Consider the following 57,671-nt stretch of genomic DNA (forward strand, 5'->3'; position numbering starts at 1 on the left):
CGCGCCCGCAGGGAGGGCCCCTACGGTTCGAGGGCGGTGTTGCGCCGCTTGCCAATGGAATGACCATTGCCTTCACGACGCGCCTTGCCCTCGAACCGTAGTAACCCTCAGAAATGACAGATCATTGTGGGACAGGACACTAGGGCCTGTTCACACTACGCGTGGCGAAAAACCCAGCGTCCGCTAACGGGCGGTGTAGCCACCATCGATCACCAGATTCGTCCCGGTGATCCAGCGCGACTCGTCGGCAAGCAGAAACACAACAGCATCGGCCACATCCTCGGGCCTCCCAAGCCCGAGTGGATGCAAATCGGCGATCCGCTGCCGCGATGCCTCCGACTGACTGTAGACGGCGGCGTCCGAGAGCGGGGTCTTCACCACGCCCGGTGAAACACTGTTGACGCGGATGGAACGTCCGGCCAGTTCCAGGGCAATTGCGCGCGTTCCACCAAGCAACGCGCCCTTGGTCAGGGCATAGGCGGTCTTGCCCTTCTCCCCGACCATTCCCATGACCGAGGCGACGAACACCACGCTCCCGCCGTCGGCGGCCCAGCGCCGTCGGTCGACGACCAGACGCGTCAGATTCATGCCGGCGGTGACATTGGTCTCGAACAGGCGGTTGGTCTGTTCCGGGCGCAGGGATGAAAGTGGCAGGGTCATCGAAACGCCGGCGGCGTTCACGAGTCCATGAAAATCACCGATACTTTCGTGGCAGGCCGCAACCACATCCGGCACCTGATCGTAGTCGATCAGATCGACGGTGGCGGTGTAATGCATCTGAGCGTTGTCGCACCGCGACCGGGTTTCGGCCAGGCGCTCGGCGTTTCGCCCGAGCATGGCGAGGGTGGCGCCCTGTCGCGCACACGCAATCGCGCAGGCCCGGCCGATACCGGAGGATGCGCCGGTGATCAGGATCTTCTTTCCGCTCAGATCAAGCATCGATCGGATCCGGCATCTCCACCAGGCCGGACACATGGGGCCGGTCCAGCCTGAGCACCGCGCTGGCCCAGGAAAGCCCGACGCCGAAGCCCGACAGCAGCACATCGCCGCCCATGAGCGGAAGTTTGTCCGCTAGCCGGGTCACCATCGTCAGCGGAATGCTGGCACTGCTGGTGTTGCCGAATTCGTCCAGTGAGTAGGGAACCTGGTCCGGCGCCAGCCCCAGCTTCTTACGCAGGTGTTCGAGCCCGAATCGGTTCGCCTGATGCATAACCGCAAACGCCAGCTCATCGGCACCGCGCCCGGCGCGTTCGAGAATTGCCCGGATATCGCGATATACATCCGAGATCATGAAACTGAAAATTCCGACCCCGTCCATGACACCGTGCTCGTCTGAACGAAAGCCGCCATCCGGCTGCGCCTTTTCGCGAAGCGTTTCCGGCGTACTCGGATGCCGTGCGCCGCCGGCCTTGATGCTGATGAGATGACCGCGCTCTCCATCCGAGTTCAGTGAGAAATGACTCTTGCCGGCAGTGGGCCGATGTTCGATCAGCGTTGCGGTTCCCGCATCTCCGAACAACAGGCCGGTTTTACGATCGCGAAACGAATAGGCACGGGTGCGGGTTTCCCCGTTGAGCAGGAGCACACGACGCATGGCGCCCGAGCCGATCATCGAGAATGCGACGAACAGGCCGTATACATATCCCGAACAGCCCAGATTGATGTCGAAGGCCGCGGCACCTGTGCCCAGGGCGAGACGGTGTTGCAGCAACGCTGCCGTTGCCGGCATCCGGTAATCCGGTGTTTGCGAGACAAAGACGACGGCATCGACGCTTTGCGGATCGACATCCATATCCTGCAACAGCCGTTTCGCCGCCGCCTCGCTCATATCCGAACCGCAGATCGAGTCGGGCGCCCAGCGACGCCGTTGAACCCCGGACTTGGCAACGATGTCGCGTACTTCCTGGTCCGAGAAGTCCCAGTCGAACTCGAGGTTGTCCAGCACCCGTTGCGGCACCGCGGCCGCGACCCCGACTATCGCCGGCCCTTCGAAGGAAGCAAATGACAAATCAGATTCCCGACTGCTTTCGCAGACAGGCATCGAGCTCGTCGATGGTCTCCAGCTGCTCGAACTGCGTCGGACTCAACTCGACCCCATAGTCGGCATCCGCCATGGCAATGGTCGAAATCGCTGCCAATGAATCCCAATGCGGATGATCACGGAACGCAACAGAGCCGTTCAATTCCTTAGGAGAGCATTCAAGTATCTCGGCCATCTTGTCCAGAACGGACATCGCTGCCTCCCCTTCAATGGTTTTCGAAAATCGATTCAAGAACGCCGGCTTGACCGTCCGGGCGGCGGCTTGCTCCGGCGATGAAAGGTTTGCAGTTCCGGGGCATTCTTTGCATCGCTAGACCCCGTCGCGCGCCTCACCGCAGGGCGCACTGAGCCGCACAACCTTGCGCAGATAGTTCTGCGTCTCGCGATACGGTGGAACGCCATCGTAGCGCCCGACGGCGCCCTCGCCCGCGTTATAGCCGGCGATCGCCAGCGTCGGGTCCCAGTCGAAATGATCGTGCAGCCAGCGCAGATAGCGGATGCCGCCGTAGAGATTCTGCAAGGGATCGAACGGATCTCCGACATCGAACCGGTGTGCGGTCGCCGGCATCAGCTGCATCAGGCCCATCGCGCCCTTTGGCGAAATCGCGTCGACCCGGTAGGACGACTCGACCGCAATGACCGCCTTGACGAGACCGGGCTCCAGATCGAACGCCGGCGCGATGATCTCGACCCAGCGCTCGATCTCGCGGCGCTCCGGCACGCGGCCGGCTTCGGGCAACGGGCACGCCGGATCGCCGATCGCGAGCGTCGGCGGAAACCAGCGTGCCAGCCGCGCGGCATGCGGTTCACCGCCGTCAGCCGCCCGCGCGAACCAGCCGGCCGCAACCGCATCGTCGCGGGTCACGCCGCGCCCGTTGGCCGCAATCCAGCCGAGTTCGAACTCGGCGCGCGCCGATCCGGACAGCGCCGCGAGACACAGCAGACGCCGCGAACGCGGACCGTCCTGACGAATGCCTTCACCATGCGCATGCCGCAGCGCCTGGTCGACGATCTCGACAAGATCAGCCTCGGAAAACCCGCCCGGCGACGGCGCGGCACTTGCCGCGCCTGCAAAGAGCGCAAGCGCTAGCGCAATGTTCAGCGCGCAGCGCGCCGCCGCCAATGCCATGCCAGCAGTCCGGCCCCCAGCAACCACGACGCACCAGGAAGCGGTAATGCGCTGAGCGTGATCTGGCTGATCTCCACCCGCGCTGACGCAGAACTCGTGTCATCGCCGAAAAACAGGAAGTTCGGCACGTTGTACGGAAAGCCGAATCCCGAGTAGTCGACTAGGGAACCGCTGAGCGCGGGCGCACCATCCACACGCAGCGCAAACGCCGAACCCACGAGATCCAGTGCGTAGGTGTGGAACGCGGAACTCGTGTGCAGCGCGTATCCCGAACCATGCGTGAAGGCTGCCGACGGGTAGTACCAGACCTCGTTGTCCCAGAACGCGAGCTCCAGCGCGCGGGTCGGGTCACTGCCGACGAGGATGATCGAAAAACCGGCCCGATCCGAGGTCGAATGGCTTTCGCTCACCACCCGCATGCGGATCGTGAGCCGTATTCCCTGATCCATATCCAGCGGCAGGTCCGCGCGCGAACTGCCTGCGGAGATCGATGACGATGCCGTCGTATCCAGCGTGTAGACACCGCCGGCGACCGACTGCACGGCCCCCGGCGGAAGCGACAGGAATGCAAAGCCCTGGGCGCTCGGCAAAGTATTCAGGCCGGCGTCGTAGATGACCGCCGCCGGCGCCGGCGCCGCAAATGCCGTCACGCAGAACAGCGCCAGCAGTGCCCGCCAGCGCGAACGCGGTGCGGCGCGCGCGGCTTGCGCCGTATCGTGAATGGCATCGCTGTGGTGATTCGCGCACATCAATCGGGGCCCTCGGGGCAATCGATTCCGGGTGTGAATAGTACCGGCACGGTCCGCGCAGGAATATCCCGAAGCGGACGAAACAACCGAATTCACGCGCGCCGCCGAAATTCGGCCTGCTCAGCCGGACCGCCACCGGAGAGATCGTTCGTTGCCCCGGTGGACTGCGCAGCGGCCCAGGCCTCGCCGAACAACTCCGCGCCGACCCCTTCGCGATGTGCATGCTCGCTGAGGTACCGCCGCCAGATGCGTGCCCCGGGCATGCCGTGCAGAAGTCCCACGATGTGGCGGCTCAACGCGCCAAGACGCGCGCCATGCGCGAGCTCTGCACGTGCGTAGTCCGCATACGCCTCCATCACCTCGCGCGGCGAGCGCACGGGCGAGTGATCGCCGAAGAACAGGCGGTCGACCTGCGCCAGCAGATAAGGCCTGGCATAGGGCGCACGCCCGAGCATCACGCCATCAAGTGCGGGGCCGTCTGGGTCGTCGTCGAGGAATGCGAGCGCCTGCTCCAGCGTCTCGATTCCGCCATTGACGACAACCGTCAGGTGCGGAAACAGCGCCTTGAGCTGACGCGCGCGCTCGTAGCGTAATGGCGGCACCGTGCGATTCTCGCGGGGACTGAGCCCCTGCAACCAGGCCTTGCGCGCATGCACGACGAATGTTTCGCATCCCGCGCCCGCGACCACATCCACAAAGTTGCGCAGATCGCCCCATTCGTCCTGCTCGTCAATGCCGATGCGGCATTTCACCGTGACCGGAATCCGCACCGCCGCCTGCATGGCTGCGAAGATCTCCGCGACCAACGCTGGCTCGGCCATGAGGCAGGCACCAAAGCGACCCGATCGCACCCGGTCGCTCGGACAGCCGACATTGATATTGATTTCGTCGTAGCCGTATTCGGCGCCGATCGCCGCGGCCTCGGCCATCTGTAAGGGGTCGGCGCCACCGAGTTGCAGCGCGACCGGATGCTCCCCGGACGCAAACGCCAGCAGATGGTCGCGATCACCGTGGATCACGGCGTTCGCAGTGAGCATCTCGGTGTACAGCCGAGCGTGACGCGAGATCAGCCGCAGCAGGTGCCGGTCGTGGCGGTCCGTGCAGTCCATCATCGGCGCGACGCAGAACCGGTGCGTGCCGGGCCTGTTCATGCGCGGACGAGATTCTCGGGCGTACCGGCCAGAAACGCGCGCAGGTTTGCGGCCGTACCATCGATCGCGCGCTGACGCGCCTCGCGGCTCGCCCACGCGGTATGCGGCGTGAGGATGAGATTCGGGATATCCGGCGCAAGCAGCGGATGGTCGGCCGGCGGCGGTTCGCGCTCCAGCACGTCGATCGCCGCGCCGGCGATCGTGCCGGCACGCAGGGCCACTGCCAGCGCCGCGGCGTCGACGATCGCACCGCGGGCGGTGTTGATCAACACGGCATCGCGTCGCATCCGCGCGAATGCCGCCGCGCCGATCAACCCCTGCGTCTGCGCGGTCAGCGGACAGTGCAGACTTACATAGTGACTCTCGCGCAGGAGTTCATCGAGCGAAACCCGCCCGGGCGGCAGGTCCGCGCTGCCGGGCCGGGCCGCAACGAGCACCTGCATGCCAAACGCCTCGGCGATTCGCGCAACCCCGCGCCCGAGCTCGCCGAAGCCGACGATCCCCAGCGTGCGCCCGGCGAGTTCGCCGATCGGGTGATCGAGCATGCAGAAATGGGTGGCCGCGCTCCAGGCGCCGGCGCGCACGTCACGATCGTAGTCCTGCCAGCGCGTCGCGAACGCGAGCATCACGGCCAGCACGTGCTGCACCACGGCCGGCGTCGCATACGCGCGCAGGTTCACGACCGCGATGCCGCGCTCCGCCGCCGCGGCAAGATCGATGTTGTTGGTTCCGGTCGCGGTCACCGCGATCAGCCGCAGCAGCGGCGCGGCTTTGATCGCGGCCCGGTCGAGGACGACCTTGTTCGTCACCACGATCCGCGCGCCGGCGATGCGCGCGGCCGTTTCGCTCGCAAAGGTTGACGCGTGCAGGGTCCAGCGCGGGTAGGCGGCCCGCAGCCGGGAAAGTTCGAGATCACCGGCATCGACGCTGCCGAGATCAAGGAAAACCGCACTCATTTCGCCGCGCCCATTTCGGACTAATCCGGTCGGGATATCAGCCGATCATGATATACTGCCGGCCGATTTTGCGTCCGGAGCGTTCTGCTCATGACCAGCCCGCTGAGCCACGACGAGCGCGTGGAGATATCGCGCCGCACGATGTGGCTGCTCGAAGAGTGGGCCGTCGCACCCGGCGACCAGATCCGAATCCTCGGCCTTCCCGACGGCACCCGCAGCCGCGAACTTCGCAAGTATCGCGATGCCACGCCGCTGCCCGATGACCCGAACGTCACGGCCCGCGTCATCCACCTGCTGGAAATCGACGAGGCGCTGCGCACGACCTATCCCCGCAACCGCCGCATGGGTTCGCGCTGGATGCAGACGCCATCGCGCCACTTTCGCGGACGCCGGCCGGCCGAACGCCTGACCGACGGCCTCGAAGGCATCGTCTCCGTGCGGGCCTACCTCGACTGCACCTACGCCTGGGACCTCAGCGGCTCGGCGAACACTTCCTGCAAGCCCGGCGGCTGAGCCGGTTCCACCCGGCTGGACCGCAGCTCAGTCAACGATCTCCGCATCGATCACCTCGTCGCCCGCCCCGGCACGCGCACGCGCCACGCGCCCGAATTGCAGCGATTCGCCGTCGCGCTCCACGCGAATGGTGTCGCCCGGACCAAAATCGCCCGCGAGGATTCGCTGTGCGAGCGGGTTTTCCAGCCGCTGCTGAATGGCACGTTTGAGCGGCCGCGCGCCGTAGACCGGATCGAACCCGGCCTCGCCCAGGCGGTCGAGCACATCATCTGAAACATCGATCTGCATCTCGTGGTCGGCGAGCCGCGCCCGCAGGCGGTTCACCTGGATCGCCGCGATACGACGGATCTCGTCACGCGCGAGCGGGTGAAACACCACGACCTCGTCGACGCGGTTGATGAACTCCGGCCGGAAATGCTGACCGACGATGTCCATGACCGCGCCCTTCATGCGCTCGTAGTTGGCCTCGCCCGCCATTTCCTGAATCAGGTTCGAGCCGAGGTTCGAGGTCATCACGACCACGGTGTTCCGGAAGTTGACCGTGCGGCCCTGGCCGTCGGTCAGGCGGCCGTCGTCGAGCACCTGGAGCAGCACGTTGAACACGTCCGGATGGGCCTTCTCGACCTCATCGAGCAAGATCACCGAATACGGTCGGCGACGGACAGCCTCGGTCAGATACCCTCCCTCCTCGTAACCGACATAGCCCGGCGGCGCGCCGATGAGGCGCGCGACGGAATGCTTTTCCATGAACTCCGACATGTCGATCCGGACCATGGCCTCCTCGGTGTCGAACAGGAACTCGGCCAGTGCCTTGCACAGCTCGGTCTTGCCGACACCGGTCGGCCCCAGAAACAGGAACGAGCCGTTCGGACGATTCGGATCGGCCAGTCCCGAGCGCGAGCGGCGCACGGCATTCGAAACGGCCGAAATCGCCTCGGCCTGACCGATGACACGGTGACCGAGTTCGGCCTCCATCGCGAGCAGCTTGCCGCGCTCGCTTTCGAGCATCTTCGACACCGGGATCCCGGTCCAGCGCGAGACGACCTCGGCGATCTCCTCGTCGGTGACCTTGTTGCGCATCAGCGTCATCTCGCGCGACTCGGCCTCCTGCGCGGCCAGCAACTGGTGCTCAAGCTCGGGAATCCGCCCGTACTGCAGCTCCGACATGCGTGCGAGGTCGCCGGCGCGACGGGCCGCGTCCATGTCCAGGCGTGCGCGTTCGAGCGCCTCCTTGATGTGGGTGGCGCCGGCCAGCGCAGCCTTCTCGGCCTTCCAGACTTCGTCGAGATCCGAGTACTCGCGCTCCAGCCGCTCCAGCTGCTGTTCCAGATCGGCCAGACGCTTTTTCGACGCCTCGTCGGATTCCTTCTTCAGCGCCTCGCGTTCGATCTTTAGCTGGATCACGCGACGGTCGAGCTTGTCCATCTCCTCGGGCATGGAGTCGATCTCCATGCGAATGCGCGCGCCGGCCTCGTCCATCAGGTCGATGGCCTTGTCCGGCAGCTGGCGGTCGGTGATGTAACGGTGCGACAGCGTCGCGGCCGCGACGATCGCGGGATCGGTGATCTCGATCCCGTGATGCACCTCATAGCGCTCCTTGAGCCCGCGCAGGATGGCGATGGTGTCCTCGACACTCGGTTCGTCGACCAGCACCTTCTGGAAGCGTCGCTCCAGCGCCGCGTCCTTTTCGATGTACTGACGGTATTCATCGAGCGTGGTGGCGCCGATGCAGTGCAGCTCGCCGCGCGCCAGCGCGGGCTTGAGCATGTTGCCGGCGTCCATCGAACCCTCGGCCTTGCCCGCACCGACCATGGTGTGCAATTCGTCGATGAATAGGATGATCTGACCTTCCTGCTTGGACAGTTCGTTGAGCACGCCCTTCAGACGCTCCTCGAATTCGCCGCGGAACTTCGCACCGGCGATCAGCGCACCCATATCGAGTGACAGCAGCCGCTTGTTCTTGAGACCTTCCGGCACCTCGCCGTTGACGATGCGCTGGGCGAGCCCCTCGACGATCGCGGTCTTGCCCACGCCGGGTTCGCCGATCAGGACCGGATTGTTTTTCGTTCGCCGTTGCAGCACCTGTACGGTGCGGCGAATCTCGTCGTCACGGCCGATCACCGGATCGAGCTTGCCCTGCTCGGCACGCTCGGTGAGGTCGACGGTGAATTTCTTCAGTGCCTGACGCTGATCCTCGGCGTTTGGATCGTCGACCTTCTGGCCACCGCGCACGGCATCGATGGCCGCGGTCACGGCCTCGGCCGTCGCACCGGTCGCACGCAGCGCATCGCCGAGCGGACCGCGATCACCGGCGGCGGCCAGCACGAACAGTTCGCTGGAGATGTAGCCGTCCCTGCGTTGCTGGGCGAGCTTGTCGGTCTGGTTCAGCAGCCGGTTCAGGTCCGTGGACACATGCACGTCACCGGCATGACCGGACACGGTCGGCAGGCGATCCACCATCTCGCCCAGCCGCCCGCGCAGCGCCGGAACATTGGCGCCGGCCTGGGTCAACAGCGCATGCGCCGACCCACCCTGCTGGTCCAGCAGCGCGAGCAACAGGTGCACGGGCTCGATGTACTGGTGGTCACGACCGACCGCCAGCGACTGGGCGTCGGCGAGCGCCGACTGGAACTTGCTCGTCAGTTTGTCCATTCGCATGGAACGGCTCCGGCAGAAAATTTCACTGGTCCCGATATGGTTAACGACCGGACGAAATTCAAGAAGGCGCAGTTTTGATCTGTGTTAGGCTCGGCGCGCTTCCGCCACCCGCCACCGGCAGCGACTCATGCAGGGAAACAGCGCCGCAGACGCCATTCGCGACTGGATCGATCGATTCCAGCTCGCCGTCTTACGCCCCCCGCCGCGCGTACTCGGCTGGTACCTGATTGCCCTGCTCGCGTTTGCCTTCGCCATGCAACTGGCAACGCCCATCCACAAGGGCGACACCGACATGTGGTACCACCTGTCGGGCGGGCGCCACTTCTGGACCGAGGGGCACGTGCCGACCAGCGCGTACTTCTCGTTCATTGCGCAGGATCGACAGTGGGTCAACTATTTCTGGGGCTTTCAGGCGCTGATCTTTCCAATCATGGAGAGCTTCGGCTACGGCGGGCTCAGCGCGCTGCGTGGGCTGCTCTATCTCGCCGGCGTCGCCACGATCGTCGCGTTTCTCGCCAGTGGCCCGCGACGGCTGAACCTCGCGCTGGCACTGCTTGCAATCGGCTACATCGTGCTGCTGGACGGCCGCGCTCATCAGCTTCGGCCACACCTGGTTTCCTACTTCGCGATCGCGTTGTTCCTGCTGATTCTGGAACGCCGCCCGCGCTGGGCGCCCGCGTTACCGGTGGTCGGGGTGATCTGGGCCAACCTGCACGGCGTCGAATACATCGTCGGCGCATTGATCGGCGGCGCCTATCTGCTGGAATGGCTCGTGGACCGTCGGCGTGGCGTCCCTTCAGCCCCCGGCCGAGGTTGGATCTACCCGGCCTCCATTCTTGCCTGCCTACCGGCCTTATTGCTTACGCCAAATGGACCGGCACTGCTTTCGGCGCCGTTCGCGCCGCCGCCCGACATCGGCGACTACATTCGCGAAATGCGCCCGCTGCCGGGATCGGTGCTGCATTCCTTTACCTTTGACGGGAAATCGATCCCGCAGAACACGATCATTGCCGCGATGTTCGTCGGCAGTGTCGTTGCCCTGCTGGCGCTCGCAATCGGCCGTCGGCTGCGGCTTGCGCACGTCATCCTGTACGCGGGCGGGCTTTACCTGCTGTCGAGCGGCATCCGTTTCGTCTCCGAATGGAGCCTGTTGTCCCTGCCGCTGCTGGCACAGGCCGCAACGAATGTGCCGCCGCTGCGCCGCCCGCTCCTGAGGCCATCACCGGCGGCGATGTTCCTCGTCGCAATCGCGTTCGTAGCATTTCCATCGCTGCACCCACGTGATCGGCAACACTTTCCGTTCGACCCAACCGACCTGCCGGTCGGCGCGTTCAGTTTCATGGCGGCCGAGAATCTCAGCGGCAACCTGCTGATACCCCCGGGCGACGGCGGCTACGCGCAATGGGCCGGGTACCCCCGTGTGCTGATCCACAGCGACATGGAACTGCCGCCGTTCACGGATGTGGAAATGTTCGAGATCCAGCGCACCTACAACTCCGGACTCGTGCTTGACCGCGTTCTGAAACGCCACCCGGTCGACTATGTGCTCTGGCCGCTGGAACCCAAGGAACGCCAGGCCACGGTAAAAGGCCGCGAGGATCTGAGCCCGATCTTTTTCGACGACAGTTTCGTGCTGTATGCGAACCGCGAACGCAAGCCGGATATCGTCCGCAGCTTTGAGATCCAATACGTCGATCCATTCAGCCTGCTGCGCGGCGAAGGCACTGCTGCGCAACGCCTGGAGGAACTCGAACGTCTGCGCACACGGTGGCCCGATGGCGTTCGCATCAACCATGCGATTGCGCGACTGCTCTATGACGAGAGGCGTTACGCGGAGGCCCTGCCCGCGGCCGAGCGTTACATCAAAGGACATTCGCGGGACGTCAATGCATGGCTATTGGCCGGCGAGATTCTCAGCGAACTGGGACGCTGCCCCGATGCATTCGCGTATCTCGACCATGCACGGTCGCTGGCCGACGACACCTTCCGCCCGGTCGTCGAGCGCAAGATCGCCAGCTGCCATTACCGCCTGCGCGAGTTCGACGCGGCCTACGCGGTGTTCCGTGACAGCTTCAACCTGTATCAGCAGTCGTGGGAGTCGGAGACGCTGTATCAATACGCGTTCGTGGCGGCGGCGGTCGGCGACCTGGAAAGATCACGACGTCTGCTCGCGGCACTCGTGCTGACCACGCCGGACGACAAGGCCGAACTGATCGGGCGCGCAAACGCGCTACGGGCGGATATCGAGCGTGGCGAGATCGCCGCACCGGGCCTGCTCGACTGGCTGAAGCACCTGGTCGGCAAGGATCCCTGATCCTGCGAACGGTCAGCGTTCTTCGATCAGGAATCGCTGGAGTTCGACGGCGATGACCGTCTCGTCGACCTGAGCATCCACGACGAACGGCAGCGAAAAGGCCAGCTGCGCACGGCCTGGCACGAACACCGCCGAGACCACCCGGCCCGGCGCGCCAACGCCGGCCACGCGGGCCGCGACCACCGGCGCCCCGGTCAACGCGGCCAGTCGCAAAGCGCCGCGCTTGAGGCTCGGCGCTGGCCCGTCCGGCAGGTGGATGGCCCCATGCGGAAACAGCGCGACCACCTCGCCGGACGCCAGCGCCCGCAGGGCGTCCCGCAGGGCCTGCTCGGGACGCGTCCCGCGATCGACTGGAATGCAGCCCGCCGCACGGAACAGCCAGCGCAGTCCGAACCGCTCGTACTGCTCGCGCGCAATCAGGAACCGCAACGGCCGTCGGCTCGCCGCGACGAGCAGCAGCGGATCGAGCCCCGAGACATGGTTCGCAACCACGATCGCCGGCCCGGTGGGCGGGATCGGCGCGGCGACCGGCGCAAGGCGATGCACGCGGCGGCACCACCAGCGGTTCAGTCCATCGATCCAGTTCACGCCCGGCCGACCCCAGTCCGCAAAGCGATGGCGATCGGCGCCGTGGTGCAGCCAGGCCGCGACACCGCCCAGGCCAATCCCGGCGACCACGTTCAGCAGGATCGCGGCTACACCACTCACGACCGGCGCCAGATGATGCTGGCCATGCGGCCGGTCGCACCATCGCGACGAAACGAGAAGAAGCGTTCGGACTCGCGATAGGTGCACCAGCCCCCACCGTGCACCGCGCCAACCCCGGCGGCCAGTAACCGACGTCGTGCCAGCGCATACAGGTCACAGTGCCAGCGGTCATCGCGACCAGGCCGAAAGGCCAAGGCCGCTCCGGGGTCGGTCGCGCAAAACCCGGCACGCACCTCGGGCCCGACCTCGAATGCGTCCTGCCCGATCGCCGGTCCCAGCCAGGCCAGCACCGCACCGGCGGGCGCGCGGAATTTCCGGATCGTTGCCTCCAGCACGCCGGCCGCGAGCCCGCGCCAGCCCGCGTGCGCCGCCGCGACCTCGGTGCCGTCGGCGGTGCACAACAGCACCGGCAGACAGTCCGCGGTGAGCACTGCGCAGGGTTCGCCGGGATCCGCGGAATAAACGGCATCCGCGCAACCACCGAGCCGCGCGTCCGTTACCGCACAGCCGTGCACCTGCTCGAGCCAGTTGGGTTGCGCCGGCAGCCGCCGACCGAGCCGCGCGCGATTCGCCGCGACCGCCGCCGGATCGTCGCCGACATGTGCCGCAAGGTTCAGCGAGGCATACGTGCCCGTGCTGCCCCCGCCGCTGCGGGTCGTCGTGAATGCAACGACCGGGACATCGGCGCCCCAGTCGGCCAGAACAAGATCCGCATTCATAGGTCCGCCCGGTCGGTGCGCAGCAGGCCCAGCAGACCGGCGATGTCGGCGGGCAACGGCGCCTCGAAATCCACTTCGCGCCCGTCACCCGGGTGGCGCAGTGACAGGCGCCATGCGTGCAGCGCCTGACGCCGAAAACCGACAAGCGCATCGCGCAGTGCCGCGCTGGCGCCGGCCGGGACCTGCACGCGCCCGCCGTAGACCCGGTCGCCGACGATCGGCAGCCCGACATGCGCGAGGTGCACGCGGATCTGGTGGGTGCGCCCGGTCTCAAGCCGGACCTCCAGCAGCGTATGCGCGCGGAAACGCTCGGCAAGCCGATAGTGCGTCACGGCCTCGCGCCCGGTTCCTTCGGGCACGACGGCCTGACGCAGCCGGTCGCGTGGATGGCGTCCGAGCGGCGCGTCGATCGTCGCGCCGGCGACGACCGGGCCGCGGACCAGCGCCAGATACTCACGCCGGATCAGCCGGTCCTTCAGCGCCGCGGTCAGGCGTGCGTGCGCCGTGGCGTTGCGCGCGATGACCAGCAGCCCGGAGGTGTCCTTGTCCAGGCGATGCACGATTCCGGCCCGCGGCAGGGCGGCGAGTGCGGGGTCGAAATGCAGCAGGGCGTTGACCAGTGTGCCGGCACGGTTGCCCGCACCGGGGTGAACGACGAGCCCGACAGGCTTGTTCACCACCAGCAGATCGGCGTCCTCGTACAGCGGATCGAGGGCGATCGTCTCCGGCGCATCGGCAATGACCGGCGTCGGCTCCGGAAGATCGAGTTCGACGGTCTGGCCGGCCTTCAGGCGAAAGCGCGGGGCCTGTGGCGCGCCGTCCACCCGCACCCGCCCGGCGTCGATCCATTGCTGAATTCGCGCGCGCGAGGGGCCGTCGAGCAGGGTCGTCACGGCCTGATCGAGTCGCAGGCCGGCCTGCTCGGGGCCGATCCGCCAGGCGAGCGGACCGTCATGGTCGCCGGCCTTCATGGGACGCGTCGACCCTGGGCTATAATCCGCGCTCGCTTTTCAGAGAGACCATCCGTGACTGCCCGCATCAGCGCGACGGCGCGTACCTGCATCATTGCCTGCCTGTGGATCGCCATGTCGGTTACGACGGGTTGCGGTATTCTCGGCGAAAAAGACGATCCAACCAAGGACTGGTCAGCGAACAAGCTCTACACTTCGGCGAAGGCCGAGATGAACGCCGGCGCCTTCGAGGCCGCGATCGGCTACCTCGAAAAGCTCGAGGCCCGCTACCCGTTCGGCCAGTACGCGCAGCAGGCGCGTATCGATCTGGCCTACGCGTACTACCGCTACAGCGAACCGGAATCCGCCATCGCCGCGGCCGACCGCTTCATCAAGCTCTATCCGAACAGCCCGTACGTCGACTACCTCTATTATCTGAAGGGTCTGACGAACTTCAACCGCGGCATCACGTTCTTCGAGCGCTTTCTGCCGACCGATGTCGCGCAGCGCGACGCCAGCGCGCAGCTGCGATCATTCAACGACTTTGCGGAACTCGTGCGGCGTTTTCCCGACAGCCGCTACGCCGAGGATTCTCGTCGGCGCATGCTCTACCTGCGCGCGAACCTCGCCCGGCAGGAAGTCAACATCGCGAGCTACTACGTGAAGCGCAAGGCCTGGGTCGCGGCGGCGAACCGCGCCAAGAACGTCATCACGCACTATGAGGGCACGCCCGCGGTCCGCGATGCGCTGGTGATCATGATCCAGTCGTATACCGAACTCGGGATGGACGACCTGGCCGCAAACGCACAGGCCGTATACGACTACAACGAGGCGCGCGGCACCTTTGCCGGGCTGGACGACGCGCCGACCGAGAAGACCCCCCTCGGACGGCGCATCTGGAACCTGTTCGGGCTGGACGAATAGTCCGCGACGCAGGACGGCCGCAACCGGCCGTCACTGCGGATCAGACCGCCGACTCGTTCTCTTCGCCGGTGCGGATGCGCACCACACGTTCCACCGGCGTGACGAAGATCTTGCCGTCACCGATCTTGCCGGTGCGCGCGGCATTGGTGATCGCCTCCACGCAGGCCTCGACCTGATCGTCGTTGAGCACGATCTCGATCTTGACCTTGGGCAGGAAATCCACGACGTATTCCGCGCCGCGATACAGTTCGGTGTGGCCTTTCTGGCGCCCGAACCCCTTGACCTCGATCGCCGTCATGCCGGTGATGCCGGCCTGAGAAAGCGCCTCGCGCACGTCGTCGAGCTTGAACGGCTTGATGATGGCCTCGACCTTTTTCACCTTTTGCTACCTCCGCCTCTAACAGAATTGTGATGCTTTTGGGCCTTACCGCGCGGCGCGCCCGCCTGGTCGGACCAGCGCCTGTTCACTGGCTGCCGCGGGAACGGAATCCAGACGTCAAAGGATAGCGCCGATCGCGCCCGAACGCGCGCCTGGAGATGCGCACGCCCGGCGGTGCCTGCCGACGCTTGTATTCGTTGCGATCGACCAGCCGTGCAATGCGCCGCACCGTGGCCGTATCGAAGCCGGCCTCGATGATCTCGGCGACGGATTCGTCGCGTTCGATATAGCGTTCGAGCACGGCATCGAGCAGGTCATACGGCGGCAGCGAATCCTGGTCGGTCTGGTCCGCACGCAGTTCGGCCGACGGCGCACGCTCGATGATGCGGCGCGGGATCACGGTACCGCGCGCGTTGCGCCATTCGGCCAGCGCGTAGACCAGGGTCTTGGGGATGTCCTTGATCGGCGCGTAGCCCCCGGCCATGTCGCCGTACAGGGTCGCGTAGCCGACCGCCATCTCGCTCTTGTTGCCGGTGGTCAGCAGGATGTGACCGAACTTGTTCGACAGGGCCATCAGGATCACGCCGCGGCAGCGCGCCTGGATGTTTTCCTCGGTCGTGTCCGGCGACCGGTCGCCGAAGGTCTCGGCGAGCAGGTCCACGAAGCTGCGGAACACCGGCTCGATCGGGATCACGCGATGTTCGATGCCGAGCGCGGCGGCGCAGGCCGCGGCATCGGTCACGCTGATGTCCGCCGTATAGCGCGTGGGCATCATGACCGCGAGCACCTGCTCAGCGCCGAGTGCATCGGCCGCGATCGCGGCAACCAGGGCCGAGTCGATGCCGCCGGACAGACCCAGCACGGCGCCGTGAAATCCATTCTTGCGGACGTAATCGCGCGTGCCGAGGACGAGTGCGCCGTAAATGGACTCCAGCCGCTCCGGCAGCGGGGCGATGTCGCCGGACTGCGGGTTTCCCCGATCGTTCACGTCCACGATCAGTTGCGCGCTCGCGCAGAACGCCGCTCGCGCAACCAGTTCGCCGTCACGATCGATGGCGAACGAACTGCCGTCGAAGACCAGTTCGTCCTGCCCGCCAACCAGATTTCCATAGACCACCGGCAGGCCGGTCTCGCGCCGGCGCCGGTCGACGACCGCGAGCCGCTCGGCGAACTTTCCGGTATGAAACGGCGAGGCGTTCAGGTTGATCAGCAGCTCAGCCCCGGCCGCGGCCGCGAGGCGCGCGGGCGCTTCGGTCCAGATGTCTTCGCAGATCGTGATGCCGATCCGCACACCGGCGCATTCCACGACGCACGGGGTCTGGCCGGCGGCGAAGTAACGCTTTTCGTCGAACACCGCGTAGTTTGGCAGGACGTGCTTGTCGTAGATCGCGACGATCCGGCCGTCACGGATCAGCGCCGCGGAGTTGAACATTTCGTTCGCGGACCGCCGTGGATAGCCGAGCAGGATGCCGATCGCCGCGGCCTCGGCGCAGATGCGCGCCAATGCCGCGTCGACCTGCGCGACGATTTCAGGCTTCAGCAGCAGGTCCTCGGGCGGGTAGCCCGTCAGCGTGAGTTCGGGGAAAACGACGAGGTCCGCGGCATGCTCGGCGAGCGCTCGCGCGGCCTCGCGCAGCACGATTGCGGCATTGCCGGCGACATCGCCGACCATGAGGTCGCACTGCGCGACGACGACGCGCATGACCGGACCGGTCGGCCGCTCAGCGTGCCAGCGCGGCGACCAGCGCGGTGCCGATATCCGCCGGCGAGCGGACCACGGTCGCGCCGGCCGCTTCCAGCGCCGCGATCTTGCCCGCGGCCGTGCCCTGTCCGCCGGCGACGATTGCCCCGGCGTGCCCCATGCGTTTGCCCGGCGGCGCGGCGACCCCGGCGATATAGGCGACCACCGGCTTGCGGACCTCGGCGGCGATGAATTCGGCCGCGCGCTCCTCGGCGTTGCCGCCGATCTCGCCGATCATGACGATGGCCTCGGTCTGCGGGTCCGCATTGAACAGCCTCAGGCAGTCCAGGAAGTTCATGCCCTGCACCGGGTCGCCGCCGATGCCGATGCAGGTGCTCTGGCCGAGACCGGCGCGCGTGGACTGGAACACCGCCTCGTAGGTCAGCGTGCCGGAACGCGACACGATGCCGACGACGCCCGGCGCGTGGATCGCACCGGGCATGATGCCGATCTTGCAGGCCCCGGGCGTGATGATGCCCGGACAGTTCGGCCCGATCAGGCAGGCCTCGCTGCGGGCGAGCGCGGCCTTTACGCGCAACATGTCGAGCACCGGAATGCCCTCGGTGATGCACACCACCAGCCGGATGCCGGCGTCCGCCGCCTCCAGAATGGCATCGGCGGCATAGGCCGCCGGAACGTAGATCATCGAGGCATCCGCGCCGGTGGCGGCCACCGCATCGTGCACGGTGTCGAACACTGGCAGGCCAAGGTGCGTCTCGCCGCCCTTGCCCGGGGTCACACCGCCGACCAGCCGTGTTCCGTAGGCGAGCGCCTGCTCGCTGTGGAACGTGCCCTGACGTCCCGTGAAGCCCTGGCAGATCACCCGGGTATCGGCATCGACCAGCACGCTCATGCGGCCACCCCGCGCGCGGCGCCGACGACCTTGTTCGCGGCGTCGGCCAGATCGGCCCCCGCGATCAGGTCCAGCCCGCTGTCGGCGAGCAGGGCACGACCGGCCTCGGCGTTCGTACCTTCAAGCCGAACCACCACGGGCACGCCGACCCCGACTTCCCGCACGGCGGTGATGATGCCCTCGGCGATCAGATCACAGCGCACGATGCCGCCGAAGATGTTCACCAGGATCGCGCGCACGCGTGACTCGCCGAGGATGAGCTTGAAGGCCTCGGCGACACGTTCGGCCGTGGTGCCGCCACCGACATCCAGGAAATTCGCCGGCTCGCCGCCGTGCAGCTTGATCAGGTCCATGGTCGCCATCGCGAGTCCCGCACCGTTGACCATGCAGGCGATGTCGCCATCCAGGGTGACGTAATTCAGGCCGTGGGCTTCGGCGGCCGTTTCGGTCGCGTCTTCCTGCGTGCGGTCGCGGAGTTCGGCCAATTTCGACTGGCGAAACAGCGCGTTGTCGTCGATGTCGACCTTCGCATCCAGGGCAACCAACTGCCCGTCCGCGGTGACCACCAGCGGGTTGATCTCGACGAGCCGCGCGTCACACTCATTGAACATGCGAAACAGTCCAGCGAGCAGTTTGCCGAGCGCCGCCGCGGCCGGTTTTTCCAGCCCCAGCGCGAACGCAAGCCGGCGCGCCTGATACGGCAGCATGCCGGCGGCCACAGGAATGCCAACCGAGAGAATGCGCTCCGGATGCTCGGCCGCGACGGCCTCGATGTCCATGCCGCCATCGCGACTGGCGACAAACACGATGCGTTCACTCGCGCGGTCCACCAGGGCACTCAGGTAAAGCTCGCGTGCAATTGCCGTGGGGCGTTCGATCAGAAGGCGGTGAATCGGCAGACCCGCACCGTGGGTCTGATGGGTGGCCAGTGTGCCGCCGAGCAACTCATCGCAGGCCTTGCGCAACTCATCGATGGAATCGACCAGACGAATACCGCCGGCCTTGCCGCGGCCGCCCGCGTGAACCTGTGCCTTCACGACCCAGCGCGAACCGCCGAGCGTGCCGGCCGCCGCGACGGCCGCGTCTGTCGAGTCGACGACCACGCCGTCCGGAACGCTGACCCCGTAGTCCGAAAACAAACGCTTGGCCTGGTATTCGTGCAGCTTCATGGCGACCTGTCTGCCGGCAGCGGAGCCCAATGCTACTATTTTTCTTGGCACGTCAGCCCCTGAAGGCGCTGACACCTGCCCGCACCGCCCCACCAGGACCCCGGATTGGCTCGCACGTGGCTGCCGCAAGCGAATACTGGAACCGACCCTCGCGGCTGAGCGCAGCCACGGAGAGGCCGACCGCCCGGCCGCTGGTGGTTTTTCTCCTTTACCGGGCCTTTCTAGCGACCCTGTTCGTCGCCTCCGCGGTCATCCGCAGCGAGCAGATGCCGTTCGGGCAGGTTCACCCGGAACTGTTTCTGATCGTCAGCATCATCTATCTCGGGGCCGTGCTCGCCAGCGCGATCGTCTATCGCTACTCGCACATCGCCGCGCCGAACCTGGTCGCCGCAATCGTGGCGACCGACGTCGCCGCACTCACGGCCCTGATGTATGCGAGCGGCGGGGTTTCGTCGGGAATCGGCATTCTGTGCGTCGCGAGCGTGGCCGCCGGCGGACTGCTGCTGGACGGACGGCTGGCCATGGCCTTCGCCGCGCTGGCGAGCATCGGCGTGCTCGGCGAGCAGGGCCTGCGGGTCCTGACCGGCGGACAGGCGAACGACTTCCTGCAGGCCGGCCTGCTCGGCGCCACCTTCCTGATCACGACCGCGGTCGTCAGCCTGATGGCGCGTCGTGTGCGGGTCTCGGAACGGCTCGCCGCGCGACGCGAGGTCGACCTCGAGAACCTCGCGCAGCTCAATGCCTACGTCATCGCGCGCATGGACAACGGCATGCTGGTCATCGACGCCCTCGGGCATGTGCGCCAGTCCAATGCCGCCGCGTGGTATCTGCTTGGCATGCCGGCGCTGGACGGGACCGCGCCCCTGGAATCGGCAAGTCCGGAGCTGGCCCAGCGGCTGGCGATCTGGAGCGCCCACCCGCGCCACCGCAGCGTCGAGTTCAACGCCAATGGCACGGACCTGCAGGCACGGTTCACGCGACTCGGCCAGGGCCGCACGGCTGGAACGCTGATCTTTCTCGAAGACAGCTCGGCGCTCAAACAGCGTGCCCAGCAGCTGAAACTCGCGTCGCTGGGCCGGCTCGCCGCGAGCATCGCGCACGAGATTCGCAACCCGCTCGGCGCACTGAGCCACGCCGCGCAACTGCTCGGCGAGGACGACGCCTTGGACGCCGGCAGCCGGCGCATGGTGGAGATCATCCGCACCCAGTGTGCGCGGATGAACAACATCGTCGAAAACGTGCTCGAGGTCTCCCGCGAGCAACGCTCGCAACCGGAGGAATTCGCGCTCGGTCCGTGGGTGGCGGAGTTCGTCCGCGACTTCCAGGAAACCCGCAGCCTTGCCCCGGAAACCATGCGCGTACGTATCGAACCGGCGAACTGCCGGGTATATTTCGACCCCGGACACCTGCGACAGGTCATGACGAACCTCTTCACCAATGCGCTGAAATACGGCGGCCCGGGCGCCGACGGCACCCATATCGATGTGCGCGGCGGCATGGAGGGCGAGGCCGGATCACCGCACCTGGACGTCATCGACTACGGCCCGGGGATCGCCCCGGACGCGCTCGCGAAGATTTTCGAACCCTTCTTCACGACGACCACTTCGGGCACCGGGCTCGGGCTGTATCTGTCGCGCGAACTGACCGAATCCAATCGCGGCCGGCTCGAATATGTGCCGCTGCCGACGGCCGGCTCGTGTTTTCGCATCGTGTTTCCACCCAACATCCCGGGACGAGGTACGCCGTGAGCCGCGGACGCGCGCTGATCATCGATGACGAACCGGACATCCGTGAACTGCTCGAGATCACGCTCGCGCGCATGGATATCGAAACCCGGCCGGCCGGGGATCTGGGCGCGGCGCGCGACGCACTGCGTCGCGAACGCTTCGATCTATGCCTGACCGACATGCGCCTGCCCGACGGCGATGGCATCGACCTGGTGCGGGAGATCGCCGAACGCCACCCGGCGCTGCCGGTGGCCGTGATCACGGCGCACGGCAACATCGAACTCGCGGTCGAGGCGCTGAAGGCCGGCGCCTTCGATTTCGTGTCCAAGCCCGTCGACCTCACCGTGCTGCGGCGGCTGGTCGACACGGCCCTGCGCCTGCGCGAGGCGAAGAAGCCCGCCCGCCGCGACGGCGGCGACCTGCTCGGCACCTCGCCGGAGATGGATGCCATCCGCCGGCTCATCGCGAAACTCGCGCGCAGCCAGGCGCCGGTCTACATCAGCGGCGAGTCGGGCACGGGCAAGGAACTCGTCGCGCGCCGCATTCATGCGGAGGGGCCGCGCCGCGATCGCGCGTTCGTGGCGGTGAACTGCGGCGCAATTCCGCACGAGTTGATGGAAAGCGAGTTTTTCGGCCACCGCAAGGGCAGCTTCACCGGCGCGGTCGCCGACAAGGACGGCCTGTTCCAGAGCGCCGACGGCGGCACCCTGTTCCTCGACGAGGTCGCGGACCTGCCCGCGCACATGCAGGTGAAGCTCCTGCGCGCGATTCAGGAGAAGGCCGTACGGCCCGTGGGCGCAAACCGCGAGGACCGGGTCGATGTGCGGATCATCTCCGCCTCGCATCGAAACCTGGGCACGCTGGTCGCGAAGGGCCAGTTTCGGCAGGACCTGTTCTACCGGATCAACGTCATCGAGGTCATCGTGCCGCCGCTGCGTGACCGGCCGGCAGACATCGCGCTCCTGGCGCAGCACTTTCTTGAACGCCAGGGCCGCGGTGTCCGGCTGGCCGCGGGCGCCCTGGCTGCGTTGCAGCGGCACGCGTTCCCGGGCAATGTCCGCGAACTGCAGAACATCCTTGAGCGCGCAACGACGCTGTGCGAGAACGACCGCATCGAGGCCGCGGACCTCGCGCTCGATGCCGCCGTCGCCGCGCCCGGTCTGGACGCGCCTGCCGCGGCGCGTGCGCGCGAACCCGAGCCCGATCCGACCGAGGTGGATGAGGATCAGGGCCTTGATGATCTGCTCGGCGACATCGAACGCAAGACCATCATCGAGGCACTCGAGGCCACGCGCTGGAACCGCACCGCCGCCGCCCGCAGGCTCGGAATCACCTTCCGTGCGCTGCGCTACCGGCTGAAGAAGCTCGGACTGGAGTAAATGCGGGAGTGACGTGCCGCGTCACTTTCTGACCGTGAAGCCGGTCCTCGACGCGCATGCACGGCTGCTGTAGGCTTTGCGCGCGATCGGTACAAGCCGCTTCGGATGCCGCTGCGATGCACTTTCGCTGCGGCAACCAGAAAGTTGGCACGATCGATGCTTGAATCCGAGGTGGAAGGTGGGTGTGGACACTTCTGACGCGATCCAAAGCGAGTTCTGACGACAAAACAGCATCAACATTGGAAATTACGTGTACTTCGTGGAGACTCAAATGACCAGCAAGAATCGCCAATCCGGCTTTACCCTGATCGAACTGATGATCGTCGTGGCGATCATCGCCATCCTCGCCGCGATCGCGATCCCGGCGTACAACCAGTACATCCGTGAAGCGCGTATCGCGAAGGTGACGGATCATTACGACGAGGCCGTGCGTTCCCTGCGTGCCGAGTTCGCCAAGCGCACCGCGCAGCTGGCACGCGGCCAGACCCTGACGGCGCTGGACTTCGCGGCGGCCGAGGTCATCGTGAACCCGGAAGGTCGCTATGCGCCCATCGGCAGCCAGGTCGATGCGTTCAACACAGCCGTGGATAACACCAACGGCGTAGTGGGTATCAACATCACCGGCACCGTCGCGGGTCAGGAAGTCGCCGTCATCACTCAGCCGAATTTCGCGACCATCGGCAGCCAGTCCGTGCGCATCGACGCGAACCAGATCTGACGATCTGACGCGGAGCTGACGACAGGCGGCGCCGGGGATCGATTCGAGCCCCAGCGCCGCCTTCGGTTCGTCAGACGTCGAGCGAGCAATCACTCCAGCCTGCAAGGCCCCAGTGCGTAACCGCGGCTTCAGCCTCATCGAACTGATGATCGCCATCGCGGTGCTGGCGCTTCTGGTCGGCATCGCGATTCCGGCGTATCAGGGCTACATCGCCGAATCGCGCTCCGGCGCGGCCCGCGCCAACGCCGAACACCTGCGCACCGCGGTCGAGGACTATTTCCTCGACAACGAAAGCTACACCGGCCTCAACGGGCTCGTGTGGGACGGCAACGGCACGACCACCACCGACCCATCGCCCAATCCGCTCGGCTGGTCGCCCACTGGCGACGACGGCCAGTACGACTACACGATCACAGCACCAGCGGCAACGCGCTATACGATCACGGTCAAGAACATCCACGGTGGCACCACCGCCAGCTTGAGCCGCAACTAAGCTTGCGCTTCCGCGTCCCTGAGGCCGGGAGCGATCACGTCCAACTGCTTCCCCGATACATCCAAACGGCCTGCCACGTACATCGAGGGGCCCGCACGGTCACCATTACGCCACACCACCGGATTTCGGTTTCGCAATCCGGCGTTTGCGACCTGAGTGGCATTGCAACAAGCGCCCAAACCGCTACACTTGCCAACGGGTGTTTATCAATCGCTTTAATTTCGTGGTGCACCTGCACCTGATCGCGACCCGGGATAGCCGATGGCCACTCCACAGTCCGAACTGAACCTGACCGGCCTTGCGGCGCGGCTGGTGCGCGACGGCATCATGGCCGAGTCCGCGGCACGTTCGGCGTTCGAGGCCGCGCGCGAACGCAAGATCCCGCTGGTGCGCCACCTGGTCGACCAGAAGATCCTCTCGGCGCGCGTGCTCGCCGGCACGGCCGCACGCGAGTTCGGCGTGCCGCTGTTCGACCTGGACTCGCTGGAACCGACAGCCACCCCGCAGGATGCCGTTTCCGACAAGCTGATCCGCACGCACCGCGCCCTGCCGATCGGCAAGCGCGGCGGTCGCCTGTTCGTCGCGGTTTCGGACCCGACGAACCTCGCCGGGCTCGACGAGATCAAATTCCATGCGGGATTGCTGGTCGAGCCCGTGCTGGTCGAAGACGACAAGCTCGGCAAACACATCGACGCGGCGCTCGATGCGCGCGACACCACCATGTCGGACCTCATGGACTCCGACGTCGACCTCGAATACAGCGAGAACGAAGAGGCCAAGGACAAGAACGAGGCCGCGGTCTCCGACGCGCCGATCGTCAAGTTCGTCAACAAGATGCTGCTCGACGCGATCAAGCAGGGCGCCTCGGACGTGCACTTCGAGCCCTACGAGCACGATTTTCGCGTGCGCTACCGTTCGGACGGCATCCTGCACGAGGTCGCCTCGCCGCCGGTGCAGCTCGCCCCGCAGATCGCCACGCGCATCAAGGTCATGTCGCGCATGGACATCGCCGAACGCCGCGTACCGCAGGACGGGCGCATCAAGCTGCGCGTCTCGCAACGTCGCTCGATCGACTTCCGCGTGAACTCCTGTCCGACCCTGAATGGCGAAAAGCTGGTGCTGCGTATTCTCGATTCGAGCAACGTGGCGCTCGGTGTCGAGCACCTCGGTTTCGAGGAAGAGCAGCGCGAGGCCTACGTGAAGGCCATCAACAAGCCCTACGGCATCATCCTGGTCACCGGCCCGACCGGCAGCGGCAAGACCGTCACGCTGTACACGGCGCTCAAGATGCTGAACGAAGTCGGCGTCAACATCTCCACCGTCGAGGATCCGGTCGAAATCTATGTACCGGGCATCAACCAGGTCAACACGAACCTCAAGACCGGCCTGACGTTTGCCGAAGCCCTGCGCGCCTTCCTGCGCCAGGACCCGGATATCATCATGGTCGGCGAGATTCGCGACCTCGAAACGGCGGAGATCGCCGTCAAGGCCGCGCAGACCGGCCACCTCGTGCTGTCGACCCTGCACACAAACGACGCGCCGCAGTCGCTGACGCGACTCGCGCAGATGGGCGTGCCGCCCTACAACATCGCCTCATCGGTCCTTCTGATCATGGCACAGCGTCTGATCCGCAAGCTCTGCGACAACTGCAAGCGCCCGGTCGACATCCCCAAGGCCGCGCTGATCGAAGAAGGCTTTCGCGAGGACGAGATCGGCACCTTCGAGGTGTATGGACCGGTCGGCTGTCAGCGCTGCACCGGCGGTTACCGTGGCCGGACGGGCATCTTCCAGGTCATGTCCGTCAGCGAGGAAATGGGCCGGATCATCATGGAAGGCGGCAACTCGCGGATGCTGGCCGAGCAGGCCGACCGCGAGGGCGTGGCCACCATGCGCGAATCCGGACTGCGCAAGGTAAAGAACGGCATCACGAGCCTGGATGAAATCAACCGCGTAACGATCGACTGAGAACCATGGCCACCAATACCGCCGTCGCTCGCAACCCCGCCGCCAAAGGCAAGGGCAAGGGCAAGCGCAAGACCGAAAAGATGTACAGCTTCACCTGGGAGGGCGTCGACCGGCGCGGTCGTCGCATCAAGGGTGAGGTCAACATGCAGAACGCCGCGCTGGTCAAGGCCGATCTGCGCCGCCAGGGCATCAACCCGCTGAAGGTCCGGCAGAAATCGACCCTGCTGTCGTTCGCGAAGAAGAAGGTCCGGCCGCGCGACGTGGCAATTTTTTCGCGCCAGCTTGCGACCATGCTGTCCGCCGGCGTGCCGCTGGTGCAGGCCATGGACATCATCGCGCAGGGTCACGACAATCCCGCCGTTCGCGACCTGGTCAATACCGTGCGCATGGATCTTGAAGGCGGCAACGCGCTGTCCGTTGCCCTGTCCAAGCATCCCGCCCATTTCGACGAACTCTATGTGAATCTGGTTGGCTCCGGCGAGCAGGCCGGCGTGCTCGACCAGGTGCTGCACAAAATCGCGACCTACAAGGAACGCACGGAGTCCCTGAAGTCGAAGGTCAAGAAGGCGATGTTCTACCCCGTCGCCGTGATCGCGGTCGCCATCATCGTGACCTCGATCATCATGATCTTCGTCATTCCGCAGTTCAAACAGCTATTCGAGGGATACGGATCGGACCTGCCCGTGTTCACGACGGTCGTGATTCACATCTCGGAGTGGATGCAGCGGTTCTGGTGGCTGCTGCTCTTGATCGTAATCGCCGGCGTCGTGATGTTCATGAACGCACTGAAGCGTTCAAGAAAATTCCACCACGCCGTGGACCGCATGACCCTGAAGATCCCCGTCCTGGGGCCGATCCTGCACAAGTCCGCTGTGGCGCGCTTTGCGCGCACGCTTTCGACCATGTTCGGCGCGGGCGTGCCGCTGGTCGAATCGCTGGAATCCGTCGCCGGGGCGACCGGCAACATCGTTTACGCCGATGGCCTGCTGAGGATTCGCGACGAGGTCTCGACCGGGCAGTCGCTCGAACTCGCGCTCCGCCAGTCGAAGATGTTTCCGAGCATGGTCGTGCAAATGGTTGCGATCGGCGAGGAATCCGGTTCGCTCGATACGATGCTTGCAAAGGTCGCCGACTTCTACGAGGAAGAGGTCGAAAACGCGATTGACGCACTGATGAGCCTGATCGAGCCCTTGCTCATGGTCGTACTCGGCGTGGTCATCGGCGGCCTCGTCATCGCGATGTACCTGCCGATCTTCCAGCTCGGCCAGGCCGTGCTCGGCAAATGAATCGGGCGCTCACTGCCCATCGGCCACCCAGCGCACAGCAGCGAACCGCGGCCAGCTAGACACCGTGCCGGTTGCATTCTGGTATCTGGCCGCGGGCACACTGGGGCTCGTGGTCGGCAGCTTTTTGAATGTCGTGATCGCACGGCTGCCGGGCATGCTGCGTTTCCACTGGGAGGCCGAATGCGCGGACGCCACCGGAAGGCCGCTTGACCGGCCGGCGCCCCCGTCGCTGACCCACCCGCGGTCGCGATGCCCCAGTTGCAGCGCCCCGGTGCGCGCGCGCGACAACATCCCATTGCTCAGCTACCTGCTCCTGCGCGGACGGTGCCGAGACTGCGGCGCAGTCATTGGCCTGCGCTACCCCGTCGTCGAGGCCCTCGGCGCCCTGCTGGCGATGCTCTGCGTGTGGCGCTTCGGGCCAGGCGCGCAGGCAGCGCTCGCGGCGATTTTCTGCTGGATGCTGCTCGCCGCCGCGATCATCGATCTGGACACCCAGCTGTTGCCGGACAGCCTGACCCTGCCGCTTCTGTGGCTCGGGCTGCTCGCGAACACCCGCGACCTGTTCGCTCCATTGGAATCCGCAGTGCTGGGCGCGGCGTTTGGCTACCTCGTTCTCTGGCTGGTATTCCAGACGTTCCGCCTGCTCACCGGCAAGGAAGGCATGGGCTACGGCGATTTCAAGCTCGTCGCCGCGCTTGGTGCCTGGCTCGGCTGGCAGCAGTTGCCGCTGGTGATCCTGCTCGGTTCGGTAGCCGGCGCCCTGATCGGCACGTTGATGCTCAAGCGCGCGGCCGCAGATCGCGCCACGCCCATCCCGTTTGGCCCGTTCCTGGTGCTCGCGGGTCTGGTCGCCATGTTTGCCGGGCCCGAGATCACCAATGCCTATCTGAACTGGTCCGGCCTGCGCTGATGTTGCGCGTCGGCCTGACCGGCGGAATCGGCAGTGGCAAGTCTGCCGTCGCCGCAGCATTCGCAGAGCTCGGCATCCCGGTCGTCGATACCGACCAGATCGCACACCAGCTGTCCGAACCCGGCCAGCCCGTGTACCTGGCAATGGTCGCGGAGTTCGGAACCGGAATCATCGGTCCGCACGGGCGCATCGACCGCGCTGCGCTGCGGCAGCTGGTCTTTGCGAACCCCGGGCTGCGCGCACGACTGGAGGCCATCACCCACCCGCTGATCCGCGCGGAGACCGAGGCAAGGCTCGCGGAACTCGACGAAGCCTACGCCATTGTCGTCGTGCCGCTGCTCGTTGAGGCGGGCTGGATGGACCTCGTCGACCGGGTGCTCGTCGTCGACACCGACCCGGGCGTTGCGCGTCGCCGCGCCGCCGACAGAGACGGCTTAAACGAGGCCGACATCGCGGCCATTCAGAAGAGCCAGACCGGCCGAGATGCCCGACTTGCCGCGGCCGACGACCTACTCAGCAACGACGGCGGACACGAAGATCTGCGCGCTGCGGTCGCCCGTCTGCACGAGCGCTACGCGGCATGGCCTCGTTCATAACATGACCGACTGCATTGCGCCTCCTCGCAGCCTCCCGCACAATCAAGCATTGGTTCACCTGCCCGCCCGCCTGTGCCCTCCATCGTCGTCTACGAACATCCCCTGACCGAGCGCATGCGCAGTCTGCTGCGCCTGGAACATCTGTTCGGCGCGCTCGAGGCCACGGCCAGCAGAACCGATCCGTTTTCCCAGCGCGGCACCGTGTTCCGCCTGCTGGACCTGTCCGGCATGTTTGCGCGCTACGACCTGAAAACGGAGATTCTCAAGGAACTGGAACGCCACACGGGTCTGCTGGCGCCCATGCGCGGCCAAGCGGAGGTGGACGGCGAGCGCCTCGACCGCGTGCTAGACGAGCTTGGCCGTGCGAGCGACGAAATCGCCGCGATCGACAACCACCGCCTGCGGGATCTGCGCCAGCACGAGATGCTCAACGCGATCAGCCAGCGCTACAACATGCCGGGCGGCACGTGCAGCTTCGATCTGCCGGACTTTCACCAGTGGCTGGTCGGCCCCGCGGAGGTCCGCGATGCCGATCTGGCCCGCTGGCTCGCACCGTTTGAGCCGCTGCACCGCGGCGTGCGGCTGTCGCTGAAACTCAGCCGGGCTTCGGCACGGCCGGCACCGAAGGTCGCTTCCGGCGGGTTTTATCAACAGTCGCTGGACGCCTCGAAGCCGCTGCAGCTTATCCGCGTGGCCCTGACTTCGGATGATCGCTGCTACCCGCAGATCAGCGGCAACAAACACCGTTTTACGGTGCGCTTCGTGGAGCCGGACAGCAACGGCCACGCCTGTGCGACCGAGATCGACACGGCCTTTCAGCTGACCTGCTGTCTAATCTGAGATTGCACGTTCGCCCGGGAAGCGGCGATCTTTTCTTTTGCGCTCATCTTCAACAGCCTGCGGCTGTCGAGGAGCGTGGCGCTTCTTGAGCCTGCGGGCGTTGCTCAGCTCACTCCGGAAAACCCGCGGATGCCGGCGACACCCTGCGCGCCGTGTCGCAGGGCTGCGCGTATATCGGCGGGTCCGACGCCGCCGAGCGCATACACCGGCATGGCAACGGGCTCGACCAGCCGCGCGAAACCGTCCCACCCGAGCGGCTGCCGGTCAGGATGCGACGGAGTCGGCTGAACCGGCGAGAGCAGGCCGTAGTCGAGCCCAAGCAGCTCGGCGCGACGCAACTCGTCGACGTTGTGACACGAGGCGCCGATCGGCCAGAACCCCGCGGGTCTTTCCGCGCGTTCGAAAAGCCCCTTGGCACTGAGGTGCAGCCCGCAGCCTTCCAGCTGCGGCAGGTGTTCAGGCGCACGATGCAGCACCAGCGTGGCGCTGCGCTCGGCACAGGCGGGCACCAGCCGACGGGCCACTGCCGAGTAGTCGGCATCGTTCACAGCGTGGGCACGCAGCAGGATCTGCCGGTATCCACGCGCAAGAAGTCCCTCCACCTCCCGTTCCAGCATCCCGGGCTTATCACTGGCGGTGATGGCATACAGCGGCTGTAGACGCAGTGCCGCCACGATCGGCCGGTCCGCGGCGGGCATTGGAAATCCATGCAGTTCCGCCGGCGCGACCCATTCGATCGGCTGGCCTTCGCGCGGCTCCAGGGCGCCGTCGAACGAGAGCACGCGAAAGACATGCAGCACGATCTCGCGATCGGTGTAGCGGTGCGCAAGCCGGATCAGCGGCGCCAGCGCCTGTGCCCGAATGCCGAGTTCTTCGAACAATTCACGGCGCAGGGCCGCCGCCGGCGTCTCGCCCGGTTCGAGTTTTCCACCCGGAAACTCCCAGAGCCCGCCCTGGTGAGAGTGGGCGTGTCGGCGCGCGAGCAGAACGCGCCCGTCGGCCCGGGCGATCGCCCCGGCCGCGACCTCGACGCGGGAACCCCGCATTCAGCTCCGGTAGCTGGCGTTGATGCGCACGTAGTCGCAGGTCAGATCACTGGTCCAGACCCGCGCATGCGCCTCGCCCAGACCGAGTTCCACGCCGATGAACTGGTCCACGCCCGCCAGTGCCGCCTGCCCGGCGGACTCGGTGTACTCGGCCGCCGGCAGGCCATTGCGAATCACATAGTGTTCGCCAAGCCGGATCGCGACCCGATCGATTCGCAGATCCACAACGCCCGCGCGACCAACGGCCGCGAGAATGCGTCCCCAGTTCGGATCGCCGGCCGACAGTGCCGTTTTCACCAACGGCGAGTGCGCAATCGTGAATGCCACGCGGCGTGCCTCGTCCTGGTCGCGTGCGCCGGATACATCAATGGTCACGAAATGCGTCGCGCCTTCGGCATCGCGCACAATCGCCTGCGCAAGCTCCATGCACACGGCCGCAATCAACGCATAAACCTTGGCGTAGCGCGGGTCGTCCGTTGAAACGATCGGATTGTCCCGACCGGTCGCGATCAGCACACACGCATCATTGGTCGAGGTGTCCCCGTCCACCGTGATGCTGTTGAACGATTCGGCCACGCAGTCGTCCAGACAGCGCTGCGCCAGTTCCGGGCTGAGCGCCGCATCGGTGGCGACGTAAGCCAGCATCGTCGCCATATCCGGACGGATCATGCCCGCACCTTTGGCAATGCCGATCGCCGAGACGGTATCAGCACCGATCTGTACGCTTGCGCTGCGAAGCTTCATGACCGTATCGGTCGTCATGATCGCCCGCGCGACCGCGGGCCAGGCGTCGGCGTCCAGCGCGGCGACCAGCTTGGGGACACCGCGCTCAAAGGGCGCCAGCGGCAACTGCGCGCCGATCACGCCCGTGGAAAACGGCAGGGTCTGCTCCGCATGCGTGCCGGTCGCTGCGGCAACGAGTTCGCAGCAACGGCGGGCCGCAGCGAGCCCCTGCTCGCCGGTTCCCGCGTTGGCATTGCCGGAGTTGATCAACAAATACCGCGCACTGGCTGAACGCAGATGTTCCCGTGCAACGAGAACCGGTGCCGCACAAAATGCGTTGCGGGTAAACACCGCGGCGACGCTGGCGCCGGCCGCGATCTCGATCAGGGCGAGATCATCGCGATCCCGGTAACGGATTCCACCGGCGGCCGTTGCCAGGCGTACGCCGTCGATCGCCAGTGCAACGTCACCCACTGCATTCGTTGAGTCGGCCACTGCCGAACGCCCTCAGCTCAGACGACCGTGACACTGCTTGTACTTCTTGCCGGAACCGCAGGGACACGGTTCGTTGCGACCGACCTTGCGCCCGCTGCGTACAAACGGCTCGTCGCGCGATTCGGCATCCGGCGAAGACGGGTCGCCAGCACCCGGACCAGGCCCCGGCATGGCACCGGGCGCCGACAGCGCCGAGGCCTCGGCATGCTGATAGCGCATCTGGGTCGGCGCATGATGCTGCGCCTCGATCGCCGCGACATCGGCCGGGTCGCGCACCTGGATCCGACTCAGGATCGCAATCGTCTCGCGCTTGATGGATTCCAGCAGCCCGGTGAACATCTCGAACGCTTCGCGCTTGTACTCCTGCTTCGGGTTCTTCTGCGCGTAACCACGCAGATGAATGCCCTGGCGCAGATAGTCCATCGCCGCGAGATGATCCTTCCACTGACCATCGACGACCTGGAGCATGACGGCCTTTTCGATGTCGCGCATCACGGTTGACGAGGCACGGCGTTCCTTGTCGGCGTAACGCTCTTTGAGCTGATCGAAGATCCGCTCCCGCAATGCCTCCTCGTGCAGGTCATCATCGGCGTCGAGCCAGTCGCGAATCGGCAGTTCCAGCGCAAACTCGGCGGCCAGCGCATGCGTGAGGCCGTCGACATCCCACTGCTCTTCGAGGCTGCCGCGCGGCATGAAGGCATCAATCAGCGCGTTGAGCACGTCGTAGCGGATCGCAGCCACGGTCTCGGAGATATCGCCGCTGCCCATGAGATCGCTGCGCTGCTCGTAGATCACCTTGCGCTGATCGTTCGCAACATCATCGTACTCGAGCAACTGCTTGCGAATATCGAAGTTGTAGCCCTCGACCTTGCGCTGGGCGTTCTCGATCGCCCGCGACACCCATGGGTGCTCGATTGCCTCGCCTTCCTTCATGCCTAGCTTCTGCATGATCGCGGCAACACGGTCCGACGCGAATATGCGCATCAGATTGTCTTGCAGCGAAAGATAGAAACGGCTGGAACCCGGGTCACCCTGGCGCCCGGAGCGACCGCGCAGCTGGTTGTCGATGCGCCGCGATTCATGCCGTTCGGTGCCGACGATATGCAGTCCGCCCGCGGCCAACACCTGCTCATGGCGCGCCTTCCAGTCCGTGCGCACACGTTCCACTTCGGCGCGTGGCGCATCGTCACCGAGCGCGCGCAACTCGGCCTCCAGATTTCCGCCCAGAACGATGTCGGTACCGCGGCCCGCCATGTTCGTGGCGATCGTCACCGCACCCGGACGGCCGGCCTGCTCGACGATATGCGCCTCGCGGTCGTGCTGTTTGGCGTTGAGGACCTCGTGACGAATCTTCTCCTTGGCGAGTAGTTTCGCGATGTGTTCGGAGGTCTCGATGGACGCTGTGCCGACCAGCACCGGCTGCCCGCGTTCGACGCAATCGCGGATGTCCTCGACGATCGCACTGTATTTCTCGGCCGGCGTCAGGTAGACGAGATCACCATTGTCGACACGGACCATCGGCCGGTGCGTGGGAATCACGACAACCTCGAGTCCGTAGATCTGCTGGAACTCGTAGGCCTCGGTATCCGCCGTGCCCGTCATGCCGGCAAGTTTTCCGTACAGCCGGAAGTAGTTCTGGAACGTGATCGAGGCGAGCGTCTGGTTCTCGTTCTGGATCGATACGTGTTCCTTCGCTTCGACGGCCTGGTGCAGACCATCGGACCAGCGCCGGCCGGGCATCTGTCGGCCGGTGAACTCGTCGACGATGACGACCTGGTTGTTCTGCACGATGTAATCGACGTCACGCGCAAACAGATTGTGGGCGCGCAATGCCGCATGCAGATGATGCAGCACGGCTACATTGGCCGGGTCATACAGGCTCGAACCCTCGGCCAGCAGCCCGGATTCCACCAACAGCGCTTCGGCGTGCTCGTGACCTTCCTCGGTCAGATAGGCCTGTTTGGTCTTCTCATCGACAGTGAAGTCCCCCGGGCCATCTTCCTCCTGCTGCCGTTGAAGCTTCGGTATGACGACGTTGATGCGTTCATACAGCGCGGAGCTTTCATCGGTGGGCCCGGAGATGATCAGCGGAGTGCGCGCCTCGTCGATCAGGATGGAGTCCACCTCGTCAACGATCGCGAACCGAAGTTCGCGTTGGGACTGCTCTTCGCGCGAGAACGCCATGTTGTCGCGCAGGTAGTCGAACCCGAATTCGTTGTTCGTGCCGTAGACGATGTCGCAGGCGTAGGCCTCACGGCGGGTGACCGCAACCAGTGAGTCGAACGGCGCGTCCGGCGTGCGAGCGGCGGGGTCGAAGCGGTAGGAACTTGAATCCGGGCCGCGCCCGCCGGATGAATTGATCACCCCGACGCTCAGGCCCAACGCGTGATACAGACGCCCCATCCACGCCGCGTCGCGACGTGCAAGGTAATCGTTCACGGTGATGACATGGACCGGGCCGGCCAACGCGTTCAGCGCGGCGGGCAGGGTCGCGACCAGGGTCTTGCCCTCACCGGTGCGCATTTCGGCGATCTTGCCCTGATGCAGGACCATCCCGCCGATGAGCTGCACGTCGAAATGCCGCATCTCCAGAACACGCCGCGACATCTCACGCACAAGCGCAAACGCCTCGGGGAGAACCGGGTCGAGCTTGCCCGCTTCGCTGACGCGTTCACGCAGGCCGGCGAAGCGCTCACGCAGGGCCGCTTCATCCAGCCCCTGCAATTCGGATTCGAACGCACCGATGCGATCGACATCCTTGCGCATCGCGCGCACGAGCCGCTCATTGCGACTGCCGAATAACTTCGTCAGGGCCTTGCTGAACATGGATATTTTAGGGAGAGATGGACGATGGCGGGTATCGGGCGGCGATGATACCCGATCACACGAGTCGGCCGCCGGCGGATGGGGGCCGGCGCCGCGGACCGCCCCGCAGGAGTGTGGGTCAGCCCGCGCTGCGGACGAACTTCGACGGATTCACGGCGCGACCGTCCTTGAGCACCTCGAAATGCACATGCGGGCCGGTTGAGCGGCCCGAGGAGCCCATCCGCGCGATGGTCTCACCCTTGTGAACGGTCTGACCGACGGCGACCAGAACCTCACTATTGTGGCCGTATCGGGTTACGTAGCCATCGCCATGGTTGATCAGCACCTGCAGGCCGTAGTCGTTGATCTGCTCGACGGCCTGGACGACACCGGTCGCCACCGTAACCACATCGCTGCCCTCCTTGCCCGCGAAGTCGATCCCGCTGTGCCAGTCCTTCTTGCCCGTGAACGGGTCGGTGCGCTTGCCGTAGGCGGACGACACCCAGCCCGATTTCACCGGCCGGCCCGAGGGCAGAACTTCCGCGCGTAGATGCTGCCCCATGATCAGGTTCTCAAGCCCGCGAAGCTGAAGACCGCGGGCGTCAACCTGCTCTCCGAGCCGGTCGAGCTGCTTCATGAGGTCATCGGACGAATAGTCATCGACCGCGCGTGCAGCGGCCTCGATACCACCCATGGGCGGCGCCTCGGAGAAGTCGAATTCAGCCGGGTCGAGTTCACCGAGTTCTACCAGGCGTGAACCCAAAGCGCTCAGTCGCACCACTTCGGCCTGAAGCCGGCCCGCGCGGAGCGCCATGGCATCGAGATTTGCGCGCAACTCCTGCCCGGCATCCGCGACGATCGTGCGCTGCTCGTCCAGCTTCGCGTGCAGATCGGCGGTCATCGAATCGGCAACGGACGTAATGCGCCCGATGCCATACGAGTATCCGATCCATCCGGCGAGCGCAGCCACCATCACGCCAGCCAGCGCAAACACGACCGCCAGCCGCGGCATGCAGACTTCGACGCTGTTGGTCTTACGACAGAACTTCGGGACTAGTAGGATTTGCATCGTGATGCCGAGTCGTACCCGCTCCAGCTACAAAGGCCCCCTCGGGGCTCTACAAAACGCCAATCCAGGCTTGGGCCAGCTCATCGCACAGGCCCGCGCCTGCCAACACCAGCTCGACGAAATTCGCGCGCTGCTGCCGGCCCCGATGGGCGACCACTGCGTCGCGTGTGTCCCGGATGGACCGCGCATGACGCTGTTTGTTTCCACCCCCGCGTGGGCCACGCGGTTCCGCTACCTCGCGCCCGCGCTCACCACGCGGCTGGGGGTTTCCGGCGTCGATGTCCGCCTCGCGCCACCATCGCCGACCGCGCCGGTCACTCGCCGCCGACCGACCCCGGACCTGTCGCCAGCACGCGCCGCGCTGCAGGCAACCGCCGCACATGTGTCGGACCCGAGTCTGGCTGCCGCGCTGCAACGCCTGCTGCGCGCGATTGGCGATCACGCCGGTTGAGGGCTCATCTCCGTTCAGCTACGTCTGGGTAGCCGCCGGCCCACACTCACACCGCACCGCAAACGCGGCGCGAAAATCAACCCATCATCAATTTGTTGTTGTCGTTCTCGCGGGTCGCGAACTGCTCGCGCCACCGCAGCCGATCCGCCATCGACACGCGACGCCGGACCATCGAATTCATCAACTCAACGCGTGAATCGGCGTACCGTACGAAATCGGCAGCTGGTCCGGGTCCGTGAACGTCACCTCTTCCCACGCCTTGCGGTCGGCGAGCAGCGCACGCAGCAGACGGTTGTTCAGTCCGTGACCGGACTTGTAGCCGGCATACGAACCGATCAGGCTGCGATTGAGCTGATACAGATCGCCGATCGCGTCGAGAATCTTGTGCTTGACGAACTCGTCTTCGTAACGCAGACCGTCTTCATTGACGATGCGGTAGTCGTCTACCACGATTGCGTTATCGAGGCTTCCACCCAGTGTGAGGTTGTGCGCGCGAAGATATTCGATATCGCGCAGAAACCCGAACGTACGGGCACGACTGACCTCTTTCACGAACGAGGTCGACGAGAAATCAATTTCGGCTGACTGCGGGCGACCACGAAACGCGGGGTGATCGAAGTCAATGGTGAAGCCAACCTTGAATCCGTCATACGGCGAGAGTTCCGCCCACTTGTCACCCTCTTCGACACGCACCGTTCGCTTGATGCGCACGAACCGCTTCGGCGCGTTGAGTTCCTCGATGCCGGCGGATTGCAGCAGGAACACGAACGGCCCCGCGCTACCATCCATGATCGGAACCTCGGGGGCGCTGAGATCGACATAAGCATTGTCGATACCCAGACCGGCCATCGCGGACAGCAAGTGTTCCACCGTGGAAACCTTGATGGAACCGTTGGAGACCGTCGTCGACAGCTGCGTGTCGCCAACATTGGACGGATGCGCCTTGATCTCGACCGGAGGCTGCATGTCGACCCGCCGGAACACGATGCCCGTGTCCGCGGCGGCGGGTCGCAGGGTCAGATAGACCTTCTCACCGGTATGCAGTCCAACGCCGGTGGCGCGGATGATGTTTTTGAGCGTTCGTTGTTTTATCACCGCCGCGCCCAGACCCCTGACGAAAGAATGTTCTAATGGCGTAATTAGTCAAAGAGTATCACAAGCCCCCCGTTCTGTGAAGAACGACATGCTTGTCGCCGGCCCGGCGCCCGGCCTGCCGGCGGTATCGGCACAACCCCGGTCGGCGGGTGACGCGCAACGCCCGTCCGCCCCCAACGACCTCGATCCGAGACATGCCCGGATCGGCTCAATCGGCCTGACGGCGCAGGAACGCCGGGATGTCCAGATACTCGACATCGGCGCGCCGGGCGGCCTCGACATAGGCACGGGCCTGACTCCGTCCCGCGGGCTCCGCTGACTTGGCCGGCTTGCCGTCGGTACCGGTGGCCGGCAGGGCATCCACCGCCGGCTGCACCAGTCGCACGGGCTGCTCGGCGGCCGCCGGACGATCCAGCCCGGTGGCAACGACCGTGACGCGGCACTCGCCTTCCATTTCGGGGTCAATGACCGTGCCGACGACGATCTGGGCATCGTCCGACGCAAACTCGCGCACGGTCTGCCCGACCTCCTCGAACTCGCCGATCGACAGGTCCATGCCGGCCGTGATGTTCACCAGCACGCCACGGGCGCCCTGCAGGTGGATGTCTTCGAGCAGCGGGCTGCCGACCGCGGCCTCGGCGGCCTGACGCGCGCGGTCCTCGCCGCGGCCGACACCGGTACCCATCATCGCCATGCCCATTTCGGACATGACGGCGCGCACGTCGGCGAAATCCACGTTGATCAGTCCCGGCCGGATGATCAGTTCCGAGATGCCCTGCACGGCGCCCAGCAGCACGTCGTTGGCGTGCCGGAATGCATCCAGCAACGACATGTTCTTGCCCAGCACGGGCAGGAGCTTGTCGTTCGGGATCGTGATCAGCGAATCGACCGTCTGGCGCAGCTCGCGAATCCCGTGCTCGGCCACGGCGTTGCGCTTCGTGCCTTCGAAGTTGAACGGCCGCGTGATCACGGCGACGGTCAGGATATCCATGTCCTTCGCGATCCTCGCGATCACCGGCGCCGCGCCGGTACCCGTACCGCCGCCCATGCCGGCGGTGACGAACACCATGTCCGCGCCATCCAGCACCTCGGCAATCCGATCCTGATCCTCCAGTGCCGACTGGCGGCCCTTGGTCGGATCGGCGCCGGCACCCAGGCCCTTGGTCAGGTTGTTGCCGAGCTGCAGGACGGTTGCCTGCTCGACATTCTTCAGTGCCTGCGCATCGGTATTTGCACAGATGAAATCGACCCCGGCGATCTGTGCCGAAATCATGTGTCTTACCGCGTTGCCGCCACCGCCGCCGACACCGACCACCTTGATCACCGCATTCTGCGGATTCACATCTACTAGCTCGAACATCGTCTACCTCCTGCCGTATACGGCCGCGCCACCCGGGCGCGCCTGAAAATGACTCCGCCTTGACCGGCTGCTGAAAAGCACCGCTCAGAAGCGCCCGTGAAACCACCCGCGCACCCGATCCCAGGCGGCACGCAGACCGCTGCGGGTGGTCGGGGCGGGACCCATGCCGCGCTCGGATCGTCCAAACAGGATCAAACCGACCGCGGTCGCATAAATCGGATTGCGCACGACCTCGCCGAGACCGCGCACGGACTGCGGCGCGCCCAGGCGCACCGGCTTGTGAAAGATCTCCTCGGCGAGATCGACGAGCCCCTCCATCTTGGCGCTGCCGCCGGTCAGCACGACGCCGGCGGCGATCAGGTCCTCGTAGCCGCTGCGCTGGATCTCGGAGTGCACCAGTTGCAGCAGTTCCTCGTACCGTGGCTGCACGACCTCGGCCAAGGTCTGGCGCGAGAGCTGCTGGGCCGGACGATCGCCGATGGCCGGAACCTTGATCGTTTCGTTCTGGCCGGCAAGCTCCGCGCGTGCGCAGGCGTACTTGACCTTGATTTCCTCGGCGTGCTGCGTTGGCGTTCGCAGACCCACCGCAATGTCGTTGGTGACCTGGTCGCCCGCGATCGGGATGACGGCCGTATGCCGCACCGAACCGTCCTTGAAAATCGCGATGTCGGTCGTGCCCCCGCCGATATCCACCAGGCACACGCCGAGTTCGCGCTCGTCGTCGGAAAGCACGGCCTCGCTGGAGGCCAGTTGCTCAAGAATCAGCTCGTCGACCTGCAAGCCGCAGCGACGCACGCATTTGATGATGTTCTGCGCAGCACTCTGCGCGCAGGTCACAAGATGCACTCGCGCCTCAAGCCGGACGCCGGCCATGCCGACGGGCTCCTTGATGCCCTCCTGCTCGTCTATGACGAATTCCTGCGGCAGGATGTGCAGGATGCGCTGGTCGGCCGGGATCGCGACCGCACGTGCCGCGTCGATGACCCGGTCGACATCGCCGGCGACCACCTCCTTGTCACGAATCGCCACGATGCCGTGCGAGTTCAGGCTGCGGATGTGGCTGCCGGCAACGCCAGTCACGACGGACTGCACATGGCAGCTCGCCATGAGTTCCGCCTCCTCGACTGCACGCTGGATGGCCTGCACGGTCGATTCAATGTTCACCACGACGCCCTTCTTCAGGCCGCGCGAGGGATGTGAACCGACGCCGATGATCTCGATCGAGCCGTCCTCGGTGATCTCGCCGACCACGGCGACGACCTTGGAGGTGCCGATGTCCAGACCCACGGTCAGTCGCTTGTCGTTGCGCTTGCTCATCCACCGGCCTCCGTCTGGGCTGGGGCCAGGCGCACGGCCAGCCCGTTCGGGTAGCGCAGGTCCACGGCGACCACCCCGGCCGCTCCGACCGGCGCCGTAGCCAGCTGCGGCCAGGTCCGTGCAAACCTCTCGATCCGGTTCGCAACATCGGCACTGCCGATCTCGATCACGGCGCCATTCGCGAGCGCCAGGCGCCACGCCCGGCGCGCATTGCGTTCCAGCACGACGACCTCGAGCCCCAGCGGCGCCAGCCGCGACTGCACGTCTGCAAGCATCTGAACCATCTCTGCGGCCGCCGAGTCATCGGGGCCGATCAGCCGGGGCAGGTCGAAGCCATCGACCACCGCGGGCCGGAACACCACACCGTCACGCCCGACCAAGGCGTCCTCACCCCAGTACGCAACCGGCTGTCGCTCGCGCACAAAGACCTCCAGCGTCGCCGGCCAGCGTCGGCGCACCGTCGCCTCGGCGATCCACGGCGAGGCCTCCGCCGCGGACCGGATCGCCGCGACATCGGCCGCAAACAGACCGGTCGCAGCCAGGGGCGCGAGTTCGGTCTGCAACTCGGCCGGATCTGCGTGCAGCAACGGAGTGGCGATCCGCACGACCTGCACAGGCAGTACGTCCGGGCGCTCCAGCGTGCCGAGCGCAAGCGCAGCACCCCAGCCAATGCCGATGGCCAGCACCAGATAGCCCAGTGACAGCCGCAGTCCGCGCCAGAGTCGCCGACGCAGGGCGTTCTCGATGCTGCGGCGTTCGCGTTGGGCGGCCTTCCTACGCGCCATGGGCAACCTCCGCGTCCAGCGTCTGCGCGAGGATGCGCCAGACCAGCGAGTCGAAATCGATGCCGGCCGCACGTGCGGCCATTGGCACGAGGCTGTGGTCGGTCATGCCCGGCACGGTGTTGACCTCGAGCAGCCATGGGCCGTCGCCGTCGTACATCAGGTCCACGCGGCCCCAGCCCCGGCAGTCCACCGCCGTGAACGCGGACAGCGCGAGCTTCTGGATCGCGGCCTCGTCCGCCGCCGACAGACCGCAGGGGCACAGGTACTGCGTGTCGTTCGCGCGGTATTTCGCGTCGTAGTCGTAGAAGGTATGCGAGGTGCGCAGACCGATCGCCGGCAAGGCCTCGCCATCGAGAATCGCGACCGTGTACTCGGCGCCCTGGATGTAGCGCTCGACCAGCACCTCGTCGTCGAGCGCGACCGCCGCAGCCAGCGCGGCGCGAAGTTCTCCGGCCTCGCGCACGATCGTCACGCCGAGGCTGGAGCCTTCCCGCGCCGGCTTCACGACCACTGGCAGCGGCAGGTCCGGGTGCTCCGCACTGCCGGCGTGGTAGTGCCGGAACGCCGGCGTTGGCAAGCCCAGCGCATTCCAGACCCACTTGGTGCGGGTCTTGTCCATGCCGAGCGCCGAGCCGAGCACACCCGACCCGGTGTAGGGCAACCCGACACGCTCCAAATAGCCCTGCGCGGAACCATCCTCGCCGCCACGGCCGTGCAGCACGATGAACACCCGTTCAAAGGTCGCGCGGGAGATTGGCGCCCAGCCGCCGTCGGCCGGATCGACGAGTCGCGCATCGACGCCGCGCCGTTGCAGCGCGGCATGCACCGCCGCGCCGCTGATGAGCGAGATCGCGCGCTCGGACGAATCGCCGCCGGCAAGCACGGCCACCCGTCCAAACTGCGCCGGAGCAATGTTCGCTGGGGTCTTCATGGCGCGGTCTCCGCGGCCGCCTCGCCGACGATGCGTACCTCGGGTTCCAGCAGCACGCCAAAGCAACCGTTGACCCGCTCGCGCACCTCGCCGATCAACGCCTCGATGTCGGCCGCCGTCGCGCCTCCGGTGTTGATGATGAAGTTCGCATGACGCGGCGAGACTTCAGCGGCACCGCGGCGCAGTCCCTTGAGTCCGGCGGCCTCGATCAGCCGTGCAGCGTGATCGCCCGGCGGATTGCGGAACACCGAACCACAGCTCGGCAGGCCGGTCGGCTGGGTCGCGGCGCGACGTTCGAGCAGGGAGCGAATCCGGTCGCGCGAGGCCGCGCCGTCGCCCGGGCTGAGCGCCAGCCGGGCGGCAAGGAACCATTCGTCCGGCGGACCCTGCACCTGCCGGTAGCCGACGGAGAACTCAGCCGGTTCACGTGTGTGCACGACGCCGCGCCGGTCCACCGTGTCCACACCGGCGACGATCGACCAGGTCTCGCCGCCGAACGCCCCGGCATTCATCGCTAGGGCACCGCCGAGCGTGCCGGGAATGCCGGCGAAGAACTCGCCGCCGACCAGATTGGCGCGGGCGGCGTGGCGCGCGATCTGTGCACAGGCCACCCCGCATTCCGCCTCGATGCCGTGTTCGCCCCAGGCCCGCATTTCGCGCACCCGGCCCTGGGTCACGATGACCGTGCCCGGAAACCCCCCGTCGCGCACCAGAAGATTGCTGCCCAGTCCGATCCACAGCAGCGGCTCGGCCGGGTCCAGTCCGGCGAGAAACCGGCACAGATCGTCGCGATCCGCAGGCCGGTACACACGCGCCGCACGGCCGCCGACCCGCCACGAGGTGTAGCGGTCCAGGGCGATGTTCTGCGCAAGCTCGCCACGCAGTCCGTCGGTCGTCCGCGCCGCCATCATGCGCCGCCTCCCGCCGCGATCTGCGCCGCAATCCGGCCGATGGAACCGGCACCCATCAGCAGCACCACATCGCCGTCGCGCGCAGCAGTTTCGATGGCAGCCGGCAGGGCCTCCACGCGCTCGACGAACACCGGCTCGACCACGCCGCGCGCACGCACGCCGCGCGCCAGCGCACGCCCGTCGGCGTTTGCAATGGGTGCCTCGCCGGCCGGATAGACCTCGACGATCAACAGGGCGTCGGCACGCGAGAGTTCGCGACAGAAGTCGTCGAACAGATCGCGTGTTCGGGAATAACGATGCGGCTGGAACGCCAGCACCAGCCGGCGCTGCGGCCACACGGCGCGCGCGGCGTCCAGCGTGGCAGCGATCTCGGCCGGGTGATGGCCATAGTCGTCGACGGTGGTCACCCGCGCGTCGCCCAGCCGTACGTCGTCGTGAATCTGGAAGCGCCGGCCGATGCCGGCAAAGCCCGCGAGCGCGGCCTGCACATGCTCGATGCCGACGCCGATCTCCAGCGCGACGGCAGCGGCGGCGAGCGAATTGCGGACGTTGTGGCGTCCGGGCAGATTCAGCCGCACCGGCACCGGCGGTTCACCGCGCACCACCAGATCGAACTGCATCGCGCCGCCGTCGGGGCGCAGATTGCGCGCGGCGAGATCGGCGTCGTCACGCTCGATGCCGTAGGTACGCACCGGGCGCGCGACCTTGGGCAACAGGGCCGCGGTTTCGCGGTCGTCGATGCAGAGCACCGCGAGCCCGTAGAACGGCAAGTGATAGAGAAACTCCAAGAAGGTCTGGCGCAGACGCGCGAAATCACCACCGTAGGTCTGCATGTGATCGGCGTCGATGTTCGTGACGACCGCGATCATCGGTTGCAGGTGCAGGAACGACGCGTCGGACTCGTCGGCCTCGGCGACGAGATAGCGGCCGGCCCCGAGCCGCGCGCTCGCGCCGGCGGAGGTCAGCACGCCGCCGATCACGAAGGTCGGGTCCAGACCGGCCTCGGCGAGGATGCTCGCCACCAGGCTGGTCGTGGTCGTCTTGCCATGGGTGCCGGCAATCGCAATGCCGTAACGGAAGCGCATCAGCTCGGCGAGCATTTCGGCGCGGCGCACGACCGGCACGCGCGTCTCGCGTGCGGCCCGCAGTTCCGGGTTGTCAGCGGCGATCGCCGTCGATACCACCACAGCATCGGCACCGGCGATGTTTGCGGCGGAGTGCTCGAAGACGATCTCCGCACCGAGTTTGGCGAGACGATCAGTTGCCGTATTCGCCGCACGATCCGATCCGGTGATGCGATAACCGAGATTCAGCAGCACCTCGGCGATCCCGCTCATGCCGGAACCACCGATGCCGACGAAATGCAGGTGCCGCACGCGGCCCATCGCCTCGCGCGGAATCGCCCCGTGGTGCGGACGCTCAAACGCGACCATCGAGCACCTCCTCGCAGGTCGCAACCACACACTGGGTCGCATCCGGCCGTGCCAGCGTGCGCGCGGCATTTGCCCAGGCCAGCGCGCGCGCGCGATCCAGCGTGTCCAGATGCGCGGCCAGCGTCTCGGCCGTCAGCGTGGCCTGTTGCTCGATGACCGCCGCGCCGGCCTCGACCAGCACCCGCGCGTTCGCGCTCTGGTGGTCGTCGACCGCGTGCGGATACGGCACGAGGATGCCGCCCAGTCCCGCCGCGGCCAGCTCCGAAACCGTCAGGGCGCCGGCCCGCGCGATGACGAAATCGGCCCAGGCATAGGCGCCGGCCATGTCGTCGATGAATTCGCCAAGTTCGGCCTGGACACCATGCGCGGCATAGGCGTCGCGCGCGGCGTCGATCTGCCGCCCGGTCTGGTGGCGTACGACCGGGCGACGGCCTTCGGGCAGGCGCGCAATTGCCGATGGAACGAGCGCGTTCAACGCGGTCGCACCGAGCGAGCCGCCCAGCACCAGCAACCGCAACGGCCCATCCCGACCTGCAAAGCGTTCGGCGGGCGACGCGAGCATGCTGATCTCCCGGCGCACGGGATTGCCGCAGATGCGCACACCACAGCTGCGGAACGCGCCGGCGAATGCGGCAAGCCGACGTGAGGCAAACCGTTCCAGCCGACGATTGGTCATGCCAGCGATGGCGTTCTGCTCGTGGATGACCAGCGGCACGCCGGACAGCCAGGCCGCAAGGCCGCCGGGCGCCGCAACATAGCCGCCCATGCCCAGTACCAGCTTCGGACGCTGCCGGCGCAGAACCCCCAGGGCGTTCCACACGGCGCCCGCCAGACGAAACGGCGCGACGGCCCAGCCGAGCGCGCCCTTACCGCGCAGACCGGTCATCGGCGACCACTCGACCTCGAATCCGGCCTGCGGCACGACGCGGGATTCGATGCCGCGGCGCGTCCCGAACCAGACCACCCGGTGACCGCGCTCGCGCAGCGCCTCGGCACAGGCCAGCGCCGGAAACACATGCCCGCCGGTGCCGCCGGCCATGATCATCACGGTCACCGCCCACCGCCTTCGAGCACCCGCCGCTCGGCCGTCTCATAGTCGATGCGGGCGAGCAGGCCGACCGCCACTCCGAGCACCAGCAGCGCGTTGCCGCCAAAACTCACGAACGGCAGCGTCAGCCCCTTGGTCGGCAGCACGCCGAGATTCACCCCGACATGCACCAGCCCCTGCAGCCCGATCCACAACGCGATGCCGGCTGCAACCCAGGCCGCGAAATCCTGCTTCAGCGCATGGGCGCGACGCGCCAGTGCCAGCCCACGCAGGGCGACCAGCGCGATCAGTGCAATGACGGTGAGCGTGCCGATCAGACCCAGCTCCTCGCCGATGACCGCGAGCACGAAATCGTTGTGGGCCTCGGGCAGATAAAAGAGCTTCTGCACGCCGGCGCCCAGGCCAACGCCTTCCACACCACCCCGACCGAAAGCAATCAGCGACTGCACCAGCTGGTAGCCGGTGGCAAGCGGATCTTCCCAGGGGTTGTGAAAGCTCATCACGCGGGCCACGCGATACGGCGCCATCATCACGGCGGCGGCCGCCGCAACCGCAAACGCGAGCAACATGCCGGTGAACTGGGCAAGCGGCATGCCGGCCAGGAACAGCAGACCGAGACCGGTCGCAACGACCACGAACAAGGTGCCGAAATCCGGCTCGAGCAGCAGCAGCCCGGCCGCCACGGCGAGCAGCACCAGCGGCATCCAGAAACCGCGCACCGGTTGCCCGAGTTCGTCGTGACGGTTGTCCAGGTAGGCCGCCAGGAACACGATCGACGCCAGCTTCATCCACTCCGATGGCTGCAGGTTGATGCCTGCGATCAGCGGTATCCAGCGCGTCGCGCCGTTCGCGGTACGCCCCACACCCGGCACCAGCACGATGGCGAGCAGGGCCAGCGCGCCGAGAAACAGATACGGCGCCGCAAACCGCCAGGCGCTCACCGGCACGACCCAGGCGAGGATGCCAAGACCGATGGCCGCGGTCAGAAACTGCACATGCCGGGTGAACAGCGTCATCGAGGGCTCGGCATCGCCGGCGTGCAGGGTCGCCGACGCGACCATGACGACACCGAGGCCGACCAGCACGGCAATCGGCACGTACAGCCACAGCGCGCTCGCCATACGCGGTGGAGTGGCGCTGGCCGTGGCACGCGCGGCACTCATGCGAATCGCTCCCGCACGGCGCGCTGAAAGCGGTCACCGCGGTCGGCGTAGCCGTTGAACATGTCGAAGCTGGCACAGGCCGGCGACAGCAGCACGGCGTCCCCGGGCTGCGCGAACCGCGCGGCGGCCTCGACGGCGGCGGGCATCGAATCCGCGTGCGCGATGGCCGTCCCGGGTGGCAGCACCGCCTCGATCTTCGGCGCGTCCTCGCCGATCAGCACGACACCGCGAACGTATCTGCGAACCGGCTCGGCCAGCGCATCAAACGCCTGCCCCTTGCCCTGGCCGCCGGCGATCAGCACGACACGCGCGGCGTCCGGCAGGATCGCCGCCAGCCCCTCGATCGCAGCCAGCGTCGCGCCGACGTTCGTGCCCTTGGAGTCGTCATACCAGTCGATCCCGCCGCGCCGACCGACCGGCTGCGTGCGATGCGCGAGCCCGCGAAAGCGCCGCAGCGTCGCGACCATCGCCTCACGCGACAGCCCGGCGGCCGTGCCAAGCGCCAGCGCCGCGAGCGCATTGGCCTGGTTGTGCGCGCCGGCCAGGGCGAGGTCGTCGACCGCCATCCAGCTGTCCGAGCCGCAGGCGAGAAACAGACGACCGTCCCGCTCGATGCGGCCGAATTCGCGACCGTTGCGCGGCCGACCGAGCGTGAAGCCGACGACCTCGGCAGCGACCGGACCGGACGCCGTGCGCGGGTCGTCGAGATTCACGACGACGGTCTGGGCGCCGGCATAGACGCGGCGCTTCGCGCCCGCGTAGTCGTCGAGCGTCGCGTAGCGATCCATGTGATCCGGCGAGACGTTCAGCACACAGGCCGCGCGCGCACGCAGCGACCGGGTCGTTTCGAGCTGGAAGCTCGACAGCTCCAGCACGTACAGCGCAGGTTCCGCGTCGCCGAGCAGGTCGAGCGCGGGTTCCCCGAGGTTGGCGCCTACACGCACGTCGACACCGTCCGTGCGCGCCATTTCGGCGACCAGGGTCGTGACCGTGCTCTTGCCGTTGGAACCGGTGATCGCAATGACCGGCGCACGCGCAATCCGCGCGAACAGTTCGATGTCGCCGATGACCTCCACGCCAGCGGCGAGCGCCGCCTGCACCGCGGGCTCGGCGAGCGCGACGCCCGGCGACAGCACGATGCGATCGAAGCCGGTCAGCAGTTCCGCGGACAGCGGTCCGGTCGCGATCCGCAAATCGGGATGCTCGGCACGCAGCGCGTCGATGCCGGGCGGGGCGACACGCGTATCCGCCAGCGCGGGCCGTTCGCCACGCGCGAGCAGGTGACGCAGCACCGAGCGCCCGGTCGCGCCCAGACCGACGATCAGCGTGCCGGCATCAGGCATCGGATGAATCCCGTTCGCGCAAGACATCCGCGCTCACCGGATCTTCAGGCTCGCGAGCCCGATCGAGACGAGGATCACGGTGATGATCCAGAACCGCACGATGACGCGCGGCTCCGGCCAGCCCTTGAGCTCGAAGTGGTGATGAATCGGCGCCATGCGGAACAGCCGCCGGCCGGTCAGACGATACGAGCCGACCTGCAGGATCACGGAGATCGTCTCGATCACGAACACACCGCCCATGATCACGAGCACGAGTTCCTGACGGACGACCACCGCGATCAAGCCGAGCGCCGCGCCCAGCGCCAGTGCGCCGATGTCGCCCATGAACACCTGCGCGGGGTAGGTGTTGAACCACAGGAAACCCAGGCCGGCGCCGACGATCGCGCCACAGACGATGATCACTTCGCCGACCCCGGGCAGATTCGGCAGCAGCAGATAGCTCGCGAACTTCGCGTGTCCGGACGCATACGCGAACACACCGAGCGCGCCGCCGACCAGCACCGTCGGCATGATCGCGAGCCCGTCCAGGCCGTCGGTCAGGTTCACCGCGTTGCTGGCACCGACCACGACCAGGTAGACCCACAGCACATACCAGGGACCCAGCTCGAAGACGAGTGTCTTGAAGAACGGGATGATCAGCTGCGACTCGGCCGGCGACTGCTGGGTGAAGTACAGCCACAGCCCGGCGGCGAGTCCGGCGATGGACTGGAACAGGTATTTCCAGCGCGCCGGCAGGCCACGCGAATCCTTCAGCACGAGCTTGCGATAGTCGTCGACGAAGCCGATCACGCCGAAGGCGGCCGTCGTCAGCAGCACGACCCAGACGTAGCGGTTGGACAAATCCGCCCACAGCAGCACCGCCGTGGCGATCGCGACGAGGATCAGCGCGCCGCCCATGGTCGGCGTACCGGCCTTGGACAGATGCGTCTGCGGGCCATCGCTGCGCACCGTCTGACCGATCTGGTATCGGTTCAGCGAGCGGATCATCGCCGGACCGACGAGCAGCGCAATGCCGAGCGCGGTCAGCACGCTCAGCAGTCCACGCAGCGTCAGATACTGGAATACCGCGAAGCCGTCGTGGAAGCGGGTCAGCCATTCAGCAAGCCAGAGCAGCACGGCTCAGCCCTCCGCCCTGGCGAGTTCGCGCACGACTGCATCCATGCCCGCGGTGCGCGAGCCCTTGACCAGCAGCGACTGATCGACTGCAAGCGAATCGCGCAGCGCGCGGGTCGCCGCCGAGCGGTCCGCGAACACCTCGCCGCCGCGCCCGAACGCCTGCGCCGCGGCGGCCGACAGCGGCCCCACCGCAACCAGCCGATCGATACCCGCGGCCCGCGCGAACGCGCCGGCGCGCGCATGCCAGCCGCGCGCATCGTCACCGAGCTCCGCCATGTCGCCGAGCACCAGCACGCGTTCGCCGCCGGCGCTCGCCAGCACCTCGATCGCGGCCGCAAGCGACGCGGGATTGGCGTTGTAGCTGTCGTCGATCAGCAGCCCGCCGGCGCGATGCGCAAGCGCATTGAGCCGACCCGGCGCGGGTGCCAGTTCCGCAAGCGCGTCGGCGACCGTCGCGGCCGGAATGTCGAGCGCCAGCGCCACGGCCATGGCAGCCGCCGCGTTGAGCACGTTGTGCCGGCCCAACAGGGCCATCTCGAAGGACGCTTCACGCTTGCCGAGCGCAAGCGAAAACGCCGTGCGTGCGCCATGTCCCGCACCGATCGTGCGCAGCCGCTCCGGCAGGAACCGCACATCGGCCTGCGGACTCGCGCCGAAGCGGATACAGCGTCGCGTACCGAGCCGCTCGACCCATTGCGGCGCGAAGTGTTCGTCGGCGTTGACCACGGCCGTGCCGTCGGCCGGCAGGGCCGCGTAGATCGCGCCCTTGGTCTGCGCAACGGCCTCGACCGAGCCGAAGCCCTCGAGATGCGCCGGCGCGACATTCGTGACCAGCGCGATCTCCGGCTCGACGAGCGCCGCGAGCATGGCGATCTCGCCGCGGTGATTCGCGCCGAGTTCGAACACCGCCGCCTGATGCCGCTCGCAATCGAGTTCGCAGAGCATCAGTGGCACGCCGATGTGGTTGTTCAGATTGCCGCGCGTGGCGAGCACGGATTCCGGGCCGTAATGGGCGCGCAGAATCGCGGCGATCATCTCCTTGACCGTGGTCTTGCCGTTCGAGCCGGTCAGTGCGATCACGCGCCCGGCACAGGACTGACGATGCCGGTGCGCAAGCACCTGCAGCGCCGCAAGCGTGTCGGCCACCACCAGCTGCGGAATCGATACGCCGTCCAGCGGATGATTCACCAGCGCCGCCGCGGCGCCACCCGCCTGCGCCTCGGCGAGAAACGCATGGCCGTCGAAGTTCGCACCGCGCAGCGCGACGAACAGATTCCCCGCGGCGAGCCGGCGCGTATCGGTGCTGACACCCGTGAACGTGGCGTCGGCACCCGAGATGGTTCCGGCAAGCGGTCGGGCTGCCTGGCTGAGCGACATGGCGATCATTCCCGCCCGTCCAGCGCGGCCCGCGCGACCGCGGCATCGTCGAACGGCAGTCGCAGATCGCCGATCTGCTGCTCGCGCTCATGACCCTTGCCCGCAATGACGATGACGTCGCCCGCAGCGGCGGCGCCAATGGCCGCAGCAATCGCGCGACGCCGGTCGCGTTGCACGGTGGCGGCCGCGGGCCGCTCCAGACCCGCCACGATCTCGGCGACGATGGCATCGCCGTCCTCGTGACGCGGATTGTCATCGGTGATCGTGACCTGATCGGCCAAGCGCTCGGCGATCGCGCCCATCAGCGGACGCTTGCCGCGGTCCCGATCGCCGCCGCAGCCGAACACGCAGATCAGCGATCCCTGCGTGTGCGCCCGCGCCGCGGTCAACAGATTCTCCAGCGCATCCGGCGTGTGCGCGTAGTCGACGATCACCAGCGGCTGCCGGTCGCCGCCGAGCCGCTGCATGCGCCCGGCCACTGGCCGCAGGCGCGCGAGGCGCTGCACGACATCGTCCAGCCGCAGACCGAGCGCCAGCAGTCCGCCCGCAGCCGCAAGCGCGTTCGCCGCATTGAAGCGGCCGTACAACGGCAGTTCCACCGTGGCCGTTCCGTATGCACCGTCAAGCTCGATCACCAGCCCCTCGGCAACGGTCGCAACGCGCTTCGCATGCAACTCGGACACGCCCGGTTGCAGCGAGTAACGCAGGCGCCGCACGCCGCGCGCGAGTGCCGCCGCGTACTGCTCGGCCGCGGGATCGTCGGCATTCAGTACCGCGGCATCCAGCCCGGGGCGGGTGAAGAGTTTCTGCTTCGCGGCGCGATAGGCGTCCAGATCGCCGTGAAAATCCAGGTGGTCGCGCGTGACGTTCGTGAGGATCGCGACCGGCATGTGCACGGCCTCGACCCGCCCCTGCGCGAGCGCGTGCGAGGACACTTCCATCGCCGCGAAGCGCAGGCCGTCGGCGATGAAGCCCGAGAGAATCTCCTGCACGCTGACGGCATCCGGCGTCGTGTGCGTGGCCGACGCCAGCGCGCCCGGCCGGCCGCTGCCCAGCGTGCCGATCACCGCGGCATCCGGGCCCAGCGCCTGCGCGAGGTAGTGCGTGACGCTGGTCTTGCCGTTCGTGCCGGTGACACCGACCACCGTGATGCGCCGCGACGGCGCGCCATGGAAGCGCGCGGCGAGCGCACCGGCATGCCGGCCGAGGGCTTCGACCGCAAGCACGGGCAGGGCACGCGTGGCCAGCCGGACGATCGCGGCGGCCGGCCAGCGCGCGTCGGGCTCGGCCAGCACCGCGACGGCCCCGGCCGCGCGTGCGGGGTCAAGAAATTCAAGCCCGTGGTGCGCCTGGCCGGCCAGCGCGACAAATACCTCGCCGGCGCGCAGCGCGCGACTGTTCGCACTAAGGCCGGCGACGCGGACCGCGGGCGGCAGTCCACGCACCGGCAGCCCCGTCAGCAGGGTGTCCAGGCGCCAGCCGTCGTTCTGTGTGGGCGCGACCATCATGGCGCGCCCACCGAGGAGGCCAGCCGCGTCGCGGGCCGTTCCAGCTCCGGCGCGATGCTGCGCAGGCGCAGCGCCTGCGCCATCACGGCGCTGAACACGGGGGCGGCGACCTGGCCGCCGAAGTATTCGCCGGCCGCCGGTTCGTCGATGACGACCACGAGTACGAGTTCGGGCGTCGTGATCGGCGCCATGCCGGCAAACAGCGCGCGGTAGCGGTCTTCGGAATAGCCGTCGCGACTGACCTTGTGCACGGTGCCGGTCTTGCCGCCGACGCGATAACGCGGCACGGCCGCGGCGCGGCCGGTGCCGTCGCGAACGACGGTTTCGAGCATCGCACGCAGCTGCCGCGCGGTCTGGGCATCCAGCACGCGGGTTTGTTCGACGGGACCATCGCGCAGCTCAAAGGTGACAGGCGTGAACACGCCGTCGTTGGCGATCACCGCATACGCCTGCGCGAGTTGCAGGGTCGTCACGCCGATCCCGTAGCCATAACCGAGCGTGGCGTGCTGCGCATCGGACCACTCGCCGGGCGGCGCAAGCTGCCCCGCGCCTTCGCCCGGGAACGCGCTCTGGGTGGGCCGGCCGAAGCCGAGCATGTCGTACAGATGCGCAAGCCGCTCGCGCGGCTGTGCGAGCGCGATCTTGCCGGCACCCACGTTGCTCGAATGGCGAATGACGTCCGCAACCGGAATCGCGCCGTAGTCGCGATGATCGCGCACGGTGTACTTGCCAACGCGCATCCAGCCCGGGCTGGTTTCGATGATCGAACCAGGCGTGAGCGCATGCGCCTCGAGCGCCGCGGCGATGGTGAACGGTTTCAGTGTCGACCCGGGCTCGATCACGTCGGCCACCGCGGCATTGCGACGCGCGCGCAGTTCGCCCTTGTCCGCACTGTTCGGATTGAACGACGGCTGATTCGCCATCGCGAGGATTTCGCCCGTTGCCGGGTCCAGCAGCACCAGACTGCCGCCGCGCGCGCCGGCGGACTGCACCGCCGCTTTCAGTTCCCGATACGCGATGTACTGGAGGCGATGGTCCAGCGCCAGCGCAACATCGACGCCGTCATGCGCGGCCTCGATCAGCCCGACCTCGTCGACCAGCCGGCCGGTGCGATCACGCATGACACGGCGCAGCCCCGGCGTCGCGGCAAGCCGCGATTCCAGCGCGAGTTCGAGCCCCTCCTGGCCGACGTCGTCGACATCGGTGAAACCGATTACATGTGCACTCGCCTCGCCCGACGGATAGAAGCGCCGGTAGTCGCGCTCCAGACGCACGCCTTCGAGTTCCAGCGCCGTGACCCGATCAGCGATCTCCGGCGTGACCCGTCGCGCAACGAGCACGATGTTGCTGTTGCGATTCGCCGCAAAACGCCTGCCAAGGGCTTTTGGCTTTGCGCCGATGACGCGCGCGAGGCGTTCGAAGTTTTCGGGCGTGGGTTCGAACTCGCCCGGGATCAGCCCCACGGACTGCACGGCCGTCGAAACTGCGAGCGGTTCGCCGTTGCGATCGGTGATGACCCCGCGACGCGCCACGGTTGGCAACGCCGCGAGATAGCGGCCCTCGCCCTGCTTGCGCAGGAAGTCGACATCGACCACCTGCAGGAAATACGCGCGGGCGCCAAGCGCGGCAGCGCCAGCGACGAAGATTGCGCCGACCAGTCCATAACGCCAGCGGCTGCTGCGCTCAGCGGCCATCGCCCGCTCCCGTGCCGACCCCGAGCACCACGACCTCGGCCGGCGGCGGCACCTGCATCGCGAAGGCCTTGCGCGCGCGGCGCTCGACCTCGTCGTAGGCCGCCAGCGTGCCGTGCTCGATGCGCAGCCGCTCCCAGGCGGTCAGCAGTGCGTCGCGATCGGTCCGCGCGGCCTGCAAATCGCGAAGCGTCCGACGATGCTCGTCGACGACATAGACGCTGGCGAGCGCACTGGCAATCACCGCAAGCGCAAGCGCGGCCGTCGCAAGCCCACGCAACAGGGCGCTCATTGCACACGCTCCGCCACGCGCAGCACGGCACTGCGTGCGCGCGGGTTTGCCGCGATCTCGTCTTCGTCGGCGAAGACCGCCTGCCCGACCAGACGCATGGGCGGCGTGACCTCGGGGGCGGGCAGCCCGCGCGGCATCTGCGGCGGGCGCGCGTGATCGCGCATCCAGCGCTTGACCATGCGGTCTTCCAGCGAGTGAAAGCTGATCACGGCCAGCCGTCCGCCCGGGGCGAGCCAGCCGAGCACGAAATCGAGCAGGGTCCGCAGCTCATCGAGTTCGCCGTTGACCTGGATACGAATGGCCTGGAACGCGCGCGTGGCCGGATGCCGGCCCGGTTCGCGCCGGCGTACGACCCGCTCGATGAGGCCGGCGAGTTGGCCGGTGGTTTCGATCGGCCGTTCGGTGCGCTCGGCGACGATTGCGCGGGCGATGCGCGCGGCGTCGCGCTCCTCGCCGTACTCGCGAAGGCAGCCTGCGATCTGCTGAGCGCTGGCGCGCGCCAGCCATTCGGCCGCCGACGGCCCGCGGCTGGGGTCCATGCGCATGTCCAGCGGCCCGTCGCGCAGAAAGCTGAAGCCACGCGCGGATTCGTCGAGCTGCGGCGAGGACACGCCAAGGTCGGCCAGCACGCCGTCGACCCGCCCCGCCCAGTCCCGCTCGCGCACCAGCCGGTCGAGTCCGGAGAACGCTGTGTGTTCGATCGCAAAGCGCGGGTCGGCGCCATAGCGCGCCAGCCCGTCGCGTATCGCCGCCGGGTCCCGATCCACCGCGAGCATGTGGCCGTCCCTACCGAGCCGCGCGAGGATCGCACCGGCGTGACCGCCACGCCCGTACGTTGCGTCGAGGTAGCGACCGTCGGGCCGAATCGCCAGCGCCGCGACCGCGGCGTCGAGCAGCACGGCGCGGTGCGGTGTTGACTGGACCGGGTCGTTCACTGCCGGAGGCATCGCCATCGCTGTCGGAATTCGCGCCGTTCATTGCCCGCTCACAGCGAGAAATTGCGCAGCGCATCGGGGAGTTCGGGCGCGTTCGGATCGAACGGCTTCGCGCGCATCTGTTCGCTGCGCTCGGCCCAGACCTCGGCGGCCCAGAGTTCGAACCGTCGCCCCTGGCCGAACATGACCATGTTGCGATCGAGTTTGACGGCATTGCGCAGCGGCGACGGCAGCAGCAGACGGCCCTGGGCATCCACGTCGATCTCGGTCGCGTGGCCGATCAGCCAGCGCTGCATGTCGCGCGCCATGGCATTCATGTTCGGTGCCGAGGCAAGATTGGACTCGACGCGTTCCCATTCCGGCAGGGGGTACAGGAGCAGGCAGGAATCCATGATGTCGAGCGTGCACACCAGATGGCCCTGGCAGGCCGTCTGCACGGCCGCACGATGCCGCGTGGGCAACGCGAATCGGCCCTTCGCGTCTAGCGTGATTTCGGCGATGCCGCGAAACACCGTACATACACTCCCGTGGAGAATTCCATTTCAAGCCACTTTTTCCCACTTCGTTCCACTATTTAGGTATCCGCGGGACGGGAAGTCAAGGGGATTCGAGCATTCGCCCGAGGGAAAACTGTCTTTTTGTACAACGACTTAGCTCGGATTGCTCGACCAGCGAGAGACGCTTTACCCGCTGATACAGTCGCTTACGAACGGAACCTGATGCAGGTTTTCAGGTTTAGGGACACAGGTGTCGAGCTGGGGCCCAACACCAGAGACGGACCTGACCGGTGGGATTTCGCGCAACGCCTGCGCAGAGCCCGCGCAGCGCGGAGCCCATGAGCGGCTGCACGGGGTGATCAAAGGTGGGGAGCCGGCCGATAAGCCGGGTTCTGTCGGGGGCAGCCATTCATCTGCGAGGCGCGTCGCCGCGCCCCTGAAGCGACCTACCCGGAGACACGTGCGGACCACACGTCGCGGCCTTGACGCCGCCGGCCTCCCTATTCGGTCTTGCTCCGGACGGGGTTTACCCTGCCACCGCTGTTACCAGCGGCGCGGTGCGCTCTTACCGCACCATTTCACCCTTACCGGCAGCCTGCGGCTGCTTGGGCGGTATATTTTCTGTGGCACTTTCCGTCGGCTCGCGCCGCCCAGGGGTTACCTGGCGTCCTGTCCTGCGGAGCCCGGACTTTCCTCCACCCGCCAACGGCGGGCAGCGACTGCCTGGCCGACTCCCCGCTGGCAATTGTATCAGTCGGTCTTGTCACCAAGCTCCAGCGCGCGCCGGTAGAGGTCCTGCCGCGAGAGCCCCGTCACACGGGCTGCGACCCGCGCGGCCGCCGTGGCCGGCAACTCGCCGGCTAGGGCGCGCAGCAGCCGGTCCGCAGAGGCCTGATCGGTGCCGGCCTGCGGCGCGGGTGCGACCAGCACGACAAATTCGCCGCGCGTGTGGTTTTCGTCCTCGTTCAGATAGTCGAGCAAGCTGCCGAGCGTGCCGTGCCGCACGGTCTCGTAGGTCTTGGTGAGTTCGCGCGCCAGCGTCGCCTCGCGCCCGGCGCCCAACACCTCGGCCATATCACGGACGCTCGCGACGATACGATGCGCGGATTCGTAAAAGATCAATGTGCGCGGTTCGGCGACACGTTCGCTGAACCATGCCCTTCTGGCCGCGGCCTTGCGCGGTGGAAAGCCGTCGAATGCAAAACCCGCGCCGCCGAGTCCACTGGCGCTCAGCGCGACCACCGCCGCACAGGCGCCCGGCACGGGCACCACACGCACGCCCTCGCGATGGGCAGCCTGCACGATGCGGAAACCGGGATCGCTCACCAGCGGCGTCCCGGCATCGCTGATCAACGCGACATCCGTGCCCGCGCGCAGGGCCTCCAGCACGCTCCGCGACGCGGCCTCTTCGTTGTGTTCGTGGTAGCTGACGAGGCGTGCGCCAGCACCAATGGCCGCGAGCAGCGGCCGCGCGCGTCGGGTGTCTTCCGCGGCGATCAGCCCTGCGGCCCGCAGTACGGCGCCGGCACGCGGGCTCAGGTCATCCGCGTTGCCGATCGGCAAGGCAACAACACTCAGGACGCCGCTCAGTTCGGGATTCATCGATCAGGTGGGTGGCTTCACAGGTTGTTGAAAAAGGCCCTTCCATGGCCTTTTCAACGTCGCAACGGAAAAGCGTGGTTTTCGGTTGCTCACGAAAATCAAACACTTGTGCGTTCGATTTTCGGGCGGGCCATCCCTGTCTCGCGCCAACAGGCCGTTGAAAAGAGAGTTTCAACAGCCTGGTATGCGGCCTGCGGTCTGAATGACCGTAACGCTCGGGAAAGCCGACAGGTTTGACAGCGAATTCCAGCGCGCCAGATACTTTCAGGCATCCTGCCCGCCGTGTCCGCCCGCATGCAAGCGCCCCGCCTTCTACATCTCCTGGCCGTGATCGGTCCGCTGCTTTTCGCAGCTGGCTGCGAGACCGCCCGTGAACCGCCGCCACCAGCACCGCAACAGCCGATCGCGGTGCGTGAACAGAATCCCGCGGAACGGCTCGTCGCGGCGGCCAGCGCGCCGGGACCGCAGCGCGCATCGCTTGCGTTCGAAGCGGCCCGCGCGTTTGCCGATGCCGGCGACCCGACCGGCGTCCGCGCGGCGATGGAACTGGTCGCGGCCCCCGACATGACGCCGGCCGACGCCCTGCGCAGGCAGATGTGGCTCTCGCGCGCCGCGCTGATCGAGGGCGACCACGCCACCGCGCTGGCACAGCTCACACAAGCCGATACCAACGTCGGTGACCTGGCGCTGGAGGTTGAATATCACCTCCTGCGCGCCGATGCCTCCGCCGCCGCGGGCGAGTGGTTTGCCGCGGCACAGTCGCGGGCATGGGTCGATTCGCTGATCGCCGATTACCAACGGCGCGGCACGAACCAGATCGACCTGATCTCGGCACTGAACCATCTCGGACCGCAGCGCCTGCGCGAACTGGCCGTCGACCAGCCCGCGACCATGCGTGGTTGGATCGACCTCGTCGAGCGCCTGCGCGGCCTGCGTCAGGTCGAATCCATCGGTCCGATCGATCTCGCCGACTGGCGTACCACCAACCCCGGACATCCGTTGCTCGACGGTATTCTGTCGAACGCCCATCTGCGAGTTCGCGAGGAATTCCACCCGCTCGAACGCGTCGCCGTGCTGGTGCCGGAAAGCGGTGTCTACGCCGATGTCGGTCGCGCCGTGCGTGAAGGCGTGCTCGCCGCCTGGTATCTGGACGGCCCGGACCGCCCCGCGCTGAGCATTGTGGACACCACGCTTGCGCAGGATCATGCCGCGCTCTACGCCGCGCTCGCCGCCGAACAGACGAACCTGATCCTCGGCCCGCTGCGCAAGGAAGTGCTGGCGGCCATCGCCACCAGCGCGCCGACGAGCGTCCCGGTGTTTGCACTGAACGCGCTCGAGGCAGATGCGGCCCTGCCTGCAGGCTGGGTGCAGTTCGGGCTGCCGCCGGAGACCGAGGCCGTCGCACTGGCCCAGCGGTTCTTTGCCGACGGCCACCGCAACGCCGTGATGCTCGCGCCGAACAACGACGCCGGCCAGCGCACGGCGCGTGCCTTTGGTGCCGAACTTGCGGCGTTGGGCGGCCGGCTGCTGGCGGTCGAACATTACGATACGGAAGGCTTCGACTTCGGCCAGCCGGTGCGCGCCGCACTTGCCGTGGATGCAAGCGAGTCGCGCCGCCGGGCGCTGCAGGATGCGATCGGCATGCGCATGGAATTCGAGCCGCGTCCGCGCGGCGACGTGGATGCAATCGTCGTTTCCGCCCAGCCACGACAGGCGCGCCTGCTCAAACCGTTGTTCGAGTTCCACTACCCCGACGCGATGCCGGTATACGCGACATCATCAGCCTACTCAGGCGTTGCCGATCCGCCGC

The 57,671-nt window shown here is 66.8% G+C and carries 49 protein-coding genes, 1 other RNA gene and 2 pseudogenes (1 of these 52 running past the window's edge); 14 read left to right on the plus strand and 38 right to left on the minus strand.

What is annotated here, in order from left to right:
* Window positions 1-183: 183 nt before the first annotated feature.
* From KDG50_03815 to KDG50_03845, 7 genes are all read right to left on the minus strand, one after another.
* The gene (locus KDG50_03815; protein MCB1864531.1) at window positions 184-939 is read right to left on the minus strand and encodes an SDR family oxidoreductase; all 756 of its coding nucleotides are present in this window, start codon (window positions 937-939) and stop codon (window positions 184-186) included.
* Window positions 932-2,008 carry a ketoacyl-ACP synthase III gene (locus tag KDG50_03820; GenBank protein ID MCB1864532.1) on the minus strand — a complete coding sequence of 359 codons (1,077 nt, stop codon included), beginning with the start codon at window positions 2,006-2,008 and terminating at the stop codon, window positions 932-934. The genes KDG50_03815 and KDG50_03820 overlap by 8 nt, the downstream gene beginning before the upstream one ends.
* Window position 2,009: 1 nt before the next feature.
* A complete protein-coding gene (locus tag KDG50_03825) occupies window positions 2,010-2,234 on the minus strand; it encodes an acyl carrier protein (protein ID MCB1864533.1) in 225 nt (74 codons plus the stop codon).
* Between the two features lie 117 nt (window positions 2,235-2,351).
* Window positions 2,352-3,170 carry a transglycosylase SLT domain-containing protein gene (locus tag KDG50_03830; GenBank protein MCB1864534.1) on the minus strand — a complete coding sequence of 273 codons (819 nt, stop codon included), beginning with the start codon at window positions 3,168-3,170 and terminating at the stop codon, window positions 2,352-2,354.
* Window positions 3,140-3,919: a hypothetical protein gene (locus tag KDG50_03835; GenBank protein MCB1864535.1), complete on the minus strand. Its 780-nt coding sequence runs from the start codon at window positions 3,917-3,919 to the stop codon at window positions 3,140-3,142. The genes KDG50_03830 and KDG50_03835 overlap by 31 nt, the downstream gene beginning before the upstream one ends.
* Before the next feature lie 92 nt (window positions 3,920-4,011).
* Window positions 4,012-5,070: a tRNA dihydrouridine(20/20a) synthase DusA gene (gene dusA / locus KDG50_03840; protein MCB1864536.1), complete on the minus strand. Its 1,059-nt coding sequence runs from the start codon at window positions 5,068-5,070 to the stop codon at window positions 4,012-4,014.
* The gene (locus KDG50_03845) at window positions 5,067-6,026 is read right to left on the minus strand and encodes a D-2-hydroxyacid dehydrogenase (protein MCB1864537.1); all 960 of its coding nucleotides are present in this window, start codon (window positions 6,024-6,026) and stop codon (window positions 5,067-5,069) included. Before KDG50_03845 ends, dusA begins: the two co-directional genes overlap by 4 nt.
* Before the next feature lie 90 nt (window positions 6,027-6,116).
* Between KDG50_03845 and KDG50_03850 the strand changes: the two genes are divergently transcribed.
* Window positions 6,117-6,539 carry a DUF2384 domain-containing protein gene (locus tag KDG50_03850; protein ID MCB1864538.1) on the plus strand — a complete coding sequence of 141 codons (423 nt, stop codon included), beginning with the start codon at window positions 6,117-6,119 and terminating at the stop codon, window positions 6,537-6,539.
* A 27-nt stretch (window positions 6,540-6,566) separates the two neighbouring features.
* Here the strand turns inward: KDG50_03850 and clpB are convergent, their stop codons facing one another.
* Complete coding sequence (gene clpB, locus KDG50_03855; GenBank protein MCB1864539.1) at window positions 6,567-9,191, minus strand: ATP-dependent chaperone ClpB; 2,625 nt, start codon at window positions 9,189-9,191, stop codon at window positions 6,567-6,569.
* A 133-nt stretch (window positions 9,192-9,324) separates the two neighbouring features.
* On the opposite strand from clpB, the gene KDG50_03860 reads away from it, so the two are divergent.
* Complete coding sequence (locus KDG50_03860) at window positions 9,325-11,511, plus strand: tetratricopeptide repeat protein (protein ID MCB1864540.1); 2,187 nt, start codon at window positions 9,325-9,327, stop codon at window positions 11,509-11,511.
* Window positions 11,512-11,523: 12 nt separating this feature from the next.
* Here the strand turns inward: KDG50_03860 and KDG50_03865 are convergent, their stop codons facing one another.
* From KDG50_03865 to rluD, 3 genes are read right to left on the minus strand one after another with little or no spacing between them, the layout of a single operon-like run.
* A complete protein-coding gene (locus KDG50_03865; protein MCB1864541.1) occupies window positions 11,524-12,231 on the minus strand; it encodes a 1-acyl-sn-glycerol-3-phosphate acyltransferase in 708 nt (235 codons plus the stop codon).
* A complete protein-coding gene (gene pgeF, locus KDG50_03870) occupies window positions 12,216-12,938 on the minus strand; it encodes a peptidoglycan editing factor PgeF (GenBank protein MCB1864542.1) in 723 nt (240 codons plus the stop codon). The genes KDG50_03865 and pgeF overlap by 16 nt, the downstream gene beginning before the upstream one ends.
* A complete protein-coding gene (gene rluD, locus KDG50_03875) occupies window positions 12,935-13,909 on the minus strand; it encodes a 23S rRNA pseudouridine(1911/1915/1917) synthase RluD (GenBank protein ID MCB1864543.1) in 975 nt (324 codons plus the stop codon). Before rluD ends, pgeF begins: the two co-directional genes overlap by 4 nt.
* Here rluD and KDG50_03880 point away from each other — a divergent pair.
* Window positions 13,892-14,812 (plus strand): outer membrane protein assembly factor BamD, encoded by a 921-nt coding sequence (locus tag KDG50_03880; protein ID MCB1864544.1) that lies wholly within the window; start codon window positions 13,892-13,894, stop codon window positions 14,810-14,812. The two genes, rluD and KDG50_03880, sit on opposite strands and share 18 nt — an antisense overlap.
* Window positions 14,813-14,852: 40 nt before the next feature.
* On the opposite strand, the gene KDG50_03885 is transcribed toward KDG50_03880, so the two are convergent.
* The 4 genes from KDG50_03885 to sucC all read right to left on the minus strand — a co-directional run bounded on the left by KDG50_03885 (window position 14,853) and on the right by sucC (window position 18,954).
* Complete coding sequence (locus KDG50_03885) at window positions 14,853-15,191, minus strand: P-II family nitrogen regulator (GenBank protein ID MCB1864545.1); 339 nt, start codon at window positions 15,189-15,191, stop codon at window positions 14,853-14,855.
* A gap of 85 nt (window positions 15,192-15,276) precedes the next feature.
* The gene (locus tag KDG50_03890; GenBank protein MCB1864546.1) at window positions 15,277-16,893 is read right to left on the minus strand and encodes an NAD+ synthase; all 1,617 of its coding nucleotides are present in this window, start codon (window positions 16,891-16,893) and stop codon (window positions 15,277-15,279) included.
* Between the two features lie 19 nt (window positions 16,894-16,912).
* Complete coding sequence (sucD, locus tag KDG50_03895) at window positions 16,913-17,785, minus strand: succinate--CoA ligase subunit alpha (GenBank protein MCB1864547.1); 873 nt, start codon at window positions 17,783-17,785, stop codon at window positions 16,913-16,915.
* On the minus strand, window positions 17,782-18,954 hold the full coding sequence (sucC, locus tag KDG50_03900) for an ADP-forming succinate--CoA ligase subunit beta (GenBank protein ID MCB1864548.1): 1,173 nt from the start codon (window positions 18,952-18,954) through the stop codon (window positions 17,782-17,784). Before sucC ends, sucD begins: the two co-directional genes overlap by 4 nt.
* Before the next feature lie 116 nt (window positions 18,955-19,070).
* Here sucC and KDG50_03905 point away from each other — a divergent pair, with 116 nt between their 5' ends.
* The 9 genes and pseudogenes from KDG50_03905 (at window position 19,071) to zapD (ending at window position 28,868) form a co-directional block, all read left to right on the plus strand.
* Window positions 19,071-20,702, plus strand: a complete 1,632-nt coding sequence (locus KDG50_03905; protein MCB1864549.1) for a two-component sensor histidine kinase — start codon at window positions 19,071-19,073, stop codon at window positions 20,700-20,702.
* Window positions 20,699-22,060 (plus strand): sigma-54-dependent Fis family transcriptional regulator, encoded by a 1,362-nt coding sequence (locus KDG50_03910; protein ID MCB1864550.1) that lies wholly within the window; start codon window positions 20,699-20,701, stop codon window positions 22,058-22,060. Before KDG50_03905 ends, KDG50_03910 begins: the two co-directional genes overlap by 4 nt.
* Window positions 22,061-22,331: 271 nt before the next feature.
* Window positions 22,332-22,466: pseudogene (locus KDG50_03915) on the plus strand (prepilin-type N-terminal cleavage/methylation domain-containing protein).
* 457 nt (window positions 22,467-22,923) lie between these two features.
* Entirely contained in the window at window positions 22,924-23,271 is a 348-nt protein-coding gene (locus KDG50_03920) for a hypothetical protein (GenBank protein MCB1864551.1), read from the plus strand.
* Between the two features lie 261 nt (window positions 23,272-23,532).
* On the plus strand, window positions 23,533-25,236 hold the full coding sequence (gene pilB / locus KDG50_03925; GenBank protein MCB1864552.1) for a type IV-A pilus assembly ATPase PilB: 1,704 nt from the start codon (window positions 23,533-23,535) through the stop codon (window positions 25,234-25,236).
* A gap of 80 nt (window positions 25,237-25,316) precedes the next feature.
* Entirely contained in the window at window positions 25,317-26,522 is a 1,206-nt protein-coding gene (locus tag KDG50_03930) for a type II secretion system F family protein (GenBank protein ID MCB1864553.1), read from the plus strand.
* Between the two features lie 100 nt (window positions 26,523-26,622).
* Window positions 26,623-27,432, plus strand: a pseudogene (locus tag KDG50_03935) (prepilin peptidase).
* Window positions 27,432-28,028 (plus strand): dephospho-CoA kinase, encoded by a 597-nt coding sequence (gene coaE, locus KDG50_03940; GenBank protein MCB1864554.1) that lies wholly within the window; start codon window positions 27,432-27,434, stop codon window positions 28,026-28,028. The pseudogene KDG50_03935 and the gene coaE overlap by 1 nt, the downstream one beginning before the upstream one ends.
* Before the next feature lie 72 nt (window positions 28,029-28,100).
* Window positions 28,101-28,868: a cell division protein ZapD gene (zapD, locus tag KDG50_03945; protein ID MCB1864555.1), complete on the plus strand. Its 768-nt coding sequence runs from the start codon at window positions 28,101-28,103 to the stop codon at window positions 28,866-28,868.
* 104 nt (window positions 28,869-28,972) lie between these two features.
* Here zapD and KDG50_03950 read toward each other — a convergent pair whose 3' ends face one another.
* The 4 genes from KDG50_03950 to KDG50_03965 all read right to left on the minus strand — a co-directional run bounded on the left by KDG50_03950 (window position 28,973) and on the right by KDG50_03965 (window position 35,006).
* Entirely contained in the window at window positions 28,973-29,914 is a 942-nt protein-coding gene (locus KDG50_03950; GenBank protein MCB1864556.1) for a Nudix family hydrolase, read from the minus strand.
* Entirely contained in the window at window positions 29,915-31,111 is a 1,197-nt protein-coding gene (argJ, locus tag KDG50_03955) for a bifunctional glutamate N-acetyltransferase/amino-acid acetyltransferase ArgJ (GenBank protein MCB1864557.1), read from the minus strand. It lies immediately after the preceding gene.
* A 33-nt stretch (window positions 31,112-31,144) separates the two neighbouring features.
* Complete coding sequence (gene secA / locus KDG50_03960; GenBank protein MCB1864558.1) at window positions 31,145-33,958, minus strand: preprotein translocase subunit SecA; 2,814 nt, start codon at window positions 33,956-33,958, stop codon at window positions 31,145-31,147.
* Between the two features lie 118 nt (window positions 33,959-34,076).
* Window positions 34,077-35,006, minus strand: a complete 930-nt coding sequence (locus tag KDG50_03965) for a M23 family metallopeptidase (GenBank protein MCB1864559.1) — start codon at window positions 35,004-35,006, stop codon at window positions 34,077-34,079.
* A gap of 70 nt (window positions 35,007-35,076) precedes the next feature.
* Here KDG50_03965 and KDG50_03970 point away from each other — a divergent pair, with 70 nt between their 5' ends.
* A complete protein-coding gene (locus tag KDG50_03970; GenBank protein MCB1864560.1) occupies window positions 35,077-35,457 on the plus strand; it encodes a DUF721 domain-containing protein in 381 nt (126 codons plus the stop codon).
* A 180-nt stretch (window positions 35,458-35,637) separates the two neighbouring features.
* Here the strand turns inward: KDG50_03970 and KDG50_03975 are convergent, their stop codons facing one another.
* The 19 genes from KDG50_03975 to rsmI all read right to left on the minus strand — a co-directional run bounded on the left by KDG50_03975 (window position 35,638) and on the right by rsmI (window position 55,861).
* Window positions 35,638-36,552 carry a UDP-3-O-acyl-N-acetylglucosamine deacetylase gene (locus KDG50_03975; GenBank protein MCB1864561.1) on the minus strand — a complete coding sequence of 305 codons (915 nt, stop codon included), beginning with the start codon at window positions 36,550-36,552 and terminating at the stop codon, window positions 35,638-35,640.
* Between the two features lie 208 nt (window positions 36,553-36,760).
* Window positions 36,761-37,912, minus strand: coding sequence for a cell division protein FtsZ (gene ftsZ, locus KDG50_03980; GenBank protein MCB1864562.1), 1,152 nt, complete (start codon window positions 37,910-37,912; stop codon window positions 36,761-36,763).
* An 84-nt stretch (window positions 37,913-37,996) separates the two neighbouring features.
* A complete protein-coding gene (gene ftsA / locus KDG50_03985) occupies window positions 37,997-39,229 on the minus strand; it encodes a cell division protein FtsA (protein ID MCB1864563.1) in 1,233 nt (410 codons plus the stop codon).
* A complete protein-coding gene (locus tag KDG50_03990) occupies window positions 39,226-40,014 on the minus strand; it encodes a cell division protein FtsQ/DivIB (protein MCB1864564.1) in 789 nt (262 codons plus the stop codon). Before KDG50_03990 ends, ftsA begins: the two co-directional genes overlap by 4 nt.
* Window positions 40,004-40,945, minus strand: a complete 942-nt coding sequence (locus tag KDG50_03995; GenBank protein ID MCB1864565.1) for a D-alanine--D-alanine ligase — start codon at window positions 40,943-40,945, stop codon at window positions 40,004-40,006. Before KDG50_03995 ends, KDG50_03990 begins: the two co-directional genes overlap by 11 nt.
* Window positions 40,942-41,853, minus strand: a complete 912-nt coding sequence (gene murB / locus KDG50_04000) for a UDP-N-acetylmuramate dehydrogenase (GenBank protein MCB1864566.1) — start codon at window positions 41,851-41,853, stop codon at window positions 40,942-40,944. The genes KDG50_03995 and murB overlap by 4 nt, the downstream gene beginning before the upstream one ends.
* Window positions 41,853-43,241, minus strand: a complete 1,389-nt coding sequence (murC, locus tag KDG50_04005) for a UDP-N-acetylmuramate--L-alanine ligase (protein ID MCB1864567.1) — start codon at window positions 43,239-43,241, stop codon at window positions 41,853-41,855. Before murC ends, murB begins: the two co-directional genes overlap by 1 nt.
* A 34-nt stretch (window positions 43,242-43,275) precedes the next feature.
* The gene (gene murG, locus KDG50_04010) at window positions 43,276-44,328 is read right to left on the minus strand and encodes an undecaprenyldiphospho-muramoylpentapeptide beta-N-acetylglucosaminyltransferase (protein ID MCB1864568.1); all 1,053 of its coding nucleotides are present in this window, start codon (window positions 44,326-44,328) and stop codon (window positions 43,276-43,278) included.
* 11 nt (window positions 44,329-44,339) lie between these two features.
* Window positions 44,340-45,500, minus strand: coding sequence for a putative lipid II flippase FtsW (gene ftsW, locus KDG50_04015; protein ID MCB1864569.1), 1,161 nt, complete (start codon window positions 45,498-45,500; stop codon window positions 44,340-44,342).
* Complete coding sequence (locus KDG50_04020) at window positions 45,497-46,843, minus strand: UDP-N-acetylmuramoyl-L-alanine--D-glutamate ligase (protein ID MCB1864570.1); 1,347 nt, start codon at window positions 46,841-46,843, stop codon at window positions 45,497-45,499. The genes ftsW and KDG50_04020 overlap by 4 nt, the downstream gene beginning before the upstream one ends.
* A 33-nt stretch (window positions 46,844-46,876) precedes the next feature.
* Window positions 46,877-47,959, minus strand: a complete 1,083-nt coding sequence (locus tag KDG50_04025; GenBank protein MCB1864571.1) for a phospho-N-acetylmuramoyl-pentapeptide-transferase — start codon at window positions 47,957-47,959, stop codon at window positions 46,877-46,879.
* A 3-nt stretch (window positions 47,960-47,962) separates the two neighbouring features.
* Window positions 47,963-49,342, minus strand: coding sequence for a UDP-N-acetylmuramoyl-tripeptide--D-alanyl-D-alanine ligase (murF, locus tag KDG50_04030; GenBank protein MCB1864572.1), 1,380 nt, complete (start codon window positions 49,340-49,342; stop codon window positions 47,963-47,965).
* Window positions 49,342-50,844 carry a UDP-N-acetylmuramoyl-L-alanyl-D-glutamate--2,6-diaminopimelate ligase gene (locus KDG50_04035; GenBank protein MCB1864573.1) on the minus strand — a complete coding sequence of 501 codons (1,503 nt, stop codon included), beginning with the start codon at window positions 50,842-50,844 and terminating at the stop codon, window positions 49,342-49,344. Before KDG50_04035 ends, murF begins: the two co-directional genes overlap by 1 nt.
* Window positions 50,841-52,538, minus strand: a complete 1,698-nt coding sequence (locus tag KDG50_04040) for a penicillin-binding protein 2 (GenBank protein ID MCB1864574.1) — start codon at window positions 52,536-52,538, stop codon at window positions 50,841-50,843. Before KDG50_04040 ends, KDG50_04035 begins: the two co-directional genes overlap by 4 nt.
* Window positions 52,528-52,827 (minus strand): cell division protein FtsL, encoded by a 300-nt coding sequence (gene ftsL / locus KDG50_04045; protein ID MCB1864575.1) that lies wholly within the window; start codon window positions 52,825-52,827, stop codon window positions 52,528-52,530. Before ftsL ends, KDG50_04040 begins: the two co-directional genes overlap by 11 nt.
* On the minus strand, window positions 52,824-53,774 hold the full coding sequence (gene rsmH, locus KDG50_04050) for a 16S rRNA (cytosine(1402)-N(4))-methyltransferase RsmH (GenBank protein MCB1864576.1): 951 nt from the start codon (window positions 53,772-53,774) through the stop codon (window positions 52,824-52,826). Before rsmH ends, ftsL begins: the two co-directional genes overlap by 4 nt.
* 38 nt (window positions 53,775-53,812) lie before the next feature.
* The gene (mraZ, locus tag KDG50_04055; protein MCB1864577.1) at window positions 53,813-54,274 is read right to left on the minus strand and encodes a division/cell wall cluster transcriptional repressor MraZ; all 462 of its coding nucleotides are present in this window, start codon (window positions 54,272-54,274) and stop codon (window positions 53,813-53,815) included.
* A 350-nt stretch (window positions 54,275-54,624) separates the two neighbouring features.
* Window positions 54,625-54,994: RNase P RNA component class A (rnpB, locus tag KDG50_04060), an RNA gene on the minus strand.
* Window positions 54,995-55,009: 15 nt separating this feature from the next.
* Window positions 55,010-55,861 (minus strand): 16S rRNA (cytidine(1402)-2'-O)-methyltransferase, encoded by an 852-nt coding sequence (rsmI, locus tag KDG50_04065; GenBank protein MCB1864578.1) that lies wholly within the window; start codon window positions 55,859-55,861, stop codon window positions 55,010-55,012.
* A 294-nt stretch (window positions 55,862-56,155) separates the two neighbouring features.
* Here rsmI and KDG50_04070 point away from each other — a divergent pair, with 294 nt between their 5' ends.
* Window positions 56,156-57,671, plus strand: the 5' portion of a protein-coding gene (locus tag KDG50_04070; protein ID MCB1864579.1) for a penicillin-binding protein activator. 365 nt of this gene lie beyond the right edge of the window; the window shows 1,516 of its 1,881 coding nt (coding positions 1-1,516); it begins with the start codon at window positions 56,156-56,158; the stop codon falls past the right edge of the window.

This window comes from Chromatiales bacterium (assembly GCA_020445605.1).
In the GTDB taxonomy this organism is placed as follows: domain Bacteria; phylum Pseudomonadota; class Gammaproteobacteria; order JAGRGH01; family JAGRGH01; genus JAGRGH01.

Bases quoted from the DNA above. Each gene is read 5' to 3' on its own strand.
- murC (MCB1864567.1), bottom strand. From the start codon at position 43,241: ATGGGCCGCGTGCGGCACCTGCATTTCGTCGGCATCGGTGGTTCCGGC.
- KDG50_03990 (MCB1864564.1), bottom strand. From the start codon at position 40,014: ATGGCGCGTAGGAAGGCCGCCCAACGCGAACGCCGCAGCATCGAGAAC.
- KDG50_03845 (MCB1864537.1), bottom strand. From the start codon at position 6,026: ATGAGTGCGGTTTTCCTTGATCTCGGCAGCGTCGATGCCGGTGATCTC.
- murB (MCB1864566.1), bottom strand. From the start codon at position 41,853: ATGGCGGCGCGGACGACCGACGGACTGCGTGGCGAGCTTGCGCAGAAC.
- sucD (MCB1864547.1), bottom strand. From the start codon at position 17,785: ATGAGCGTGCTGGTCGATGCCGATACCCGGGTGATCTGCCAGGGCTTC.
- KDG50_03830 (MCB1864534.1), bottom strand. From the start codon at position 3,170: ATGGCATTGGCGGCGGCGCGCTGCGCGCTGAACATTGCGCTAGCGCTT.
- KDG50_03860 (MCB1864540.1), top strand. From the start codon at position 9,325: ATGCAGGGAAACAGCGCCGCAGACGCCATTCGCGACTGGATCGATCGA.
- KDG50_04020 (MCB1864570.1), bottom strand. From the start codon at position 46,843: ATGCCTGATGCCGGCACGCTGATCGTCGGTCTGGGCGCGACCGGGCGC.
- secA (MCB1864558.1), bottom strand. From the start codon at position 33,958: ATGTTCAGCAAGGCCCTGACGAAGTTATTCGGCAGTCGCAATGAGCGG.
- KDG50_04035 (MCB1864573.1), bottom strand. From the start codon at position 50,844: ATGATGGTCGCGCCCACACAGAACGACGGCTGGCGCCTGGACACCCTG.
- ftsW (MCB1864569.1), bottom strand. From the start codon at position 45,500: ATGAGTGCCGCGCGTGCCACGGCCAGCGCCACTCCACCGCGTATGGCG.
- KDG50_03850 (MCB1864538.1), top strand. From the start codon at position 6,117: ATGACCAGCCCGCTGAGCCACGACGAGCGCGTGGAGATATCGCGCCGC.
- KDG50_03920 (MCB1864551.1), top strand. From the start codon at position 22,924: ATGATCGCCATCGCGGTGCTGGCGCTTCTGGTCGGCATCGCGATTCCG.
- rsmI (MCB1864578.1), bottom strand. From the start codon at position 55,861: ATGAATCCCGAACTGAGCGGCGTCCTGAGTGTTGTTGCCTTGCCGATC.
- KDG50_03815 (MCB1864531.1), bottom strand. From the start codon at position 939: ATGCTTGATCTGAGCGGAAAGAAGATCCTGATCACCGGCGCATCCTCC.
- dusA (MCB1864536.1), bottom strand. From the start codon at position 5,070: ATGAACAGGCCCGGCACGCACCGGTTCTGCGTCGCGCCGATGATGGAC.
- ftsL (MCB1864575.1), bottom strand. From the start codon at position 52,827: ATGAGCGCCCTGTTGCGTGGGCTTGCGACGGCCGCGCTTGCGCTTGCG.
- KDG50_03930 (MCB1864553.1), top strand. From the start codon at position 25,317: ATGTACAGCTTCACCTGGGAGGGCGTCGACCGGCGCGGTCGTCGCATC.
- pgeF (MCB1864542.1), bottom strand. From the start codon at position 12,938: ATGAATGCGGATCTTGTTCTGGCCGACTGGGGCGCCGATGTCCCGGTC.
- pilB (MCB1864552.1), top strand. From the start codon at position 23,533: ATGGCCACTCCACAGTCCGAACTGAACCTGACCGGCCTTGCGGCGCGG.
- KDG50_03950 (MCB1864556.1), bottom strand. From the start codon at position 29,914: ATGCGGGGTTCCCGCGTCGAGGTCGCGGCCGGGGCGATCGCCCGGGCC.
- ftsZ (MCB1864562.1), bottom strand. From the start codon at position 37,912: ATGTTCGAGCTAGTAGATGTGAATCCGCAGAATGCGGTGATCAAGGTG.
- rsmH (MCB1864576.1), bottom strand. From the start codon at position 53,774: ATGCCTCCGGCAGTGAACGACCCGGTCCAGTCAACACCGCACCGCGCC.
- KDG50_03995 (MCB1864565.1), bottom strand. From the start codon at position 40,945: ATGAAGACCCCAGCGAACATTGCTCCGGCGCAGTTTGGACGGGTGGCC.
- murG (MCB1864568.1), bottom strand. From the start codon at position 44,328: ATGGCCGGCGGCACCGGCGGGCATGTGTTTCCGGCGCTGGCCTGTGCC.
- KDG50_03825 (MCB1864533.1), bottom strand. From the start codon at position 2,234: ATGTCCGTTCTGGACAAGATGGCCGAGATACTTGAATGCTCTCCTAAG.
- KDG50_03835 (MCB1864535.1), bottom strand. From the start codon at position 3,919: ATGTGCGCGAATCACCACAGCGATGCCATTCACGATACGGCGCAAGCC.
- ftsA (MCB1864563.1), bottom strand. From the start codon at position 39,229: ATGAGCAAGCGCAACGACAAGCGACTGACCGTGGGTCTGGACATCGGC.
- clpB (MCB1864539.1), bottom strand. From the start codon at position 9,191: ATGGACAAACTGACGAGCAAGTTCCAGTCGGCGCTCGCCGACGCCCAG.
- KDG50_03965 (MCB1864559.1), bottom strand. From the start codon at position 35,006: ATGCAAATCCTACTAGTCCCGAAGTTCTGTCGTAAGACCAACAGCGTC.
- KDG50_03880 (MCB1864544.1), top strand. From the start codon at position 13,892: ATGGTCGCCGGCCTTCATGGGACGCGTCGACCCTGGGCTATAATCCGC.
- rluD (MCB1864543.1), bottom strand. From the start codon at position 13,909: ATGAAGGCCGGCGACCATGACGGTCCGCTCGCCTGGCGGATCGGCCCC.
- KDG50_04040 (MCB1864574.1), bottom strand. From the start codon at position 52,538: ATGGCCGCTGAGCGCAGCAGCCGCTGGCGTTATGGACTGGTCGGCGCA.
- KDG50_03890 (MCB1864546.1), bottom strand. From the start codon at position 16,893: ATGCGCGTCGTCGTCGCGCAGTGCGACCTCATGGTCGGCGATGTCGCC.
- sucC (MCB1864548.1), bottom strand. From the start codon at position 18,954: ATGAAGCTGCACGAATACCAGGCCAAGCGTTTGTTTTCGGACTACGGG.
- coaE (MCB1864554.1), top strand. From the start codon at position 27,432: ATGTTGCGCGTCGGCCTGACCGGCGGAATCGGCAGTGGCAAGTCTGCC.